General features: G+C 60.1%; 52 protein-coding genes (1 of these 52 running past the window's edge). 29 read left to right on the forward strand and 23 right to left on the reverse strand.

The window, feature by feature from the left end; translation table 11 throughout:
* Nucleotides 1-302 precede the first annotated feature (302 nt).
* Genes QZ498_RS09225 through QZ498_RS09235 form a run of 3 tightly spaced genes read right to left on the reverse strand, consistent with a single transcriptional unit; the run spans nt 303 to nt 2130 of the window.
* Nucleotides 303-1376: a 5-(carboxyamino)imidazole ribonucleotide synthase gene (locus QZ498_RS09225; RefSeq protein WP_294621609.1), complete on the reverse strand. Its 1074-nt coding sequence runs from the start codon at nt 1374-1376 to the stop codon at nt 303-305.
* Nucleotides 1369-1857, reverse strand: a complete 489-nt coding sequence (gene purE / locus QZ498_RS09230) for a 5-(carboxyamino)imidazole ribonucleotide mutase (protein WP_294621610.1) — start codon at nt 1855-1857, stop codon at nt 1369-1371. The genes QZ498_RS09225 and purE overlap by 8 nt, the downstream gene beginning before the upstream one ends.
* A gap of 48 nt (nt 1858-1905) precedes the next feature.
* Nucleotides 1906-2130 (reverse strand): DUF465 domain-containing protein, encoded by a 225-nt coding sequence (locus QZ498_RS09235; protein WP_294621611.1) that lies wholly within the window; start codon nt 2128-2130, stop codon nt 1906-1908.
* 158 nt (nt 2131-2288) lie between these two features.
* Here QZ498_RS09235 and QZ498_RS09240 point away from each other — a divergent pair, with 158 nt between their 5' ends.
* From QZ498_RS09240 to QZ498_RS09250, 3 genes are all read left to right on the forward strand, one after another.
* On the forward strand, nt 2289-2702 hold the full coding sequence (locus tag QZ498_RS09240; RefSeq protein ID WP_294621612.1) for an Hsp20 family protein: 414 nt from the start codon (nt 2289-2291) through the stop codon (nt 2700-2702).
* Between the two features lie 5 nt (nt 2703-2707).
* A complete protein-coding gene (locus QZ498_RS09245) occupies nt 2708-2935 on the forward strand; it encodes a DUF1150 family protein (protein WP_294621614.1) in 228 nt (75 codons plus the stop codon).
* A gap of 90 nt (nt 2936-3025) precedes the next feature.
* Nucleotides 3026-3904 (forward strand): hypothetical protein, encoded by an 879-nt coding sequence (locus tag QZ498_RS09250; protein ID WP_294621615.1) that lies wholly within the window; start codon nt 3026-3028, stop codon nt 3902-3904.
* Here the strand turns inward: QZ498_RS09250 and QZ498_RS09255 are convergent.
* On the reverse strand, nt 3853-4575 hold the full coding sequence (locus QZ498_RS09255; RefSeq protein WP_294621616.1) for a hypothetical protein: 723 nt from the start codon (nt 4573-4575) through the stop codon (nt 3853-3855). The genes QZ498_RS09250 and QZ498_RS09255 overlap by 52 nt on opposite strands.
* Nucleotides 4576-4674: 99 nt before the next feature.
* Entirely contained in the window at nt 4675-6387 is a 1713-nt protein-coding gene (locus QZ498_RS09260; RefSeq protein WP_294621617.1) for a bifunctional sulfate adenylyltransferase/adenylylsulfate kinase, read from the reverse strand.
* 266 nt (nt 6388-6653) lie between these two features.
* On the opposite strand from QZ498_RS09260, the gene QZ498_RS09265 reads away from it, so the two are divergent.
* Nucleotides 6654-7706 (forward strand): cytochrome-c peroxidase, encoded by a 1053-nt coding sequence (locus QZ498_RS09265; RefSeq protein WP_294621618.1) that lies wholly within the window; start codon nt 6654-6656, stop codon nt 7704-7706.
* A gap of 44 nt (nt 7707-7750) precedes the next feature.
* Here the strand turns inward: QZ498_RS09265 and QZ498_RS09270 are convergent, their stop codons facing one another.
* The gene (locus tag QZ498_RS09270; protein WP_294621620.1) at nt 7751-8662 is read right to left on the reverse strand and encodes a LysR substrate-binding domain-containing protein; all 912 of its coding nucleotides are present in this window, start codon (nt 8660-8662) and stop codon (nt 7751-7753) included.
* 110 nt (nt 8663-8772) lie between these two features.
* Between QZ498_RS09270 and QZ498_RS09275 the strand changes: the two genes are divergently transcribed.
* A complete protein-coding gene (locus QZ498_RS09275; RefSeq protein ID WP_294621621.1) occupies nt 8773-9309 on the forward strand; it encodes a DUF6647 family protein in 537 nt (178 codons plus the stop codon).
* Between the two features lie 146 nt (nt 9310-9455).
* On the opposite strand, the gene trxB is transcribed toward QZ498_RS09275, so the two are convergent.
* Nucleotides 9456-10436 carry a thioredoxin-disulfide reductase gene (gene trxB / locus QZ498_RS09280; RefSeq protein WP_294621622.1) on the reverse strand — a complete coding sequence of 327 codons (981 nt, stop codon included), beginning with the start codon at nt 10434-10436 and terminating at the stop codon, nt 9456-9458.
* Nucleotides 10437-10644: 208 nt separating this feature from the next.
* Between trxB and QZ498_RS09285 the strand changes: the two genes are divergently transcribed.
* The gene (locus tag QZ498_RS09285) at nt 10645-11145 is read left to right on the forward strand and encodes an Lrp/AsnC family transcriptional regulator (protein WP_294621623.1); all 501 of its coding nucleotides are present in this window, start codon (nt 10645-10647) and stop codon (nt 11143-11145) included.
* Here QZ498_RS09285 and QZ498_RS09290 read toward each other — a convergent pair.
* The 5 genes from QZ498_RS09290 to lgt form a co-directional block, all read right to left on the reverse strand.
* Entirely contained in the window at nt 11142-11936 is a 795-nt protein-coding gene (locus tag QZ498_RS09290) for a Hint domain-containing protein (protein ID WP_294621624.1), read from the reverse strand. The genes QZ498_RS09285 and QZ498_RS09290 overlap by 4 nt on opposite strands.
* A 320-nt stretch (nt 11937-12256) precedes the next feature.
* Nucleotides 12257-12388 carry a hypothetical protein gene (locus tag QZ498_RS09295; protein WP_294621625.1) on the reverse strand — a complete coding sequence of 44 codons (132 nt, stop codon included), beginning with the start codon at nt 12386-12388 and terminating at the stop codon, nt 12257-12259.
* 280 nt (nt 12389-12668) lie between these two features.
* Nucleotides 12669-13424, reverse strand: a complete 756-nt coding sequence (gene pgeF, locus QZ498_RS09300; RefSeq protein ID WP_294621626.1) for a peptidoglycan editing factor PgeF — start codon at nt 13422-13424, stop codon at nt 12669-12671.
* On the reverse strand, nt 13421-14485 hold the full coding sequence (locus QZ498_RS09305; protein ID WP_294621627.1) for an SAM-dependent methyltransferase: 1065 nt from the start codon (nt 14483-14485) through the stop codon (nt 13421-13423). The genes pgeF and QZ498_RS09305 overlap by 4 nt, the downstream gene beginning before the upstream one ends.
* Nucleotides 14482-15372, reverse strand: coding sequence for a prolipoprotein diacylglyceryl transferase (lgt, locus tag QZ498_RS09310; RefSeq protein WP_294621628.1), 891 nt, complete (start codon nt 15370-15372; stop codon nt 14482-14484). Before lgt ends, QZ498_RS09305 begins: the two co-directional genes overlap by 4 nt.
* 97 nt (nt 15373-15469) lie before the next feature.
* On the opposite strand from lgt, the gene QZ498_RS09315 reads away from it, so the two are divergent.
* The 21 genes from QZ498_RS09315 to QZ498_RS09415 all read left to right on the forward strand — a co-directional run bounded on the left by QZ498_RS09315 (nt 15470) and on the right by QZ498_RS09415 (nt 45492).
* Nucleotides 15470-15709, forward strand: coding sequence for an accessory factor UbiK family protein (locus tag QZ498_RS09315; RefSeq protein ID WP_294621629.1), 240 nt, complete (start codon nt 15470-15472; stop codon nt 15707-15709).
* Nucleotides 15710-15872: 163 nt separating this feature from the next.
* On the forward strand, nt 15873-16028 hold the full coding sequence (locus QZ498_RS09320; protein WP_294621630.1) for a hypothetical protein: 156 nt from the start codon (nt 15873-15875) through the stop codon (nt 16026-16028).
* Nucleotides 16029-16046: 18 nt separating this feature from the next.
* Nucleotides 16047-17561, forward strand: coding sequence for a malonyl-CoA synthase (locus QZ498_RS09325; RefSeq protein ID WP_294621631.1), 1515 nt, complete (start codon nt 16047-16049; stop codon nt 17559-17561).
* A 312-nt stretch (nt 17562-17873) separates the two neighbouring features.
* A complete protein-coding gene (locus QZ498_RS09330; RefSeq protein ID WP_294621632.1) occupies nt 17874-18710 on the forward strand; it encodes a BTAD domain-containing putative transcriptional regulator in 837 nt (278 codons plus the stop codon).
* Nucleotides 18711-19131: 421 nt separating this feature from the next.
* A complete protein-coding gene (locus tag QZ498_RS09335) occupies nt 19132-21141 on the forward strand; it encodes a phage tail sheath C-terminal domain-containing protein (RefSeq protein ID WP_294621633.1) in 2010 nt (669 codons plus the stop codon).
* 16 nt (nt 21142-21157) lie between these two features.
* Nucleotides 21158-21682 (forward strand): phage tail protein, encoded by a 525-nt coding sequence (locus tag QZ498_RS09340; RefSeq protein ID WP_294621634.1) that lies wholly within the window; start codon nt 21158-21160, stop codon nt 21680-21682.
* A gap of 5 nt (nt 21683-21687) precedes the next feature.
* On the forward strand, nt 21688-22365 hold the full coding sequence (locus QZ498_RS09345) for a hypothetical protein (protein ID WP_294621636.1): 678 nt from the start codon (nt 21688-21690) through the stop codon (nt 22363-22365).
* Between the two features lie 726 nt (nt 22366-23091).
* Nucleotides 23092-24321, forward strand: coding sequence for a DUF4255 domain-containing protein (locus tag QZ498_RS09350; protein ID WP_294621637.1), 1230 nt, complete (start codon nt 23092-23094; stop codon nt 24319-24321).
* Nucleotides 24321-26252 (forward strand): ATP-binding protein, encoded by a 1932-nt coding sequence (locus QZ498_RS09355; RefSeq protein WP_294621638.1) that lies wholly within the window; start codon nt 24321-24323, stop codon nt 26250-26252. The genes QZ498_RS09350 and QZ498_RS09355 overlap by 1 nt, the downstream gene beginning before the upstream one ends.
* Nucleotides 26249-26518, forward strand: a complete 270-nt coding sequence (locus QZ498_RS09360; RefSeq protein ID WP_294621639.1) for a hypothetical protein — start codon at nt 26249-26251, stop codon at nt 26516-26518. The genes QZ498_RS09355 and QZ498_RS09360 overlap by 4 nt, the downstream gene beginning before the upstream one ends.
* A gap of 122 nt (nt 26519-26640) precedes the next feature.
* Nucleotides 26641-31776, forward strand: a complete 5136-nt coding sequence (locus QZ498_RS09365) for a hypothetical protein (protein WP_294621640.1) — start codon at nt 26641-26643, stop codon at nt 31774-31776.
* 5 nt (nt 31777-31781) lie between these two features.
* Entirely contained in the window at nt 31782-32429 is a 648-nt protein-coding gene (locus QZ498_RS09370) for a hypothetical protein (RefSeq protein WP_294621641.1), read from the forward strand.
* 10 nt (nt 32430-32439) lie between these two features.
* Entirely contained in the window at nt 32440-32733 is a 294-nt protein-coding gene (locus QZ498_RS09375; RefSeq protein WP_294621643.1) for a hypothetical protein, read from the forward strand.
* 3 nt (nt 32734-32736) lie between these two features.
* Nucleotides 32737-33876, forward strand: coding sequence for a hypothetical protein (locus tag QZ498_RS09380; RefSeq protein WP_294621644.1), 1140 nt, complete (start codon nt 32737-32739; stop codon nt 33874-33876).
* 1 nt (nt 33877) lies between these two features.
* A complete protein-coding gene (locus QZ498_RS09385; protein ID WP_294621645.1) occupies nt 33878-34417 on the forward strand; it encodes a phage baseplate assembly protein V in 540 nt (179 codons plus the stop codon).
* Nucleotides 34417-34746, forward strand: a complete 330-nt coding sequence (locus tag QZ498_RS09390) for a hypothetical protein (RefSeq protein WP_294621646.1) — start codon at nt 34417-34419, stop codon at nt 34744-34746. Before QZ498_RS09385 ends, QZ498_RS09390 begins: the two co-directional genes overlap by 1 nt.
* A complete protein-coding gene (locus tag QZ498_RS09395) occupies nt 34743-35105 on the forward strand; it encodes a GPW/gp25 family protein (protein WP_294621647.1) in 363 nt (120 codons plus the stop codon). The genes QZ498_RS09390 and QZ498_RS09395 overlap by 4 nt, the downstream gene beginning before the upstream one ends.
* Nucleotides 35102-37681, forward strand: a complete 2580-nt coding sequence (locus QZ498_RS09400) for a baseplate J/gp47 family protein (protein ID WP_294621649.1) — start codon at nt 35102-35104, stop codon at nt 37679-37681. Before QZ498_RS09395 ends, QZ498_RS09400 begins: the two co-directional genes overlap by 4 nt.
* Nucleotides 37678-40341: a putative baseplate assembly protein gene (locus QZ498_RS09405; protein ID WP_294621650.1), complete on the forward strand. Its 2664-nt coding sequence runs from the start codon at nt 37678-37680 to the stop codon at nt 40339-40341. The genes QZ498_RS09400 and QZ498_RS09405 overlap by 4 nt, the downstream gene beginning before the upstream one ends.
* On the forward strand, nt 40341-42518 hold the full coding sequence (locus QZ498_RS09410; protein ID WP_294621651.1) for a hypothetical protein: 2178 nt from the start codon (nt 40341-40343) through the stop codon (nt 42516-42518). Before QZ498_RS09405 ends, QZ498_RS09410 begins: the two co-directional genes overlap by 1 nt.
* Nucleotides 42519-42573: 55 nt before the next feature.
* Nucleotides 42574-45492 carry a hypothetical protein gene (locus QZ498_RS09415; RefSeq protein ID WP_294621652.1) on the forward strand — a complete coding sequence of 973 codons (2919 nt, stop codon included), beginning with the start codon at nt 42574-42576 and terminating at the stop codon, nt 45490-45492.
* Nucleotides 45493-45786: 294 nt separating this feature from the next.
* Here the strand turns inward: QZ498_RS09415 and QZ498_RS09420 are convergent, their stop codons facing one another.
* From QZ498_RS09420 to QZ498_RS09470, 11 genes are all read right to left on the reverse strand, one after another.
* Nucleotides 45787-46245 carry a hypothetical protein gene (locus QZ498_RS09420; RefSeq protein WP_294621653.1) on the reverse strand — a complete coding sequence of 153 codons (459 nt, stop codon included), beginning with the start codon at nt 46243-46245 and terminating at the stop codon, nt 45787-45789.
* Between the two features lie 277 nt (nt 46246-46522).
* The gene (locus tag QZ498_RS09425; protein ID WP_294621654.1) at nt 46523-47644 is read right to left on the reverse strand and encodes a beta-ketoacyl-ACP synthase III; all 1122 of its coding nucleotides are present in this window, start codon (nt 47642-47644) and stop codon (nt 46523-46525) included.
* Between the two features lie 80 nt (nt 47645-47724).
* A complete protein-coding gene (locus tag QZ498_RS09430; protein ID WP_294621655.1) occupies nt 47725-48684 on the reverse strand; it encodes a D-glycerate dehydrogenase in 960 nt (319 codons plus the stop codon).
* Nucleotides 48681-49022: a tRNA-binding protein gene (locus tag QZ498_RS09435; protein ID WP_294621656.1), complete on the reverse strand. Its 342-nt coding sequence runs from the start codon at nt 49020-49022 to the stop codon at nt 48681-48683. The genes QZ498_RS09430 and QZ498_RS09435 overlap by 4 nt, the downstream gene beginning before the upstream one ends.
* Nucleotides 49015-49830, reverse strand: coding sequence for a pyrroline-5-carboxylate reductase (gene proC / locus QZ498_RS09440; RefSeq protein WP_294621657.1), 816 nt, complete (start codon nt 49828-49830; stop codon nt 49015-49017). The genes QZ498_RS09435 and proC overlap by 8 nt, the downstream gene beginning before the upstream one ends.
* Nucleotides 49831-49924: 94 nt before the next feature.
* The gene (locus QZ498_RS09445) at nt 49925-50425 is read right to left on the reverse strand and encodes a YbjN domain-containing protein (protein ID WP_294621658.1); all 501 of its coding nucleotides are present in this window, start codon (nt 50423-50425) and stop codon (nt 49925-49927) included.
* A gap of 609 nt (nt 50426-51034) precedes the next feature.
* The gene (locus QZ498_RS09450) at nt 51035-51592 is read right to left on the reverse strand and encodes a GNAT family N-acetyltransferase (RefSeq protein ID WP_294621659.1); all 558 of its coding nucleotides are present in this window, start codon (nt 51590-51592) and stop codon (nt 51035-51037) included.
* A 523-nt stretch (nt 51593-52115) separates the two neighbouring features.
* Nucleotides 52116-53144 carry a choline ABC transporter ATP-binding protein gene (gene choV / locus QZ498_RS09455; protein ID WP_294621660.1) on the reverse strand — a complete coding sequence of 343 codons (1029 nt, stop codon included), beginning with the start codon at nt 53142-53144 and terminating at the stop codon, nt 52116-52118.
* Nucleotides 53141-53977 carry a choline ABC transporter permease subunit gene (gene choW, locus QZ498_RS09460; RefSeq protein WP_294621661.1) on the reverse strand — a complete coding sequence of 279 codons (837 nt, stop codon included), beginning with the start codon at nt 53975-53977 and terminating at the stop codon, nt 53141-53143. The genes choV and choW overlap by 4 nt, the downstream gene beginning before the upstream one ends.
* A gap of 95 nt (nt 53978-54072) precedes the next feature.
* A complete protein-coding gene (choX, locus tag QZ498_RS09465; RefSeq protein WP_294621662.1) occupies nt 54073-54999 on the reverse strand; it encodes a choline ABC transporter substrate-binding protein in 927 nt (308 codons plus the stop codon).
* A 116-nt stretch (nt 55000-55115) separates the two neighbouring features.
* Nucleotides 55116-56672, reverse strand: a complete 1557-nt coding sequence (locus tag QZ498_RS09470; protein WP_294621664.1) for an ABC transporter substrate-binding protein — start codon at nt 56670-56672, stop codon at nt 55116-55118.
* 264 nt (nt 56673-56936) lie between these two features.
* On the opposite strand from QZ498_RS09470, the gene betI reads away from it, so the two are divergent.
* Nucleotides 56937-57509 carry a transcriptional regulator BetI gene (gene betI, locus QZ498_RS09475; RefSeq protein WP_294621674.1) on the forward strand — a complete coding sequence of 191 codons (573 nt, stop codon included), beginning with the start codon at nt 56937-56939 and terminating at the stop codon, nt 57507-57509.
* Nucleotides 57506-57671, forward strand: the start of a protein-coding gene (gene betC, locus QZ498_RS09480; protein ID WP_294621665.1) for a choline-sulfatase. 1352 nt of this gene lie beyond the right edge of the window; only the first 166 of its 1518 coding nucleotides appear in the window; its start codon is at nt 57506-57508; its stop codon lies off the right edge, out of view. The genes betI and betC overlap by 4 nt, the downstream gene beginning before the upstream one ends.

The following is a 57671-nucleotide window of genomic DNA, read 5'->3' on the forward strand; positions in this document are numbered from 1 at the left end:
TACGTTCTGGCGTGACACTGCCCGGCTCATTCCGGGATGCAGTGAGACGTTAATTGATTGGAATTTAAGGAAGATTAATTCCGGTGGCACCCAGTGAGAACGTATGACACAAGAAGAATACCCCTCCGGCGGGAGTATTTTGGGAAAGATGAACAGGGGCGCCCCTTACTCTTCATCTTTCGCGAAATACTCCGGGGGGCTTTGAAAATCCTATTTTCAAAGTAGGGGCAGCGCCCCCATTGGGCGCGCGAATGCGCGCTGATCCTGCCGCGCCGCAGGCGCGTCCTTTTGAGAGCAGGGCATCAGCCTTGACGGATCACCCGGTTCACATGGCCCATCTTGCGCCCCGGCTTGACCTCGGCCTTGCTGTAGAGGTGCAGGGCGGCGTCGCGGTCTTGCGCGATGTCCGGCACCTTGTCCATGTCCTCGCCGATCAGGTTTTCCATCACCACATCGGCGTAGCGCCCGCCATCGCCCAGCGGCCAGCCGGCAACGGCACGGATGTGTTGCTCAAACTGATCCACAGTGCAGCCTTGCTGCGTCCAATGGCCCGAGTTGTGCACGCGCGGGGCGATTTCGTTGACCACCAAGCCTTGCGGCGTCACGAAAAGCTCCACGCCCATGACGCCCACGTAGTTCAGCGCATTGAGGATTTTGCCCGCCATCAGCACCGCATCGGTGCGCTGTGCGGTGCTCAGGCGCGCGGGCACTGTGGTGGTGCGCAGGATGCCACCTTCGTGCACGTTCTCGCCCGGATCGAAACAGGCCACATCGCCGGAAGCGCTACGCGCGCCTATGACTGAAACCTCGTGGCTGAACGCGACAAATCCCTCAAGGATCGCCTCTTGCCCGGTCATATCCGCCAGCGCTTGGGAGGCGTCGCCCGCTTGCATGATCCGTGCCTGCCCCTTGCCGTCATAGCCGAAGCGCCGGGTTTTCAGGATCGCGGGCAGCCCGATCTTTGCAATCGCCGCTTCCAGATCTTCGGCCGTGGTCACGGCGGCATAGGGCGCGGTGGTCAGGCCCAAGTCAGAGAGAAAATCCTTTTCGGTCAAGCGGTCCTGGCTGATGCGCAAGGCCTCGCGCCCCGGACGCACGGGGACCAGCGATTCGATCAGGTCCAGTGCGGCGGTGGGGATGTTTTCGAATTCATAGGTGACCACATCCACGGCTTCGGCAAAGCGGCGCAGGGCCTCTTCATCGTTGTAAGCGGCCTTGAAATGGAAATTCGACACATGGCTGGCCGGGCAATCGCCGCCGGGCTCGAACACACAGGTTTTGAAGCCCAGTCGGGAGGCCGCAACCGAGAGCATCCGGCCCAATTGGCCGCCGCCCAGGATCCCGATGGTGGCGCCGGTGGTCAGGGGGTCAGTCATCTTGCGGCTCGTCTGGAATGGAGGCGGAAAGGGCCTCGCGCCATGCGTCAAGGCGGGTGGCGAGGGCGTGGTCGTGGGTGGCCAAAATCCCAGCCGCCATCAGGCCTGCATTGGCCGCGCCCGGAGCACCAATGGCCATGGTCGCCACCGGAAAGCCCTTGGGCATCTGCACGATGGAATAGAGGCTGTCGACGCCCGAAAGCGCCTTGGTCTGAACCGGCACACCCACAACGGGCACGCGGGTTTTGCTGGCCATCATGCCCGGCAAATGCGCGGCACCACCAGCCCCGGCGATAATCACTTTCAAACCGCGCTCAGCGGCGGTTTTGCCGTAGTCCCACAGGCGGTCGGGCGTGCGATGGGCCGAGACGATCTTGGTCTCATAGGCGACGCCCAGTTCATCAAGAATGGTGGCGGCCTCGCGCATGGTTGGCCAATCGGATTGGCTGCCCATGATAATGCCCACTTGGATCTCTGCCATGTCTCATGCCCCTTGCAATGAAGGGCGCACTATACGCATCACGCGGGCTTACGCAATAATGTCCGGATAGAGCCTGTCTTCGATATAGGCGATCATGTCCTTGAGGCGCAGTTTTTGCTGTTTCAGCCGCTTGAGGGTCAGCGGATCGCGCGCGCCTTTTTCTTCGAGCGCGGTAATCGCCTCGTCCAGGTCGCGGTGTTGGCGGCGGAATTCCTCCAACTCGACGCGCAGGACCTCGTCGGATTTCATCGACAGATCGCCAAAAGCGTTCATGGCTCACGATTCCTTATCATGCGGAGTTTCAAGATACTGTATTCGCGCGATTTCGCAAAGCCCTTGCACAGCGCCAAAGCAGCCCCCATATTTCACGCGTGGGGTTGCCGTAACGGGGCCGCACGTTGGACTGTCGCTTTGAATATAAGGACGTGTCGATGACCAAGATGACATTGGGGGCACACCCCTATATGCTGGGGTTTGAGCAGTTGGAGCGTATGCTGGAACGCAGCGCGAAATCGGGCAACGAAGGTTACCCGCCGTTCAACATCGAACAAACCTCGGAGAATTCCTATCGCATCACGCTGGCTGTGGCTGGCTTTGCCGAGGATGATTTGGCGATTACCGTTGAAGACCGGCAGTTGGTGATCCGCGGCCGTCAATCCGACGACAGCCAAGACAGGGTTTTTCTGCACCGTGGCATTGCCGCGCGCCAATTCCAACGCTCTTTCGTGTTGGCCGATGGCGTTGAAGTTGGCGATGCGATCATGGAAAACGGTCTGCTTCATGTGGACCTGACCCGCGCGCAACCGGAGAGCGTGGTGCAGAGAATCAAGATCAACAAGGGGTAAGCGAGATGCAGACACCATATGATTTCGGCGCCGAAGCGGGCCGTCCCATCGTCTATGTGCGCGCGGTCAAGGTGGCCGACCTGCCCGAGGATATGCGCGAGCAAGCCATGGGCAGCGAGACTCTTTATGCCGTGCATACGTCCGACGGCGAGCGCCTTGCGTTGGTGCGGGACAGGCGCTTGGCCTTCATCCTGGCCCGTCAGAACGACATGGAGCCAGTGACGGTTCACTAAACCGACGTGGTGGCGCATCTGCGCCACCGGCGCGCTTGCCTTGGAGGGGCGCAGCGCATAATCACCCGGTGTTGACCACCGGAGTGTCCCATGTCCAACGATCAGCCCGTAGTTGCGATCCTGCCCAACCATGTCAAACTGGGTTGGACACCCGGTTCATTGCCGCTTGATGATATGATATGGCCCTTGGGGCAGCCCGACCGGCTGAAGGGCGGCGCATTGCGCGACCTCACGCCGGAGGATCATTTGATCGTCTTCCCGCGCGGCATGATCCATTGGCGTTTGGGCTTTGGCACCCGTGCCAAGGTATCGGTCATGATCCTTGAACCGCAAGCGATCCACGGCAAGCATGCGCGCCGCCTGCGCCTGTCTTATCGGCGCTTTTTCCGAGTGCTGAGCTTTTACGAGGATCTCTGCGCAACCCTGCCCAACGTTTTGTTCTTCCCCTTTGGAAGTACCTGGGTTCCGGATTGGCGGGAGCTCGAGATTGAAAAGGTCGAAATGTGCTCGCTGATCGCATCGGCCAAACGCTCGCTTGCTGGGCACGCGCTGCGCCACGAAATCGCCGATTGGGCGAATTCCCAAGGTATCGCCCTCGATGTCATGGGCGGGGGGTATCGGCCGTTCAAGGACAAGGCGGACGGGCTTGCGCCCTATCGCTACTCGGTGGTGATCGAAAACGTGCGCGAGCGGCATTACTTCACCGAGAAACTGATTGATGCGATCCTTTGCAAAACCGTCCCGATCTACTGGGGTTGCCCCAATATTGGCGACTATTTCGATACCTCGGGTATGGTGATCTGCGACAGCGCCGAGGATGTAAGGGCGGCGCTCTGCGCGATGTCCGAAGACGATTATGCGGCGCGTCTGCCTGCGCTTGAGGCTGCGCGCGGCCAAGCTGACGACTACGGCGATGTCTACGGACGCGCCGCTCGTGCCTTGCTTGAGGCCTCAGGCCAAATGCCATAGCGTCGGGTCAACGCCTCTGCGCAGGCCAGGTTGGCCGCATGCCGATCTTTGCCGCCGACCTTTGCTACCTGCAAGGCATGGGCATCATCAAAGGCAGGCCGCATCGCGGCACGGGCCCTTGCGACCTCGCACAGCGCGATCCCCTGCCGGGCCAATTGCCCTGACAGCCAGATATCGTCGACGGGCCACGCCGCATCGGGTGGGGTCATGTCCGGGGCCGCCAACCAAGCCGGATCAACGCAGACACCTGAAAACCCTTGGGCAATATCGGTGAACCCCGGCGCGGCACGGGTTTGCCGTTTCAAGCGCCTGACCGAATACCCTTGGCCCGTGCTTGCCACGCCATCGCCCGCGCTCTGCAAAAGCGCCGCCGCCCAGCCGGGGCCATAGGCCCAATCGTCATCGCAATAGATCAGTCGGTCCACCTTGCCTGCCAGATACCGCGAGGCGATCAAGGCCTTTCCCGCCGGGCCGAGGTCATGCTCAGACCACAACAGGTTTACCCCAGCGGGCAGAGCCGGGGGATGAACCACCCCGGAAAACCGGCGGTAGCTGCGCGGCAGGCAAAGATACACTGCCACGGGTGCCGGCCGTTGCGCCGAAAGCGCCTGCAAAACCGGTCCAAGCCGGTCAAAGCGCGGCGGAATCGAGGTAAGCGAAATCGCGTACATTCGCGGTGCCTAAACGAAATCGGGCCGCCCCGGCAAGGGCGGCCCGTGTAGTCGAAAAGCGCTCCGCAGGCCTTGTGGCCTTTGTCGCGGAAAAACGGATCAGCCCGCGATCAGGCCCATCTGTTCCAGCTTCAGAATCACCTGATGGGCGCAGTTGTCCACCTCGGTACCTTCTGTCTCAACCCGCAGTTCGGGGTCGGCAGGCACATCATAGGGATCGGAAATCCCGGTGAATTCCTTGATCTTGCCTTCGCGCGCCAGTTTGTACAGGCCCTTGCGGTCGCGGCGTTCGCATTCCTCGATCGAGGTGGCGACATGGACCTCAACGAAGGCACCATATTGCTCCACATCTTCGCGCACGGCGCGACGGGTGGTGGCATAGGGGGCAATCGGTGCACAGATCGCGATACCGCCGTTCTTGGTGATCTCACTGGCGACATAGCCGATCCGACGGATGTTCAGATCGCGGTGCTCTTTCGAGAAGCCCAACTCGCTTGAAAGGTTCTTGCGCACAATATCCCCATCCAAAAGGGTCACGGGGCGGCCACCCATCTCCATCAGCTTGACCATAAGCGCGTTGGCGATGGTCGATTTGCCCGAGCCCGAGAAGCCGGTGAAGAACACGGTAAAGCCCTGTTGGCTGCGCGGCGGCTTGGTGCGGCGCAGTTCGGCCACGACCTCGGGGAAGGAGAACCAATCGGGGATCTCAAGGCCTTCTTGCAACCGGCGGCGCAATTCGGTGCCCGAGATGTTGAGGATCGTGACATTGTCCTTGTCGGCGATCTCGTCGACGGCTTCGTATTGGGCGCGCTCCTGCACATAGACCATGTGCTTGAAGTCAACCATTTCGATGCCGATTTCCTCCTGATGCTCGCGGAAGAGGTCCTGCGCATCGTAGGGGCCATAGAAGTCTTCGCCCTGGCTGTTCTTGCCGGGGCCGGCATGGTCGCGGCCAACGATGAAATGGGTGCAGCCATGGTTTTTGCGGATCAACCCGTGCCAGACGGCCTCGCGCGGGCCGGCCATCCGCATGGCAAGGTTCAAAAGGCTCATCGTGGTGGTCGAGCCGGGATATTTGTCCAGCACCGCCTCGTAGCAGCGCACGCGCGTGAAGTGATCCACATCACCCGGTTTGGTCATGCCGACAACGGGATGAATCAACAGGTTCGCCTCGGCTTCTTTCGCCGCGCGGAACGTCAGTTCCTGATGCGCGCGGTGCAGCGGGTTGCGCGTTTGGAAGGCGACAACCTTGCGCCAGCCCAGCTTGCGAAAATAGGCGCGCAATTCATTGGGCGTGTCACGGCGACCACGGAAATCATAGTGCACGGGTTGCTGAATCCCGGTGACCGGCCCGCCCAGATACACCTTGCCCGCGGTGTTATGCAGGTAATTCACCGCCGGATGCGCCTCGTCGTCGGCGCCGAAAACCTTCTCGGCTTCGCGCGACTTGTTGGGCGTCCAACGGTCGGTGACCGTCATCGTGGCAAGGATCACACCTTCCTGATCCCGAAGGGCGATATCTTGGCCCAGCTCGATTCCCTCGGCAAAGCTTTCCGAGACATCCAGCGTGATGGGCATCGGCCAAAGCGTCCCATCGGCCAGCCGCATGTTCTCGACAACGCCGTTGTAATCCTCTTCCGACAAAAAGCCTTTAAGCGGGTTGAACCCGCCGTTCATCAAAAGCTCCAGATCGCAAATCTGGCGTGGGGTCATATCCCAGCTTGTCAAATCGGCGGCTTCAACTTTCAGCTTCTGGGCTGACTCGTAGGAAACGAAAAGTTCGGGGATAGGGGCCAGGTTCGGCTGGTGCATCACGACTCTCGGATTTGCTTGTAATTCTTTTGGTTCAAGCGCTCTGCGCTCTTCCTCCGCGCCTTAGACCCGAAGGGCCCGTTGGGGCAAGTCATGGCAGCCGGATTTCTGAAATAGAGGCAAAAATGACGCGCGCCTTTCGATTATTGGAACGATTTTTCGAAGCCCCCAAACATTCCGGAATTGATATGGATCAGGGTGCTGTGTCGACCGGCCTTATAGAATGATTCTAACGCGCGAGATTATGATATCGGAGACTTACTTCAATGAACCATTCTTGGACCCTTGCCCTCGGCACTGCCTCTTGTCTCGCGCTTGGCGCTGCCGCGCAGGCCTCTGAGCTACGAGATCAGGCGCTGGATATGTTCGCGGCTGTGCCCTCGACCATTCCCGCCATGACCGACAACCCGGTCACACCGGAAAAAATCGACCTCGGCAAGGCGCTCTTTTTCGATCCACGCATGTCCGCCTCGGGCGTGTTCTCGTGCAATTCCTGCCACAACCTCGCAACCGGTGGCGACGACAACATGCCCACCTCCATCGGCCATGGCTGGCAGAAGGGGCCGCGCAATTCCCCCACCGTGCTCAATGCCGTCTTCAACGAGGCGCAATTCTGGGACGGTCGTGCCGAAGACCTCAAGGCACAGGCCAAAGGCCCGGTTCAGGCGGGTGTGGAAATGGCCAACACGCCGGACAACGTGATCGCCACGCTGAATTCCATGCCGCAGTATCAGGAGTGGTTCAAAGCCTCCTTCCCGGATGAGGCTGACCCGGTCACCTTCGACAACTTCGCCAAGGCGATCGAGGCTTATGAGGCCACGCTGATCACTCCCGCGCCTTTCGATGCCTTCCTCAACGGCGATGACGCCGCCATGACGGATGAGGAAAAAGAGGGTCTCGCGCTGTTCATGGACAAGGGCTGTGCCTCTTGCCACAACGGGGTGAACCTTGGCGGCAATGGCTACTACCCCTTTGGCCTGATCGAAAAACCCGGTGCCGACATCCTGCCTGAAAACGATAAAGGCCGCTATGCAGTGACCGAAACGGCTGCCGATGAATATGTCTTCCGCGCTTCGCCCCTGCGCAACATTGACCAGACAGCCCCCTATTTCCATTCCGGGCTGGTCTGGGACCTTAAGGTCGCGGTGCAGATCATGGGTGAAAGCCAATTGGGTCAGGACCTGAACGACGAGGAGGCCGACAAGATCGTCGCCTTTCTCGGCGCATTGACTGGCGAAATGCCCGAGGTGGTTTACCCGGTCCTGCCGGCTGAAACCATGTCCACCCCGCGTCCCACGGGCGAGGTGATGCCGAACTGAGTTCCACGACAAGACCTGGAAACGGCGCGGTTATCGCGCCGTTTTCATTCTGCCGCTGACATTCGCGGCACAGTCGGTTGCGTTTTGGCAACCTCGGCGAAGATCCAGTCTTTGAACTGCTGGATCATCGGATCGTCGCCACGGCCCTCGGCATGGGCCACCGAGTAAATGACCGCAGGCATGGTGATCGTATCGAAAAGCCGGATCAAACGCCCACTTGCCACCGTGTCGCGTACCATCGAGTCATAGGCGAGCGACACGCCGCCGCCCTGTTCCGCCGCGGTTGTCGACAACTCGCAATTGGGAAAGACAGGGCCGGGTGGCATGGCCTGTGGCGACAGGCCCGCGGCGTCGAACCACTGGTCCCAAGCGTCATCGGTTTCATCGTACATCAAGGTCATGCGCAACAGATCCTCAGGGTGCTCGATGCCTTCGGCGTCTCGTAATCTTGGACTGATCACGGGGTAACGGCTTGATTGCATCAAGGGATAGGTTGACACGCCCGGAACGGGCGCATCGGCCCATTGGATCACCAAGTCACTATCGTTTTTGGCGAAATCCAGAGAGGGAGCCCCGGTCGAAACCCGCAGTTGCACCCGGTCGGCAAAGGGCAAACCTGACAAGCGCGGCACCAGCCAGCGCGCGGCGAAGCCCGGCGTGCATAGTACCCTGAACGGTCGCTCGCCCGCATGGCGCACCGCGCGCGTGCTCTCGTCCAGAAAATCCAGAAGCCCGGTCAGCTTCCCGGCATAGGCTTTCCCTGTCAGGGTCAGGTCCAACCGGTTGCCCTCGCGTTCGAAGAGCGCGGTATCCAGATACGCTTCCAGGGCGCGGATCTGGTGGCTGATCGCAGAGGGAGACAGGCACAATTCCTCCGCTGCCTTCTTGAAGCTCTTGTATCGTGCAGCGGCTTCAAAGGCCTTGACCGCCGCGAAAGGAGGAAGCTGTCGACCCATGGCAGGTGAATTTCCTTCATCTGCGGTTGAAAAATGGTCTTTTGCGCATAACGCGATCGCTAGCATAGCATCTTTTGCACAATCCGTCCAAACCAGATCCGGAGGATGCCATGCGCTTCCCCTCACGTGCCCGCCATTGGCTGGCCCGCGTCAGCTTTCTTTGTCTTGTGGTTTCCAGCACACAGGCCGGCGCCAAGGACCTTCTGGCATGGCGCGAGGCCCGCGATATCCAGGCGCTCGTCGTGCAACTCGAAGGCTGGCTTGATGCCAAAACCGATCTGCCCCGTCGCGACACAGCCCCTGCCATCCGCCTGATCTCAATGGCGCATCTGGCGCGGCTTGCGCCAATACGCGCGGCGAACGAGGCCTCGCATACCCGTGGCCTGTATGATCCTGACACCGAGACCATTTGGCTAGTGCGGCCCTGGAGCCGCAAAAGCCCCTATGACGTCAGCGTCCTTTTACACGAACTCACCCACCACCGACAAGCCGAGCACGGCCATTGGTATTGCCCCGGCGCACAGGAATTGCCTGCCTACCGGCTGCAACAGGCATGGCTCAACGAACTGGGTCTTGAGCCGAATGTAAACTGGATCGCAGTCATCCTCGAAGCAGGCTGCACATCGCGCGACTTCCACCCAGACTGAAATGGCCTTTTGCGCTGTGCACCCGGCTTCTTCTGTTTCCAAATATCCTGGGGTGAGGCCGTAGGCCGAGGGGCAAAGCCCCTCTCCCGGCGCGCAAAAGCGCGCTTTAACCTGTCGCGCCGCAGGCGCGGCCTTTGGCTCAAGGGTCAAGCTTGCGGGACATAGGCCTCGGGGGCAGGGGCCTCATCCTCCATCTCGGCGATGAACTTTTCGGCATCCAGCGCCGCCATGCAGCCCATCCCGGCGCTGGTCACCGCCTGACGATAGATATGGTCGGTCAGGTCCCCGGCCGCGAACAGACCCGGCACCGAGGTGCGGGTGCTGCCCGCTTCGACCTTCACATATTCGCCGTGGTGCATTTCGACCTTGCCTTTGACCAATTCGTTGGCGGGTGCGTGACCAATCGCAATGAAAACACCCTTGCAGGGGATGTCCTGTGTCTCGCCGGTTTTCGAATGCTTGACGCGCACGCCGGTCACACCCTTGGGGTTGTCATCGCCCAGAACCTCGTCCAGCTCATGAAACCAAAGCGGTTCGATCTTGGGGTGCTTCAGCAGACGGTCCTGCAAAATCTTCTCGGCGCGCAACTCGTCGCGGCGGTGGATCAGTGTGACCTTGGAGGCGAAATTCGTCAGGAAGAGCGCCTCTTCCACGGCGGTGTTGCCGCCGCCGACCACCACGATCTCCTGACCGCGATAGAAAAAGCCGTCACAGGTGGCACAGGCCGAGACGCCAAAGCCCTTGAAAGCCTCTTCGCTCTCCAGCCCCAGCCACTTGGCCCGCGCGCCGGTGGCCAAGATCACGCTGTCGGCGGTGTAGGTTGTGCCGCTGTCGCCCTTGGCCACGAAGGGGCGGCTTTCCACGTCCAGCTCGGTGATGATATCCCCGATGATCTCGCAGCCCATCTCCTTGGCATGCGCTTCCATGCGCACCATCAGGTCCGGACCTTGCACCTCGGTATCACCGGGCCAGTTCTCGACCTCGGTCGTGGTGGTCAGCTGCCCGCCCGGTTCGATCCCCTGCACGAGGATCGGCTCCAGCATGGCGCGGCTGGCATAGACCCCGGCGGTATAGCCCGCCGGGCCCGAGCCGATGATCAGGGTTTTGGTATGACGGGTTTCGCCCATGGGTCACCTGTAGCGTTATCGGGTTGCATCAAAAGTCGTGGCAGATATAGCCCTGTGACGCGGTGCATGTAACCCCCACCGCAAGGTCAGGAGATAGCATCGGCAATCTTTTTGACCATGAAACGATATTGCGCCTTGGCGAAACATTATTGCGCGCATATATGGGCGTGATATAACAATCGAGAAACACGCCGAAGGATCGCCCAAGATGCCCGCAACCCGCCTTGACCCCATTGACCGCAAGATACTGGCCGAACTTCAGGCCGACGGTCGCATGACCAATGTAGAATTGGCCAAGCGTGTGGGAATCTCGGCTCCGCCCTGTCTGCGCCGTGTGCGCACGCTTGAGGAGCAGGGCTTTATCAAGGGCTACCATGCGGATGTGGACGCCCGCGAATTGGGCTTCGAAGTACAGGTTTTCGCCAGCGTCGGCTTGCAAAAACAGGCCGAGGCCGACCTCAGCGCATTCGAGGAACGCTGCAACGACTGGCCCTTGGTGCGCGAGTGTCACATGCTCAATGGCGAAGTTGATTTCATCCTCAAATGCGTGGCGCCTGACCTCTCGACCTTCCAACGCTTTCTGACCGAAGAATTGACTGCCGCCGAGAACGTGGCCAGCGTCAAGACCTCATTGGTCATTCGCGGCGCCAAGGACGAACCGGGTGTACCCTTCGACATCCTTGAAGAGAGATTGACCCAAAGCGCCTAGGCCGCTTCCAGTTCATCCGCTGACATCAACGGCAAACGCAGATGCGACAGCCCGCCGAACTCATGCGGTGCCTTGATGTGCGGGAAGAATGACAGGAACAGGCCAAGCATCTTATCGCCGATCTTGCGCTCGAACCCCGATCCCGGGTGATAGCTTTCGACCGAAAGGCCGCCCGCGTTGATCGTGGCATGCTTTGCAAGACACAGATGGTAAACGCTCACCGGTCGTGGCGGCATGACCTCGATAACGCCATGCCCGTCGTGCAGATGATGCATGGGCGTCAGTATCTTTTCATTGCCGATCTGCTCGCGAAGCCGCGCCGCCGGGGCCAGAACCCGTGCGCCGGGACCGAACATTATATTGGTCATGGGTTTGCCCATGCCAAAGGCCTCGGGCATGACACGGGTCATCCTTGCCTCGGGCGGGGCGGGACTATCTGGTTTTGGCACAAGGGTCATCGACCCGACCCAAAGCAGGCGAGTGGGGCCGTATTCGGCTGTCACGATCTCGTCGCCGGGCAGCAAATCCTCGATTGCGACGGGGCCATGTGCGGTCTGAATCAGGGTGCCGCGTGCAAAGGCGGAAAATGCGGCCTCGAACAGCGGCAGCGCCGGGCCGATTTGCTCGGACTGGCGGATATCGCCATCCGCGCGCAGCGCCGAAATCTGATACTTCCGCATGACCAGAGCACGCCGGGATTTGGTCGGCGAAACGCCGGGGCCGATCCTGCGAGGGAGTGCTGTAGAAGGGGTGGCCGCCGAGAGGCGGGCGGCCGTGGAGGGGGTAGCCATGATGCGTCACCTTTTCAGGTCGTCACACCCGCGCCGGCCCCCACCGACAACGACAGACTGACGAATACTGCTTACGTCTTGTGAAAACAGTAGGGCACCGTGGGCGATATTTCGTCAAATTCTTGTGGGAATTGTCACTGCTCCAGTCGCAATGGTGCCTAGAGCCGGAATTTGTTTCGCGCTTGTTAACGCACCTGCCACATTCTCCTCACCGAACGGTTTTGGGGCTGTCGAATCAGGGCAAAAAAATGAGGTCTCCATCAGGAGACCTCATGACACCGATGCCTGGAGGAATCGGGCTACGTCAGGGCCGGCTGCTTTCAGGCAGACTTGAGCTTGGCCATAGCAAGGATCGCCGGGCGCGGCTTGCGCTTTGCGCTGCGTTGAAACGGCAGGGCCGGGGCCTCTTGTTTGCTGGTTTCGATAACGCTTTTCATCCAACGCTTTTTCATGGTTTTGTCCTCTGCTTTGGCCTGCCCTTGCAGGGCTGTTGTATCCGATTGCCACCAAGTATTGCGGTGGTTTGCGGCCATCTTTTGACGCGATGCGAGAAAATCGGAAGCTTTTTGAGGGACGGTGTCGGGAAAATTTGGCAAGAGGCAGGGTTTCTCATAAAATATTGAATTTATTGTATTTTAAAAAATAGAAGCGCAGCAATATCAAGGAAATCCAAGCATTGTTTCCATTAATTGGGGCAATCCTGTGGGCATGTTTGCCCGGTTTTGGCCTGATTCAAAGCCGAATGGCGGAGATCATGCGGCCGTAATCCGCTTCACCCGCATGTGTCGCCCGGCGGTATGAGAAAAACCGTTCTGGATCGGAATAGGTGCAATGCCGCGTCCATTCCGCTTTGCCAATGCCAGCCTGCCGCATACGGTGCAGCCCGAAGGCCGGCAGGTCGAACAAGTACCTGTCGCCCTCGCCATTGGCGAAGAAGCGGTGGTTTTCGGGGTCGTCGTCCATGAACTCTTCAAGAAACTCCGGACCCACCTCGTAGGCGCGCTGACTGATCGAAGGGCCGATAACGGCGTGCAAGGCCTCTCGCTCGGCCCCCAAGCCTTCCATCGCCTCGATCGTGGCTTCCAGCACGCCATCCAAGGCCCCACGCCATCCGGCGTGCGCGGCGCCGACAACGCCGTTCTCGGCATCGGCGAAGAGCACGGGCTGGCAATCCGCGGTCAATACGGCGAGCGCCACGCCCGGCGTCGCGGACACGAGACCGTCGGCCTTGGGGCGAACGGCCAAGGGGCCATCCACTGTTGCCACGTCCGCCGAATGAACCTGATGCACGGTGATGAGGTTTTCCGGGGCGACGTGCATGGCGTCGGCCACGCGTGTTTTGTTGATGCTGACGATTTCGGATTGATCCGATGATCCCTGCCCACAGTTGAGGCCCTGAAACACCCCGGACGAGGCCCCGCCCTTGCGGGTAAAGAACCCGTGCCGCAGCGGTGCAAGGCTGTCGGATGTTAGGATCTCCAATGTCATGCCTCGAACCCCGGTGGTAGTGCGGCGCCTTCCGGATAAAGCGCCATGGCTTTGAAGAGCGTCCCCATTTCCTGTGGGTGGGTCAAGCGCCGATGCGCGGCGATGTGCTGACTCAGCGTATCGCCACTCAGCCGCTTGGCAAGAGCTTGCGCGCGCTGCGTGATGCCAAGGCGCTCAAGCAAAACCCCTTGCGGGGTCAGCCGACTATGTGCCGTTGGCGCGGCCCGCGCCAAGGCTTCGAAATCCACATGCGCGGTCAGGTCCGCCGTACCGGGGGTATCGAAGGGATCTACAGGTTCATGCGCTTGCAGCGCCTGAAATGTATCGCCCAACGAGCGCCAGTCGCCATAATCCACGATCAGTGCAGTGCCGCCCCGCAATTTGATCTTCGCGCCAATCGTCGCTGCAATGGCCTGTGCCGGGCTTGAAAACTCAACCACATCGCCGGGCCGCGTATCCTCAAGACGATGCTGCAAGGCGGGCAGCGGGGTTGCATCGCTCAGGCCAAGGGTCAACCGCCCGTCCTGCATACCAACGCAGCGCTCGCGCCATAGCTCGCCCTCGGCGCGCTCCACCTGGCGTATCGGCAGCGCATCGAAAAATTCATTGGCCACCAGATAAAGCGGGGCGTCGGGCAATGCCTCGACGCTTTTGTGCCACACGACACCCTCGCGCCCCAGCGTTTCGGCCTGCACAGCCCGCAAGGCGGGCGAGGTTTCGACCAAATGAACTGACATCGCTGCATGAAACCCCGAAACCGCGCGAGTCGCCCGCAGGATATCCGCCATCAGCGTCCCGCGACCGGGCCCAAGCTCGGCCAGGGTAAACCGTTCCGGTGTACCCTGTTCCATCCAGGCCTGTGCCAAGGTCAGACCGATCAATTCGCCGAACATCTGGCTGGTCTCGGGCGCGGTGATGAAATCGCCCGCCGTTCCCAAGGGGTCGCGGGTTGTGTAATAGCCATGCTCAGGGTGCGACAGGCAAAGCCCCATGTATTCCGACAGGGGCATTGGCCCCTCGGCCGCGACCCGCTTGACGATGATATCGTGCAGGCCGCTCATGCCGCCCTTCGGGCCTTGGCGATCACCAACAGGATCCCCCCGAACACCACCATGGGAAGTGACAACAGCTGCCCCATGCTCAGGCCCCACTCACCTGCCTGAACCACATATCCTAGGGGATTGTCCGGCGTGATGAATTGCGCATCCGCTTGCCGGACAAACTCCACGACAAAGCGTGAAAGCCCATAGCCGATGAAGAAGACGCCCGAGACCAAGCCCGGCATCCACAGCGCCCGCTGCCGCCAGACCAGCCATAGAAGAACAGCGCCCAGAACCAACCCCTCAAGCCCTGCCTCGTAAAGCTGTGAAGGGTGCCGCGCACAGGGTCCTGCCACATTCGGGCAATCCTGTGCCGCCGCCGTCGGGAAGACGACTCCCCAAGGCAGGTCCGTGGGCCGTCCCCAAAGCTCGGCGTTGATGAAGTTTGCGATGCGACCCAACAAAAGCCCCGCGGGTGTTGCCATGCAAAGCACATCCGCCAGCGACAGGAACGGCACGCGGCGCGTCCTTGCAAAGGCGAAACAGGCCACCATCACACCAAGCAATCCACCGTGAAAGGCCATGCCGCCTTGCCAGACCTTCAAGATCTCAACCGGGTTTTGCAGATAATACCCCGGCTGGTAGAACAAAACGAAGCCCAGCCGCCCACCAAGGATGACCCCAAGGATCACCCAAGTGAGAAGGTCTTCCACATCCCTCGATGTCAAAGGCGCCTCACCGCCGCGCCACAAATGCCCACGCCGCACTGCCATCACCACCAACCGCCAGCCCAGAACGATGCCCACGATATAGGCCAGTGCATACCAACGCAGAGCAAATTCCATGCCAAACAGCGAGATGCTGAAAATCTCGGGTGAAATATCGGGAAAGGGGATCACGGCCTGCATGTGCGTCTCTGTGCCTCTGGTTTGCGGGGGAAGTCAATCCTTGTCCCTTGTCTCTCATATGCCCATATAAGGGCAAAGCCCAACCGGAGTATGACCCATGCAATCCCGTAACAAAGTGCTCGACGATATTTCGCAGTTGATGACCAATGCCATGGGCGTGGCTCAGGGCGCGAAAGATGAGGCCGAAACCGCCATGAAATCGATGATGGACCGCTGGCTTGCCGACCGCGATTTCGTCACCCGTGAAGAGTTCGACGCCGTTCGCGCCATGGCCCAAAAAGCCCGTGAAGAAAACGAAGCGCTCAAAGCGCGCATCGAGGCACTTGAGAAGAAGTGAGGGCGCGCCCTGAGCAGAAGGCCCGCATCCTGCGCCTCGACTGAACCCAGCGCTTGATTGAAATTGGTGCAAACGGAGCCTGCATGGGTATTGCGCTTGTCTGGCTCTGCCGCGTCGCCGGCCGCACCATATGGCTGCCCATCCATGTCATGGAAGGCGCAGAGTGAGTATTCTGTCTGATCCGCTGCCCAAGGTGATCGAATCGCGCGACCGCCGCGAAGCGCCCGACATGACAAATGACGGACGTCCCCTGACCGAACTGGCCAGCGCCTTGCTCGACGCAGCGGCTGAGATTTTGGGTCCGTTGCACCGTCCTTGACCGAAGAAAGGTAAACACATGGCTAATCCCCTCTATGATGGACTCTTCGGTATCCATGCGGGCAAAACGACGCCCTTCCTGCATATCCCGGACGGGCGAACCATCACGCATCAGGAGTTCCTGTCCAAGGCCGCGCAACTCGCCACTGTCATGGTGCAGCTCGGCCTAACCCCCGGCGACAGGGTCGCGGCCCAAATCGAGAAATCCCCCGAGGCGCTGATGCTCTACGCCGCCTGCGCACAGGCCGGGTTGATTTTTCTCCCGCTCAATACCGCCTATACCGCCGACGAACTCAGCTATTTCATTGAAAACAGCGGTGCGGTCCTTATCGTCTGCGATGGCAAGAACCAAGACAGGCTCGCGCCTCTCGCACGTGGTCTAGGGGCACAGATCGAAACCTTGAACGCCGATGGTGGCGGCAGTCTATTGGACAAAGCCAAGACCGCCCCCAACAGCTTTGACACTGTCGCGCGCAGCGGCGAAGACCTTGCCGCCTTCCTATACACCTCCGGCACGACAGGGCGCTCCAAGGGCGCGATGCTGACCCAGAACAACTTGCTGTCCAATGCAAAAACCCTGGTCACCGAATGGCGTTTCACCGAGAAGGATGTCCTCCTTCACGCCTTGCCGATTTTCCACACCCACGGGCTCTTCGTGGCTACCAATATCGCACTGGCCGCTGGAAGCAGCATGATCTTCCTGCCGAAATTCGACCTCGATCAGGTCATAACCCAACTTCCCAAGGCCACAAGCATGATGGGTGTGCCCACCTTCTACACCCGGTTAATTGGTGATGACAGATTCACCAAGGGCCTTGCCCAACACATGCGCCTGTTCGTATCGGGGTCTGCCCCGCTTCTGGCGGAAACCCATGTGCAGTTCGAAGCGCGTACAGGCCATCGCATCCTCGAACGCTACGGCATGACAGAAACCAACATGAACACCTCTAATCCCTATGACGGCGAACGCCGCCCGGGAACGGTCGGCTTTCCCTTGCCGGGGGTTGAACTGAAGATTACCCACCCCGATACGGGAGATACCCTGCCCGCCGGCGAGATCGGCCAAATCGAAGTGCGTGGGCCAAACGTATTCAAGGGCTACTGGCAAATGCCGGAGAAAACCGCCGCTGAACTTCGCGAGGATGGGTTTTTCATAACCGGCGACTTGGGCAAGATCGACGAGGATGGCTACGTGCATATCGTCGGTCGCAACAAGGATCTCATCATTTCTGGGGGTTACAACATTTACCCCAAGGAAATCGAGTTGGTCTTGGACGAGCAACCCGGCGTTCTGGAGAGTGCCGTGATCGGTGTTCCGCACCCTGACTTCGGGGAAACGGTGGTGGGGATCATCGTGCCAGAGAAGGGCGCGACACCGGATGCCGGTGCGATGATGGAGGCAACCGGTGAGGCGTTGGCCCGGTTCAAACACCCTCGCAAGATCGTCGTTCTGGACGAACTTCCGCGCAACACGATGGGCAAGGTTCAAAAGAATGTCCTGCGAGAGCAGTACAAAGGCCTGTTCGTGTCCTGAGCCTGCGGGCGCGCCTGCTACGTGAACCATGAACCGACGTTTCTCGCAGATGTTTTGACAAGGCGTCAAAGACGGAAAGCAGCCGCGATTTGCTGACTTCCGCTGGTTGCCGCGCCTAGGAGCTTGTGTCCTAAAGTACTGAAGAAACACGTATTAATTGGCCGTCTCTTTCTGTGGATAACCAGAGGTTGCATAGAATCGTTTCCTGAGTCACTGTTTCACCCATAGGCGCAGCCATAATTTTTCGCGCCATCAATTAAGACATGACCAGTGAAATTGGCACCTTTCCTTTATCCAAGGGACTGTTGGACGATGATTAATCTCGAAAATAAAACCCTTTATGTATCTCTCTTTGGCCCGTTGCGCCTGCGGCAGGCTCAGGGGCTTCACGCCCTGAACCTCTCGGGTACGACGCGCGAACTCCTGACTTATCTTCTTAACCGCGCCGGCGAAGCGACCCGGCGCGATTCCCTGATCCACACATTTTGGCCGAACTCTCCGCAGGATAAGGGGCGGTCCGCGTTGAATACGGCGCTATGGCGGATCAACAAGATGCTTGATCGTATCGACGGGGTTGCCATCAGGGCGCTTGATGACCTCATTGTGCTGGAAACCTCTGAACATGTCTTTGTCGATGGGGCCGATCTGACACGGCTATACTGGCAAGCGCGCCGCATGATGACCGACGCTGGCCGCATCGACATCACGATCCGCCGAACCCTCTCGGATTTGCTTGAGCGCTGTAGTGGGAGCTTTCTGGAAGGCTGCAATGCGCAATGGGCCTTGGAAGACCGGGCCCGCGTCGAAGGCTTGCGGATGCGTGCCCTCGATCTGCTGATGGAGGATGCAAGCCGCCGCGACGCAGTGGGCGACGCCTTGAGTTGGGGCCGCCTGATCCTGACGATCGACCCCCTGCGCGAGACCGTATATCATGACATGATGTGCCTCTATGTCGAGAACGGCGAACGCCATAAGGCGCTGATGCTATATGAAGAATTGCGGGGAATTCTTGCGGAGGAACTGCAGGTCGATCTTGACCCGGCAACCCGTGAATTGCGCAATAGCATCATGGAAAGCCGCATCACGCGTCGCACCAAGCGCCCACTGCGCGACCACGAAAAGACCAGCAGAGAAAACGCTCGGCTTTAACAGTTAATACCCCAAGACAACTTGCCCCGCGCTCTTTCAGGAGCGCGGGGTTTTCCTTTTCAGATTGCAGGCTGTGACAGGTCTGTGACGGCGTGGTGAACACCGGGTGAGGGCAAGTGCATCTTGACGTGACCCTTCCCGAACCCCGCCAGCCTAGGGTGGTATCACGAAAGGATGTGATGCCGTGGCTGCTAACCGCTCTCGCAAATCTGCGCCCAAATTACGCGCTGCCGTTTTTGTCCTGCGCGTTCCCGGGCCGAACAGCCCGATTGAGGTGGAGTATGTCAACGCGGATCAAACGAGCCAGCACGAGACACTCGCAAAGGCGTTTGCGCTCATTGAAGCCATAGCATCCAACGTGCCGCCCGATTCCGATCAGGACCGATGGCACTGACCCCATGAGACAGAACAGGAAGGTTCCATGTTAACCAATCAGTTCCCGGGCGTTCACGTCAAAGAGATCCCAAGCGGTGCCCGCCCCATCGCGTCCATATCGACTTCGAACACGGTGTTCATTGACGTCTTCAAACGCGGACCAATGGACAAGGCCGTGCGCCTGACCTCGATGGCGGACTTCGAAACGATCTTTGGCGGCGTCTGGTCCAAATCCGAGGCCTCCTACGCGATCCAGCAATACTTCTTGAATGGCGGCAACGTGGCCTTTGTCATCCGCGTGGGTGCCGATGGTGCGGGGGACGGAAGCGAACCGCTCACCGCGGCATCTGCAACGATCAAGAAGGCCGGTGATCCGACGACCGACGCGCTGAGCATCGAGGCCAAGACGCCGGGTGCCGCGGGGAACAACATTTTTTATGGGCTGATCCCGGTTGACGGTGAAACCAAGTACCACCTGCTGGTTCGTCAATATGATGGCGCATTGGTGGTGGCCGAAGAAGTCTACGATAACATCAGCTACGCCACGAAATCCGGTGTCGATGCGGCGAACGCGAGTTCACGGCTTGTGACGCTGGATGCGGTTGGCAATAACAGTGCCAACCGCGAGCCCGAGCCATCGACCTCCGCGATTGACCTGACAGCGGTGACCGACGCCACCGATCGCCTCAACGCGCTGGTCGCTCTGGGCAAGTCCGACCTGACCGCACTTGCAGGTGGCCAACCTGACCCACAGTTGGTGAAAGCTACTCGTGCCGGGGCCGAGCTTTCCATTACTGCAAAGGAATTCGGGAGTTGGGGCAATTCGATTTATGTCGCCACGGCGGAACATGCCTCGGGCACAGAGTACGATTTGTTGGTTCGCCTCTATTCCGGGTCCAAGGTGATTGCCGAAGAGCTTTACCAAGGGATTTCAAATACGGATGATCCCACCAATCCGGCGATGGCCGAAAACATTGTCAACGGTGCCTCAACGCTTGTCTCTGTCGAGGTGCACGCCGCCGGGATACCAACAATCGGATCATTCACACCTGAAAATCTGTTGGATGGAACGACGCAGCCCGCGCAACCCAACTCGATGGAGGTCTTGGGGAACGGTGATGATGGCCTCGTCCCGTTTATCGGCGATTGGAGTCTGAACATCGCGAATGCGATCCAGGGTTCGAACGCGGCGCGGACGGGTATGAACGCGCTCGAAGATATCGTGCCGGATGTCTTTAACCTGATGTGCATCCCCGTCGCCTCCTTGATGGACGAGAGCGATGCGAAAAGCGTTTACGAAGCCGCCGAGAAATTCTGCCGTGATCGCTTTGCCTTCCTGTTGCTTGATCCTAGCGTCGATGCCACCAAGGAGGACGTTTACGATTGGTTCCAAGGCATGGGCAGTGCTGCGTCGCGCAATGCTGCCGGATATTTCCCACGGCTCAGCTTCTCGGACCCGCTTGCCGGTGGAGCGCCTCGCACGGTGGGGCCATCGGGGATGGTCGCGGGGATGATGGCCCGGATCGACGCCTCGCGCGGGGTTTGGAAATCCACCGCCGGAACGGAAACCCGCTTTGGCGGGGGCGCGCCGGGGCAGTTGCTCACCGATCTTGAACAGGAACCCTTGAACCGGCTGGGGGTCAATGTCCTGCGGTCCTTCCCGGTCTACGGCAACATCATCTGGGGTGCACGTACCATGGTCGGTGCCGACGATCTGGCGGATGAATACAAATACGTCGCCGTCCGACGAACTGCGATCTTCATCCAGCAAAGCCTGCAAAGAGGCCTGAAATGGACCGTCTTTGAAGGCAATGACGAACGCCTCTGGGGACAGATACGCATGAACGTGAAGGCCTTCATGCAGGGGCTTCACCGGCAAGGGGCCTTCCAGGGCACGATCGCCGATGATGCGTATCTCGTGAAATGCGACTCTGAAACAACCACGCAGGCCGATATCGACCTTGGCATCGTCAACATTCTTGTCGCCTTCGCGCCGCTCAAACCGGCAGAGTTCGTCGTTCTGAATTTCAAACAGCTGACCAAGCTGCCTGAATAAGTCACGGGAGAAGATCATGGCACATATATCTGCAACCGGTCAGCGCCTTGACCCCTACCTAAACTACAAGTTTCGCCTGCTTTGGGATGGTAAGCCCGTGGCGGGTGTGTCCAAGGTATCGGCCCTTAAGCGCACCCAGGAAGTTGTCGAGTTTCGCTCGGGGGGGGATCCGTCGACGCCCTACAAGCAGCCCGGCATCGTCAAATACGAGGCAATCACCGCCGAACGCGGCATCACTCATTCGGTCGAGTTCGAGCAATGGGCCAACAAGTCCTGGAACATTCGCAACGGCGTCGGGGCCGAGGTTTCGCTTGAGGATTTCCGCAAGGACATTCAGCTTGAGATGTTCAACGAGGCCGGGCAACTGGTTCTGCGGTACAACATCTTCAACTGCTGGATTTCCGAGTTCCAGCAAACCCCGGAACTCGATGCCAGTGCGGCGGGGATTGCCGTGGAAAGCCTCAAGATCGAGCATGAGGGCTTTGTTCGTGACTACGATGTGACCATGCCGAAAATGCCTGCCTTCACTGATCCGGCTTAACGATCATGGCGCTGCGTGATGCCGATCTGATCCGCATTTTCGAAGCGGGAGAAACGGGTGGGGCGGCGGCGAAGGCCGATGCGCTGCTGGCCGCCCTGTGCCCCGAACTTGACGGCAAGGCGCGCGGCGAAATCAGCTTGGGGGATAGGGACAGGCTCTTTTGGAGTTTCAAAACCGAATGGTTTTCGCGCGGTACCCAAATGCTTGCCAAGGTGAAATGCCAGTCCTGCGAAGAATGGAACAGCCTTGATCTGGGTGCCGATTTTGTCTTGCCCGCCAAAACAAGCGACGAGGTCAAAGTCACTTTCGCGGGCGAAGATTGGAACTTGCGATTACCCGCTCAGGCGGACCTGTCACAGGTCACTCCAGATGGCTTTCCATACTACAGGCTGAACCCGCAAGCGCCTTGGGATGATCCTGAATTTCGCGACGCTGCCGAAGCGGCAATTGAAGCGGCCGATCCTGCGATCGACGTGGTGATCGACGTACAGTGTCCGGAATGCGGCGCGACCACCCCCTGCGCCTTCGATGCCCTTTCGTTTTTATGGTCCGATGTCGAAGCACGTGCGCTTCGGGTGTTCTCGGACATTGCCACACTCGCACGCGCTTTTGGCTGGAGTGAAAGCGAAACCCTTGGCCTGACCGCGCGTCGACGCGCCCGCTACGTGGAGATGGTCAGTTGAGCGGCCTGTTCGACAGAATCGGGGCAAAAGTCCTTGGTGCAGAGGTTGCTGCCGAGGGGCAGGGGGCCGCCTTGTTGCAGCCGGTTTCGGTCGGGGTATTCGGCGAGGAGGGGATCACCTGGCTGGAAGAGGACGTTACACCGCCAGCACGGCCAAGACGGGACGCCCCGAGCGCTCGACCGCAACCTGAACGTGCCCCGACTCCGGATGACCCTGTCCTTGATACACCGGCGAGGATTCAGCCTGTCTATCACGAAACCACCCAGCGGTTTGAACGCACCCAAGTGCATCACAACCGGACCATCGAACGGCATGACGTTCCACGCGACACCCCTGAGAGTCAAAGCCCGTCGACATCCGACCACGTGGTTCCCCCGCAACGCCAGCCAACCGATCACAGGCCTGCACCGGCCAAAACCAAAAATCACCACGACGATAAAACTGTGAAGACCAAGCCGGTCGCTCAGCTTCAGCCCGTTACCCCCTCACCCGCGCCCAAAGTGCCTAACGCCACCACTCACCCGGGACAGGCAAGGGAACGGACCACCCCGCCGTCTTCGTCCCCAACCGTGCAACTGCGGATCGGAGCGATAACCGTGAAAGCCGCGCCACCGCCACAAGCGCCATCGCCGCCCGCCGCTGCGGCGCCACCCGCCTCTGCGCCCCCGGCCACGGCGCGCGCTGCCGGGGTGACCCTGACCTCGTACCTTGGGTGGAGGCGCTGATATGCCCAATGCCCTCGCCCTTGCCACGGTCACCGCGACCCTCAAGTCCTTGCTGGACACGACAGTCTCGGCCATCGAGTTGTCGCCGCTTTCGACGCCCGAAGTCACGGCGCGACCGCCGGACGCCATCATCGGCGAGGACGAAATCAATCGCCTCAATCTTTATCCTTGGAAGGTGATGCCGAACCCGGCCTTTGTGAACGAACGCCTTCCTGCCTATAGCGGTTCAGGCGCGCGGGCTCACAAACCAAGGCTAGGGCTGGACATGTACTATGTTCTGACGGCGACCGGGGCCTCGGACATGGCGGCTGAAATCCTTCTTGGTATCGGTATGCAGGTTTTGCACGAACACCCGATGCTGCTAGAGGACGACATCACGACAGCCATCGCACCGCCCGGCGGGGGTGGTACGGACAATCGTCCTGCCGCATTGAAGGTGCTTGAGACCTCCAACCTTGCTGAACAGGTTGAACGCATTGGGATTTCGCCCATACCGGCAACGGATGAGGAGCTTGGCAAGATCTGGCCCGCCTTCAACTCGGCACTGCGCATGTCGGCCTTCTACCGCGTATCGCTGGCCCTCATCGAACCCGAGGTCGAAATCCTTCCCGGCCCGCCGGTTCGCGAACCGGTGCTCGACCTCATGACACTGAGGACCCCCCGTATCGCCCGGATCGTGGCGCAAGCGGGCGGCGCGGACAGTGACCCGCGCCCCGGCACGCCCATCACCGCAGGCACCCGCGTTCTGATCATCGGTGGGGGGCTGTTTTCAAACGACAGTCGACTGCGCATTGGCAGTATGGAATTGGATGTGGCAACGCAAACGACTCCACGTAGCGAGGGACTTTCCCTGCTCGTGCCCGCCACGCAGCCCGGGGGGCGCCACGCGGTCTTGGTCGAGCACCTCAAAGACGGCGAGATTGCTATCGAACGCTCCAACATCGAGGTTCTTTCGATCCAGCCAGAGGTTTCGGCGATCAGTCGAAATACTGGTGCCGCAACGGTGACCCTCTCGAATCCGGTGAGCGATGAACAATCGGTCCGTCTATTCCTGAACCCGGACGACACGACCAAGGTCCCGCGCAGCTTCTTGGGTGAGACGCAGCAGGCCGACGCCACCAAGATCGACTTCGCGTTCCCGGATTTGGAAAATGGTGATTACGCTTGGCATGTCACCGTCGATGGCGTCGCCTCGGAGAGCGCGGCTTCAGAAACCTTCAATGGCTCGTGATGGACGATGGCGTGCGTCATATCCCGTGGCCCGAGGCCAATGCCGAGCTGACCAAGTTGGCCCTGAAACGTGCGGCCTGCCTCGTGCTGGGTGAGGATACCGAGCCTTTTCACTTCGACCGCCAGCAGGACGTGATCCGCGCCCGGATGCGAGGGCAGAGCGTTCTTGCGCAGATGGCCGCGCGTTTTGGGCTTGATGCCATTGCCACCGATGTGCTCGCAATCGTGGCTTTGTCCGATCAAACCCCAAAGCTCTCCGCCACGCTGGACGAAAACCAATACTCGGTCGAGGGGCGAGCGACACCAGCGCTTTTGCAGGATTGCTTGGGCGAAGACGCACTCACGGCGATATCGCCTGCGGCACCGCTTGTTCAGTCGGGGCTCTTGCACATTGGGGATGGTGGTCGGAGGTTCGACCGCCCGATCACGCTTTGCATGCCCGCGCTTGAGGCATTGGACGGGCGCATTGCCTTTGACCCTGCATGGTCGGACCTGATACAGCCACAGCCCGAAATGACGACCCAAGCGCCGGACGAGGGGTTGGCGCTGACGCTGCGCCGTGCGTTGCTTGCGGCGCGTCAGGTTGGCGGTGCTCGTGTCTTTCACGCGCCCGACGGCATCCCCCGCGTTGCCGCGACGCTGGCCATAATATCGGAAGCGCTGGACTGGCCGATGGTGCATATTTCGGTCAGCGATCTGCCCGATGCCGGCCCCGAGCGCGCCACCCTACTCAAGTATATGCGCCGGGATTTCATCCTGACCGGGGCCTTGCCCGTCCTTCATGTCGAGGACAGGGACATGGCCGTCGCCACCGTTGCCCGTGCCTTGCCGGGTCCGGTTGTCATGCTGGGCGGTGCCATCGAGGCCGGTACCGCTGCTGACGTCGCCACCATCCATGCCCCTGAACAAAACCACACACCATTGGCCATCTGGACAGAGCTTTTCGGCGAAGATCAGGCCGAGTCGTTCTGCGCTCCGGACGTGGCTGAAACCTTCAATCTATCGCCCGCGCGCGCCCGCCGGGCGGCGCGCAGCGTACAGTTCGGATTGGCCCCCGACCTTTGGCAGGCGGCGCGCGTTCAAGCTAGGGAAGACATTGGGGCATTGGCGCAAAAGCTGGACCGCCTGTGCCAATGGGATGATCTTGTTTTGCCTCACGCACAGTCCGAGGCACTGGAACAAATGGCGCAATTCCTGATGAACCGGCACAAGGTCAATGCCGGGTGGGGGTTTGGCCGAAAGTCCGCCCGTGGCCTTGGCATGGCGGCCCTCTTCTATGGCGACAGCGGCACCGGTAAAACCTCTGCCGCAGAGGCGCTGGTGGGTCGGATGCGCGATCAGCAGGGCGCGCCGATTTCCCTTTACCGGGTAAACACGGCGGCACTGGTTTCAAAATACATCGGCGAAACCTCTAAGAATTTTGCGCGGATATTCGAGGCCGGGCGCGCCTCAGGTGCTGCGCTCTTGTTCGACGAGGCTGAAGGGTTGTTTGGAAAACGCTCCAGCCAGAACCGCGACAGCATCGATAAACACGCCAATGCGGAACTTGGGTTCTTGCTGCAATGCCTTGAAAGCTATCCGGGCATCGCCATCCTGACCACCAACATGCGACAGGCGATTGATAGTGCCTTCTTCCGGCGCTTCCGTTTCGCCATCGAGTTTCCCTTTCCAGACCGGGCCGACCGAAAGGCCATATGGCAACGCGTCATTCCCCCGCAAATGCCCTGCGACGCCCTTGATTTCGAGGGTTTGTCGGCGCTGCCGCTTTCGGGGGGCAGTATCCGCTCGACCGTCTTGAACGCCGCCTTCATGGCGGCGGGTGATGGCACCGACCGGGTGACAATGCGGCACGTCACGCAGGCCCTGAGGCTCGAATTCGCCAAACTGGAAAAGGCCCTTCCTGAACGCATGCTTGCGGGGCTTGAGCAATGAGTTCCGCACCGGTCCCCACCTCCCTTGATCTAAGCATCGAGGGGATGACCTTCGATGGCTTTGATCAAGGCTTTGCCGACCGAGTCGCGCAAGCCTTCGAGACAGGCCTTCGCGATGGGCTGGCGCATCCCGATCTCGCCGCACGCTTGGCGGATCTCAATTCAAGGGCCTTGGGCGCGGTGGTTCTGGACCTGCCCCATGCGGCCACGCCTGAAGATTTTGGTGCTGCCTTGGCGCAGGTGATCTTGGACGAGGTGTCGCGATGAAATCCTCGGCCAAATGTAAGCCTGACCCAAAGGAGGCCCCGCGCCGCGCCAAACGGCCCGCCAGGAAGCCGGCAAAACCGGACTTCTCGAACCACCGGCCACCAAAACGCGAAACGGCCGATGTGATTGATTTATTCACGGGGCAGGCCCTGTCGCCCTACGAAGCCGCCTGCGAGGCGCTGAAACAGGCGATGGGCCGCGCCCCTCGCCGCCCCATTCCGCATCAGGATCAACTGGAAGATCACCTCGATGCGTCACTTGATCGTTTCGGGGCGGTCCTGTCGCAGGAAATCACTGGCCTTTTGCACGCCTTGGGGGCCGAGGCTGCGGTGCTTGGTGATCGCATGGCACTTTCACGCGAGAACGTCAGCTTCCAAACCCTTGCACACGAGGCCGCACATTTGCTGCAGGTCTCACAAGCCGCGCAATCACCGTCACCCGAGGTCGAGGCCGAGGCCGAAGCCCCACCCGACGGCCCGGTTGCCGAAACCCTCCCGCCCGACGTGCTGGCCTTTCGTAGCACGACCGATGCGCAGGACGAAGAGACCCTGCAAGACGCCGAAAGGCGCTTCCGCGCCCAAAATGCCGCTGACGAGGCCAAGTCCGACCGTGCGCCCGAGCCCGATCAGAGCGCTGAGCAAACCTCGGACATCGCAGGGGCCAAACCAGACCAAGCCATGCAAGATGAAGCAGAGGGGAGCGAACAAGACGCCGAAGGTCAAGCCGCCGAGAACGCGGGCATAGAAAGCGACTTGCCGGACATGCCACCCGAGGCGGAAGAGGCGAAGAAAGCCTTGGAGGCATCCATCGCCGCGCTGGATGCCGCCGTGACGCCCGAGGCCTACATGCAGGCCTTCAAAGCCGCGCCGCCCAGCCTCAAGGCAAAAAAACAAGCTACGCTGGATGCTGACATCGCCGCCCTCGCCGCGGGCGAGGCCAAGGCCTTTTCAGACGAACAGCCCGACTTCGCGGCCAAGATGTCGGGGGATGAGGCCGACGCGCCCAAGGTCGACCCGGTCGCGGTGCCCCAGGCCGCTGACCCGGTTCTGGAGGATCAAACCCCGGCCCCGACGCCCGACCCCGAGATTACCGAGACGCAAACCGGCACCTCGGAAAACGTCAACGCGCATCTTGCCGACTGGGCCCCGCCCATGGCCGATCGCGTGGACCCCGAGCACGTCGCAGGCGCGATCTCCGAGGTCAAGACGACGGACAAGACCATCGAAACCTCTCCCGGTCCTGCGCCTGTGGTGCCGCGAGAAGGGGAGAGCGACCCGAAACGTGCCACCGACCAAAAGGCTGTGGCTGAGTCTGAAACCGCCGCTCGACAGGCTGAGGCGGCACAGGCCGTTCTGGATGGTCCTGGCCCCGAGCAGGTCGAGATGCGCGAGGTCGAGGAAACCGTCACCTTGGAAATGGAGCAGCGGGAAACTGCGCTTGATGACATGGCGCAGGTCGAAGGCGCTGACCAATTCCTGTCGCGCGACCTGGATGCCGAAACCACAGCGCTTTTTGATGCCCATCACCAGACGGCCATGGAAGAAAGCCTGTCCGAGACCGACGCGGAAATGTCGGCCATGGTCACCGAACGCGATAGCAAGCGCGAGGCCGAGACATCCAAAGCGCGCGAGGACATGGCGGCTGCAGAGAAGGAGGCGAATGACAAGCAACAGGCCGAGGTCGGTGACGCCCGTCAAAAAATCCAGGATGAGCGGCAAGCCACCATGCAGGCCCAAGGGGCCGCCGTCGAGGAAATGAACGAAGAGGCACGCACCGAAAACGAGCGTGTCCAAGGCGAAATCAAATCGCGGGTCGAGCAGGACGAGGCCAAGATCGCCAAGGATTTCCAAGGCGCAGAACAGCAGGCCGAAACCAAGCTGCAAGATGCCGAGAAAGACGCCAAGGCCGAAAAGGAAAAGGCAGAGAAAGAAGCCGAAAGCAAAAGCTGGTGGGAACGCGCGGTCGATTGGGTCAGCGAGCAACTTTCGAAACTGGGTGACTTGATTGGCAAGATATTCGATGCGGTGCGCGCGGGTATCAACAAGATTCTCGATGGTGTGAAGGCCATTGCTGTCAAGCTGATCGACGCGGCGGCCAGCTTCATCAAGGGCGCGATCGAACTCTACGGTGAATTCCTGAAACTCGCCGTGAACCACATCGTCGGCTCGGTCTTCCCTGAACTGGCCGAAAAACTGAACGCCGTCATCGACGAAGGTGTGCGGCTGGCCAAGGCGGCCGTCGACAAGGTCGCCGAGGGCCTCAAGGCGGCCGTCAATGCGATTGTCGAGCTCTATAAAAAAGCGCTGAACGCGATCCTCGATTTCGTCGAAGGTGCGCTAAATACCGTGCTGGCCGTGGCGCAGGCCGCGCTTGCCGGTGACTGGTCCGAGGTCGCACGCCTCATTATTGAACCCATCCTGAAGATGCTGGGCATCAACAAGGATGACTTCTACGCCTTCTTTTCCAATGCCGCCGACGGGCTGATGAAGATCGTCAACGACCCTTTGGCGTTTCTTGGGCATTTGCTCGACACGGTGGTGGGCGGTTTCAAACTGTTCGGCCAGAACTTTGTCGATCACTTGATCGGCGGCGTGATTGGCTGGCTCACCGGCGCATTGGGCGGTGACATCACCATGCCCAAGAAATGGGACCTCTGGGGAGTTCTCGATATCGCCCGGCAAATCCTTGGCCTGACGCTGGACATGATGCGAAAGATTGCCGTTCGCATCATCGGCGAAGCCGCCGTCGAAAAGATCGAATTTTTCATCGATTACGCCAAGGAACTGATCATAGGAGGCTGGGGCGCGTTCTTCGAAAAGATCAAGAGTGATCTCGGTGGGTTGTTCGAAATGGTCATGGGTGAGTTGACGACCTTCCTTGTCGAGAAGGTCGTAAAGGCCGGAATCGTCTGGCTGGCCAGCCTCATCAATCCCGCGGGGGCCTTGGTGAAACTGGTCCTGATGATCTGGGACTTTGTGATGTGGATGAAGGATAACCTCGCCCGCTTTGTCGATATTATCACCACCGTGGTCAATGGCATCGTCGATATCGCCAACGGCAAGATCGAGCCGGCCTCCAAGGCCATCGAACGGGTGTTGGGCAATCTTCTTGCGCCCGCGATCGACCTGATCGCACGTCTTATTGGACTGGGTAATGTCGCGGGCCGTGTCCGCAAGATCATTGAAAATGTCCGCAAGCGGATCGAGGACGCCATCGTCAAACTGATCCGCAAGGTACTTGCCAAGTTCACCGGCAAAGGTGGTGGCAAGACGTCTGGCAAGGACGACAAGCCCGAGGCAGATGGAAAACTGATGACGCCCAGGCAATTCAAGGGCGCGGGCGAGACACACACGCTGTACCTTGAGGAAAAGGGAAAAGATGTGGTTCCCACAATGCGTTCCTCGCCGACGCCCGTGGAAACTTGGCTCAATGGCCTGAAGAAAGAGGATAACGTCAGGCCCTACATCAAGCGTGAAAACGACAAGGCCCCGGACAACAAGAAACTCGATGACGAGGGCCTTGAAGAACAGGTCAAACGCCGCACCGACGCTATCGCCCCTTATATCGCCGATGCTCTGAAAGAGGTGGGCCAACTTGATAAGGAAGGCGAACAAGCCCAAGACACCGCCACAAAGAAACCCGAGAAGCTATCCAAGGAAAGGGCTGACGTCGACAAGGAAGCCAAGGAAACGGTCTCGGCCCTTGAGACGATCCTTGAACTGCTGGGCATCGACAGTCCGGGCGAAGAACTGATCGACATCTTCGAACCCGACATCGCGAGGATCCATCCTGACTATCAGGCCGATGTGCGCAACAACATCCTCAAGGCGGCGATGAAGGATGCCACCCTCACCGACCAGATCCGCACCCAAACATGGGCCAAGGCGGCCCAGACCATCACCGCCAATCCGTCGCTTCTTCCTGCCGATTGGCTAAAGCCTCTACACGCGGATAATCACCTGCGTGACAACAATGCCTTCATCAAAGCGATCTTCGACGAGCTCAAGGAAATGTCCGATAAGGCGCCGGAAGAGTTCAACGACAAATCCTACGATGACCTGTTTCCTGTCGCCGAATTGGAGAAGGCGAAAACAAGTTATTTTCAGTACTACCTGCTCAAGATTCTGACCACCGACATGGTCCGCGACCTCAACGAGAAGATGCTGGGGCCGCCTCCCGCAGACTATTCCGCGTGGTTCTCGACGGCCTTCAAGGGGGCGCTGAAAGCTGCCCTCGTGAAATACGCCAACAAGGGTGAGAAAAACGAACCCGATCCTGAGTTCAAGAAAGCGGTGGCCGGATCACCCTTCAAAGAGGGCGGCGTATTTGAAACCGGCAAGTACAAGAATGAGACTTACGCCTTTGCAAACAGCAAGGCCGCCAGCAAGAAATCCCTCACTATCGTCGAGTTTTTCGACAAGACCTACACCGACAAATGGCAAGAGAATATCACCCACATGGCGGGTAGGGTTCGTGCCGCCGATACCGGAAAGCACGAATGGATTCCCTCCTCGATGTCCGGTCAGGCCATGCAGGCCACGATAGAAATCCTCGGCAGCACGCCGCATAAATTCGGCGAGGCGGCACATGGGTTTGCCGATCTACTCTACCTCCAGCATTCCGTGCGCACAGATACGGCAGAGCTTGTCTTCTCTCCCGAGTGGGTCACTGCCGTGGGAAAGAAGGAAGAGGCCCCTCATTTATCGGCCAGGCATGCGCATGAGTACGGAAAGCGCCCGGATGAAGAACCGGCTCAATCCGAATGGCAAAGCTATTACCCGAACGCGATGTTCAACAAGGATGTCCCGGTTCTGACGGGCCATGCCGGTGGCGTTTATTACCAGACCGCCGATGTTGATGGCAAAAAAATCAGCAATCTCGGCTACAAGGCAAGCCAGAGTGTCTCTCCACACTGGCACGGCAACAAATCCTCGGGCGGAGGGGTGTTTGGGCTGGCGCAGGAGTTGTTCTCGGGCACCGTCACGCCAGACAAGGTCAAAACCTTTGCCGGCAAGACGGTGGGTTATTTCAACTACACGGTTCTGACTGAAGCCTCCGAGGCTTCGGCCTTGCAAAACACCGGCGCGGGTGAGCCGTTCCAACTCTATCAATTCACCATCTCCGGCATTCCCGACAACATGAACTTCAAAGCCTTGATCAACAAGTTGATCAAGCAATCGACGGGCGCGCGCGACCGGCTTCAAAAGGATTTGGCCGAAATCATCGGCAGCTTCGACATCAAGGATTACAAGGGGTAAATCGGATGAGCAAACTTCCCGGACTTCCCAAGGTGGCCAAGGCGGCCTTGGTCGTTTTCGACCCGCCCAACCCTGTGCCAACGGTCATTACCTTCCAGTATAATCCCGGCACGATAAGCCGTGACATCAAGGCCAGTGCAGTCGAAGGCGGTGCGCGGTCTGACGCCTTCCGCCTCAAGGAGGCGCCGGTCGAAACCCTCAAGATGGACGCCCAGTTCGATGCGACGGATAAGCTCGCCAAGGGCGATCCGCTGGTCGTCAAGGCCGGTATCTACCCGGAACTCGCCAGCTTCGAGATGCTGATCGCTCCCAAAAGCCAGACGGTCATAGCCAATACCGCCCTTCTGGCCACTGGCACGATTGAAATATTACCCGCCGCCGCCCCCTTTACAATTCTTGTTTGGGGGCAGCGCGTGCTGCCGGTGCGCGTCACCGGCTTTTCCATCAGCGAAGAGGCGTTTGACACCAACCTCAACCCGATCCGCGCCACGGTCAGCCTTGATTTCACCGTTCTAACCTACTCGGACCTGGAGCGCGCGCATCCCGGATACGCGATGTATCTGGGCCACCAGATCGTCAAGGAAACGCTGGGCTATCAGGCCCGCGGCACCAATGCCGCCTCCATCCTCAGCCAGAAAATCAGCGCCAACTGAAAGGGTTCACATGTTCAAGGATACAAGCCGTTACAACAACCGCCCACTCAAACTCCATACGAAGCCGAATGGAGAGCAGGTCAGCTACGTTGCGCGCCGCTTCCTACCCAAGCCCGAAAGCTTACAGACCGCTGGCTATCAGCTGGTTGGTCAATCTGACCGTCTGGATCATGTAGCGCACCGCGCCTACGGCGACCCTGAACAATTCTGGCGCGTCGTGGATGCGACACTGGAATTCGATCCGCCGCGCCTGACCGACACGCCGGGGGCGAGGTTGCGTATTCCCATGGTCACACCGGAGTAAGCCATGTTCGATGCGGTCGGTGTCAGGCTCAATCTGCTTATGGGTATCGGCGCGCCAACGCCGCCACCTCCCTCTGTTATGGAGGCGCTCGACAACGTCGAGGTGGCGATCTCCGATCAAGAGCCTTCGGGCTTTTCCATGACCTTCAAACTGGGCCGCAGCAATGCAATGGCCGGAGAACTTCCGCTGCTCTCGCATCCCGCGATGCAGGCCGGATCTCGCGTCGTCATCACGGGCATTCTTGGCGTTCGTCCGCGCGTCTTGATGGATGGCATCGTGGAAGATGCCAAATCCGAACCGGGCGAGGGCAGTGAGGGGGGCAGCCTGACCCTGATGGGCCGCGACCTCACCGCCCTTTTTGACCAAAAAGAGGTTGTCGAGGAATTCCCCGGCATGGCCCCCGGTGACATCGCGCAAGCCATCATCGCGCGCTATGTGAGCCACGGGATCATCCCAGACGTGCGCCCGCCCCTTGCCGCCGATCGGGATGCCCCGGCCCAACGCACCCCGACACAGCGTGGCACGGACCTTGCCTATCTTAAGCAACTGGCCAAGGATTTCGACCATGTCTTCGTGGTTGATCCCGGTCCAACTCCGCTGACGGCAAGGGCCTACTGGGGGCCGCCGCCTCGTTCCGGTACGGTGCAATCGGCGATCACCGTCGATATGGGGCCTGAAAGCAATGCCACCGGCCTGAGTTTTGAAAACACCCCGTCGCAGGCAGCTTCGGTCGAAGGCGAAGTGCTTGACCGACAAACCGGCCAAAGCGTTCCGGTCACTTCGGCGGCTCCGACACGACCGCCGCTTTCGGCATCCCCGTCGCTGCTCAACCCGCTGACCTCAAGCACACGTATCCTGCGCCCGCAACCGGGTCAAAGTGCCACCCAGGCCATGGCACAGGCCGCCGCCCAATCCGGCCAAACAAGCGATACCGTGAAAGTCACCGGCGAGTTGGACCTCGGGCGGTATGGCCGCGTGCTCGAACCTCGCAAGCTGGTCGGACTGCGCGGCGCAGGCTTCCAGAACGATGGCTTTTATTATGTCCGCGACGTGGTTCACGCGATCACCCGTGGAAAATGGACCCAAAGCTTTACGCTGGTGCGCGACGGCTTGGGCACGACAACCCCAACAGTGAGGCCCTGACATGTATGACAATGGCTACTCCGCCGGATCAAGAAACGAGGCCGCCTCCGCCGGGCCTGAAACGACAGGCAAATGGTATGGCAAGTACAAGGGCAAGGTCGTCGGCAATACCGATATGACAAATTCGGGTCGCCTGAAAATCTCACTGCCGGATATCCTCAAAGACAAGGAACCCTGGGCCGATCCCTGTGTACCCTATGCTGCCTCCGACAAGAATGGGCTGTTCTTCATGCCTCCGACAGGCACCGCCGTCTGGATCGAGTTCGAAGGCGGCGATTTGAGCAAACCCATCTGGACGGGCTTCGCATGGGACGAGGGCAAAGCCCCAAGCGCCAACCCTGACGAGATGCTGATCAAGACCCCATCGGGCACGGTGAAATTCAACGCCTCAAAGTCCGGCGGGGATGTTGTGATCGAAACCGCGAAACTCTCGATAGTGTTGCGTGACGACACTGTGACGCTCACGGCATCCTCGACTTCCACAATCAAGATGCAGGGCGGCAGCACCGCGATAAACGGAAAGGGGCTTGAGGTGACGTGATGGCGGATCACATCGTTCAAAAAAGCGCACTGGTCACCTGTGACCACCAAGGCCAAGGACAGCCACAACTCCTGACCAGTCGGGTCAAGATCGGCGGTGAACCCGCCGTTGTCGTCCCGCAATCCTACAGCGTCGTGGCCTGTCCGCTGACCACAAACGCCGGGCCTGCGCCCTGTGCCACCATTACCTTCGCCAAGGGGACGACCCGCGTGAAAACCGTGGAAGGTGCGCTTTTGCTCAAAGGCTCCCAAGGCACCGCCATCGGCCCCTTGCCGGCCCAAGGCGGGGCCAGCATCAACGCCGTCCAAGACACGGTCAGCGCGGAATGACTCATCTAGCCTTTCCATATCGCTTCGATGCACGCGGCCGCACTGCCGAGGTGGCCACTCACCATCAACATGTCGCGAACCTGGTTGAACAAACCCTGCTCACCGCGCCCGGTGAACGTGTCAATCGGCCGGATTTCGGCGCAGGGCTGTTGGATATGGTGTTCGAGCCGGGATCGGACACCGTATCCGAGGCAACCGAGGCCCTTGTGCGGGCATCCCTGCAACGCTGGCTCCAGGACCTCGTGCGCATCGACGACCTTAGGGTCATTTTCGAGGAAGGCACGCTTAGCGTGCGGCTGACCTATACCGTTCTGGAAACCGGCCAAAGCCTGACCCAAGACGTGAGGCGCGCGGTATGACCTACCTGACCGAAACCTTCCTGCAACAGCGCCGCGAGGATCTGCGCAAAGACGAGGACCCGGCGGTTAACGGGATCGAGCGGCTTGTGGTCAATATGGCCGACCTCGCAATCGACGTCATCTTCGTTCATCCCTTCGACAAGGTGAAACGTGACGATCAGGGTCCGCCCACGGTTGTTCCCCCGCCTGAGAAGGAGCATTTTTCAATTCGCGGCGGCGACAGTATCCGCAATATACGGGTGCTCGACGGTCAAAAGGTCGGCGATCAAATCTTCCGTATTACCGTTGACAAGCTGGGCGACTTTTCGGCTTACGAACTTGCCGTTCTTGAGCTTGATGCTTTTGGCAATCCAACACACGACCCAGAACGCGTCCACGACAGCATGGACCCGATGCTGGCGCGCATCCGTTTCGGTTTTCGCACGGAATGTCCCTCGGATTTCGATTGCAAGACGGTTGAGAAACCGATGCCCGCGCCGCCGCCGTCGCCCGTACTCAACTATCTGGCCAAGGACTACGACAGCTTCCGACAGGCCATGTTCGACCGAATCGCGCAACTCAGCCCTGAACATACCGACAGGGAGGTGCCCGATACCGGCGTCGCGCTAGTGGAACTGCTGTCATACTTTGCCGATCACCTCAGTTACGCACAGGATGCCGCCGCGACCGAGGCTTACCTGTCAACGGCCCGCCGGCGCTCGTCGGTTCGCCGGCACGCGCAGCTTTTGGGCTATGACGTACATGACGGCCTTTCGGCACGCAGCTTCGTGCATGTAGAAATGAAAGGCAGCGGTGTCTACGACGCGACCTCCCTGGCCTTCATGACCCGCTCCAATGCTTTGCAGGGATCCGTCGTTCCCTTCGCTGACGTGGATATCGCCGCTGTTCTCGAAGAAGATGCACAAGTCTTCGAGCCAATACCGTTGCAACGCCCCAAGGATCCCGACGATCCCGAAGGCGATTTCGACGTTGAGGCCTATCAACTTGATGAGGCGCTCAACAAACTCATTCTGCACGATTGGGGTGTAAAGGGAGCGGTTCTGCCACGCGGCACGACGCGTGCATGGGTGCAAAAACCCAAGACCGTCGTGCACCCATTGAAAAAAGGCAGCTTTCTCAGCCTCGAAGTGCAGCGCGATATCGACACTCTTTTCGCCGCCGATGCCCGCCTCGAACAGCGCCAGATCGTCTGCCTGACGCGCGACCCCGTCCCCGAAGTGGACCGCGTCGGCGCGACCGAAACCGACCTTTGGCGGATCGAATGGCACCCCGACGACGCTTTACGCTTCGATCTGCCGATCTCAACGCTGCCCGATCTCACCGATCTGGATGAAGGGCCGCCGCAGATGGGGCTCGCCTTCGGCAATATCATTCCGGTCGATCACGGCCTTTTACTGGAAAAGACAGAGGCCTTGCCGCTGCCGGACAAGGATGATGTCGCCGCCGAGACGGATGAAATCACCGGTTTGTCCGAACTGGACCGCCCACGCCGTTATGCGCCCAAGCTCGCGCATCGCGGCATCAGCGTGAAAGCTGAACTGCGCCAAACCCCCGGCGCGTCCAGCGCCGCCGCTGTCACCGCACCCGGCGGGTGGTTGTCCCCGTGCAAAGCGATCTCCTTGGCATCCAGTGTCATGGGCGGCGCGACCTGGGCCCCGGTGAACACGCTGCTTCTCAGCGACCCGGGCGACCCGGTGTTCGTTCCTGAAACCGAACAGGACGGAACAACAACCCTGCGCTTCGGGCGCGACGGGCAGGGCGGCATGTTCCCCTCGTCCAAACCGTCTGAACAACTCTTTGCAAGTTACCGTGTCGGGGTCGGGCGCGCGGGCAACATCGGTGCCGACAGTATCGCCCATGTTCTGACCAAAGGCGTCAGCGGCCCCGTTTCGGCCCGCAACCCGGTACCGGGGCAGGGTGGGCGTGACCTTGAAACCGTGCCGGAGATCCGCGCCCGGGCCGTGGCCGCGCTGGATGACAACCGCCGTGCCGTCACCCGCGGTGATTACATCCGCCTGGCCACCGAACACCCGCAGGTGTCGCGCGCCCACGTGCGTACCATCGGCCATGGGTCATGGGATACGATCGTCATCGCGATTGATCCGGTGGGTGGGGTCGAAGCCGACGAGGCCTTGTTGCGCGAGGTGCGCAAATGGCTCGAACCGTATCGGCTCATGGGCCAGGATATCATGGTCGAGCGCCCCCGTTTCGCACCTCTGGAAATCGAACTGGCGATCTGCTCCTGTCCCGATTACCTGCCCAGCCAGGTCCGGCAGGCCGTGCTGCGGCAGCTGTCCTCAGACGTGCTGTCTGATGGCACTCTCGGCTTTTTCCACCCCGACAATCTCAGCTTCGGACAGCCGATCTATCACAGCCATATCGTCGCTGCGGCCCTGTCGGTGCCTGGGGTCACAGATGTGCGTTTCGTCACTTTCCGCCGCTGGCGGTCCAATGATGTTGCGGCACTCGACAATGGTGTGCTCACCTTCGATCCGGCTGAAATTCCCATTCTGATGAACGATCCCAGCTTCCCCGAGCGCGGCGTCCTGCGCGTCAGTGAATGGAGCGTCGCATGACCGGGGCCGCTAATCTCACGCCGCGCCTGATCGACAACCGCGCCGGCCTTGCCCGCTTCAAGCGCCGCATCGGCACGCAGCCCGAATTCCGCGAGGCGATGCTGCGCGCCATGCGCTCGCGGCATCGCCCGGGCCTGCATGACTATTCCACCTTGTCGGATGAGGATTGGACCATCGCGCTTGTCGACGCATGGGCCATGGTCTGCGACATCCTCACCTTCTACAACGAACGCCTCAACCACGAGGCCTACCTTCGCAGCGCCACCGAGGTCTTCTCGGTCGAGGCTCTGGCCGAACTGGTCGACTACAAACTATCCCCCGCCACTGCCGCCGAAACCCACCTCGCCTTCACCGCCGATGAGGACGGCCCGGCGCATCGGCTGGTCACCGTGCCCGCGCGCTTGGGCGTGAAATCCATCCCGGACGACGATCAGCAACCGCAGGTCTTCGAAACACTCGACGAGATGCGCGTCAAACCGGCATGGAACGCGCTCTTGCCGCTAAGATCTTGGCCGCAAGTCGTGGATCGTGGCGACGATGGTTTCCTCATAAATCCCGCTGCCGCTGCCGTGTCAGAGGGTACGCGCATCCTGCTTCTTGGTGAAAACGGCGAGCCCGAGCGCCGCCCCGACAACAGCGGCTACATGCACCGCGTAAGCCGCGTGACGCCGCTTTCCACAGGCCAAACCGAGCTGTCCTTCATCGCGCTTTCGGGCAGCGCACAGATGCCCGACCTTCCGACCCACGACAGCCTCCTGCTGCCTGAGGCCCCGACAGAGGCCACCCTGCGGATGTCCGACGCTGCCGCGATGTTGGTGGCGATGGAAGGTCAAAGCTGGCCGCGCGCCACAGTGATTGACGGGGCGGCCCATGTCGCCTTTGACCGGCAGGATCTTGGTACTACACTGCGTGCGGCCCCGCGCGTTGAAACCGGCTTGCAGCCCGTCATGCTGACACAAGGTTGCCGCCTCTTCGGTCACAACACCCTGAGCGAACGGGGTGATATTACGATAACCGCGCCCAGCTACATCGGCACCTCGTCTTTCTACGACGGCGACGAGGATCCGCTTCCACCCGACAAGATCGCGCTTTACCTTGATCGTGCCTATGAAGGCATCGCCGAAGGCATGATCGTCGTGATCCGTGGTGAAAACTATCTTGGCGACCCTTTGGAAGCCTGGACAAGGATCGAAGCGGCGGAAACCACCTCGGTTGAGGCCTATGGCATGAGCGGCGAGGTCACCCGCATCACCGTGCCAAGAACTTGGCAAGGCTCGATCTATGTCCCAAATCTGATCCTGCGTACCTGCGCACTCTTCACGCTGCCCAAATCCTTGCCGCTGGCCGATCTGCCGCTATCGGACAATATTCAAGGCTCCACGCTTTTGCTCGACCGTCCTGATGTCGACCTCGCGCCGGGGCAAACCCTTTACCTCACAGGGGAACGCGCCGACTTGCCCGGCGTCATCCGGTCCGAGCGGATCACTCTGCGTGACGTCGCAGTCAACGGCACCACCGGCTTGATCACCTTCGAGCCAGCGCTTACGGGCCCCTACCTGCGCCATAGTGTGACCCTCAACGCCAATGTCGCCAAGGCGACCCATGGCGAAACCGTGGAGGAGGTTCTGGGTTCGGGTGATGCCACCAAGCATTTCCAGAGCTTCACGCTCAAGGATGGGCCGCTGACCTACCTGTCCGCAGAAACCGAAACCGGCAATGCGTCAACGCTCGAAGTATTTGTAGACGGCGTGCAATGGGAAGAAGTCCGTGACTTTGGCGATGCGGCCCCCGGCGCACGTGTTTTCGTGCTGACGACGCTTTCGGACGGCAAAAGCCGGGTGACCTTCGGCAACGGCCTGATGGGGGCGACGCTGCCCACGGGCGAGAACAACATAACGGCACGCTATCGCAAAGGCGCGGGCGCGTCGGGGCGCCTGCGGGCCGGGCAACTCTCGTTGATGATGTCCAAGCCCCGTATTCTGTCGGCGGTGACGAACCCGTTGCCCAGTGCCGGTGGCAGCGACGGCGAAAGCCTCGAAACCGCGCGGATGAACGCGCCGCAAAAGATGATGACCATGGGCCGCGTTGTCTCTCTGACCGATTTTGCCGATTACGCCCGCGCCTTTTCTGGCGTGACGAAAGCCTTGGCAAGCTGGAGTTGGGTCGGCGGCGCACAAGGGGTTTTCCTGACCATCGCCGGCGAGACGCCCGACCCCTTGCCGCTTGACAGTGGCGTCTTGCCCAACCTCGCCGCCTCGATCGTGGCCAGCGCCCCCGAAGGCACGCGCGTCACCGTGGGCAATCTGCGCGTGGCAAGGTTCTCGCTGCACGCCAACCTGCGGATTGATCCGGCATACGTGGCCAAGACGGGAAGCTCGGACGAGGTTTTGGCTGCCGCCCGCGCAACATTGCGCAGCGGGTTTGCCTATGAACACCGCGCAATCGGGGCACCGGTCCGCGCCAGTGACGTAATTGCCAAGTTGCAAGCTGTGCCCGGCGTCGTCGCAGTCGATCTGGACCATCTTTACCGTACCGACATGCCTGCCGCGCGTCATCAGGTTCTTCTGGCCGATATGCCCCGTCGCGGCAGTTACGGGCCGCAGGAAGGGGCCGAGATCCTGATCCTCACCGACGATCCGGTTGAATTGGGAGAGTTCTGATGTCTTATCAACTTGACGATCTTTTCGAACTTCTGCCAGCGCTCTACCGGCTGCGCGACCACGATCAGGGCGGCGCCGCACGCGGCAAGGATGGCCCTGATCCCACCTATTCCGACCCGCGCGACTACGGGCCCCTGCGCTCACTTCTGTCGGTGATGGCGCACGAAGGGCAAATCGTCCACGACGATATCGCACAGCTCTATGACGATCATTTCATCGAAACCTGCGCGCCTTGGGTAATACCCTATATCGGTGATCTGGTGGGCGCGCGCGAGATGGAGGACATCGGCGACGACCAATCCGCCCGTCAACGCGTCGCTCTTACGCTTGCGCTTCGCCAGCGAAAAGGCACGCTCACGGCGTTGGAATTCGCCATGCGCGCCGCCACCGGTTGGCCTGTCATGGCCGTTGAATACTGGGACCGCCTCGCCACCACCGAAAGCCTGCGCCGGGTGCGGATGGACCCGGGCGGCACCGCGGATTTGTGCGACCCCGTGGCGCATTCGCATGTGAATACCGCGCTTGACCGCACCCCGCGCAGCGCCGAATTCGGACGCATAGCCACCGGCCACGGCCGTTGGAACCTGCCCAATATCGGGCTGCACTTTTACCGTCAGGAAGTGCGCATCCACGGCACCCCGCGCCAAGACAGCCCCGGCGACTTGGTGATGCCCATCAAGGGTGCGCCCGGCCATTATCGGTTCGGGCAACTCGGCGCGGATGAGCCGCTATTTCAACGCCCCGAGATGACCGCGCCGGATATGAACACCCGCGCAAGCGCCGACCGCATGCCAATGCGCCTCAGCCGCTGGATGTTGTTTGACGACCCCGCGCGTCACGTCGCGCCCACGTCGGATGCAACCGCCGGCAGCTTCTCCATCGCGATTGTCACAAATACCGGCCTCACCCGTTTCGGCGCCAACGACATCTTCTCTGCCAACCTGTCGAATAGAACGGCAAGCGCTTGGCACCATGGCCGGCATGCCGACAAGGTACTGGTCGATCCAGAGCTTGGCCGTTTCACCCTGCCGCTCAGCGTCGACACCAATGAGGTTCAAGGCGCATATGTCACTTGGCACCGCGGCCGCAGCCACGCCATCGGCGGTCACGAACGCTCAGACACTGAAACTCCCGGAGCTGACCCTGATGTCTCGGCCCTGTTCCCTGCCACAACCCGGCTGAAGATCAGCGAACTGACCCCGGCCTTTTCCTCGGCCATCGAGAGCATGAATGTTCTATCCAATGGCGTAAGGGTGACGCTCAAGTCCGGCGTCAACCGGATGATCGCCCTTCCGGGGGCGTTTCCGACGATCGACTGCGAAAACAAGCAGGTTTTTCTGATTTTCAGAGAACCCGACCTGCTGCTGTCGGGGCTGCGTTTCGTGAACACGCAACGAATCATCGCGACCAACGGCAACAAGACGGGCGACAACCGTGTGACCGTCGAGGATTGCACCGTCCTTGGCCGCCCACTGGGGAGCAATGGCCAACGAAAAGGCCCCCGTTGGGTCTTCCGCATGCAAAATACCCAGCATTTCGAAATCCGCCGATCCATTGTCGAAGGGCTCGAAACCCGCACCGATACTGAACTTGATATAGAAGACAGCGTGATTTGGGGTAACGCCCCCGATGTCGCGGCCATCAAACGCCGCAATTCCGGTGTCACAGGCGGGCTGGTTAGCCTGCGCCGCAGCACGGTACTGGGGCGTCTGGAGGTGGATGAACTCGGCGGCGGCTCACGCATGGATACCGCGATCATCGACGTGGCCAGTGAAACCGAACCCGACCGCGAGGTTGGCATCGAGAACTCAATCATCCTCGCCACGGCCACGGAAGACAAGGCGCCCATCGAGCTGGCGGTCACCAACACCGGGTGCGTGCGCTATTCCTACATACCCCCCGGTTCACAGGTGCCGCGCCGCTTTGCCTGCGTGCCGTCACTGGCTGACAATCCGCTTCAGGTCGCCCCCCGCTTCACCTCTCAATCCATTACCGATCCCGGGTTCTACCAAATGGAGTTCGACACCGACCCGGCCGTGTTTTCCGGCGCGGACGATGGTCAGGAGATGGGCGTCGGCAACAGCCTGCGTACCACCGCACGCCTCAACAACCTCGCCCGCACGAAGGAGGAATTCCTCCGCTTCGGTTTCGCTGCCGGCCCCTGTTTCGAAACGTAAGTTCGGGCTGTGCGCATGAAATCCGCCGCGCGGCCCCTCGCAAGGAGAATGAAAAATGATTGGTGACAAGGGACGTGAAACCTCGGTCTTCGGCCGGTCAAAACAATTCGACAGCCTGCGCTACTATAGTGGGCGTGCCTTCCTTGCCTCGGATGCCAACGAGGCACAGGATCTTCTGGTCCACGCCCGTGAACAGGCGCTGATCGACGTGATCGGGAGACTCGGCCAACCCCGGAGGCGGGGCGGGTTTGACGTCAGCAACACCAGCGGCCAACTGACAATCTCGGCAGGCGAGCTTTACGTGCACGGCGCCCGCTTCACCTGGCCCGAGGATCAAACCTTTGCCCCCGAAGACCTCGGAGCCGACCTGCCGCAAGGGGAACTGGTTCTCGTCGCCTGCTGTACCAAGTCCGAAGTTGACTTCCTGGATCACGAGTTCATCCGGGATGATGGCCTCGGTGGCCCCGACACCGCCGGACGCATGCAGAACGTGGTGCGTCTTGAATTGCTGCCGATCACCGATTTCGCACAGGCAAATGGCATCAGCGTTCCGGTGCTCAAATCCCGCGCCAAGGACGGCCATACGTTTGCGTCGCCGAAACTGGCCCCGCGCAACGGACGTGCCGCCTTTGCTCTCGCGCCGGTGGCTGGCGACGAAAACGATCTGTGCCGCATCTACGAGGAAGGCGGTTACACGCGCCACGGCAACTTCAACTATATCGTTCAAATCCATAAAGGCGGCCCGGCGGGTGGCGCCACATTTAAATGGGCGGCTGACGATGTGCGCGCCCGAATCCTCAGCACTCCCGACGGATTGTTCCTTGCCGAAGAACCCACCGACGACCAACGCAAGTTTGTCCAAGGCAAAACCATCGAGGTGAAAGGCGACCGCGAACGCCGCCTCAACCTGCCGGGTGTTCTTGGGCAAATACTCACGCTTGACGAAACCAGCCGCGAGGTAACCTTGACCGCCGATGCCACCGCGGCCGTCGGCGCAATGCAGGGCACCATCACGATCACCCGCTGGGATCACGATTTTGACGAGCACCCCGAAGGTGTCCCGACCAAGACAACCGCGGTTTCCCTTGAAGGCGGGGTTACTGTTACCTTCAAAAATCATCTCGCGTCTGGCGATTATTGGTATTGTGCCGCTCGCGTGCGCACTGGTGAAGTGCTCTGGCCGCCGCGGGACGAGGATGCCGTTGACGGCTATGTTCCGCCGTTTAACTGGGGCCCGCATTGCGTGGCACTCGCCTCGATGAGCCACACCGACGGCGGCATCGGCACGCCGCAAGGATTGCTCCCGGTATTTCCTGACCTCACCCATATCACCGCCGACGATGTCTCGATCAGTGCTCATCCCCCCTGTGGTCTGACCTCGAACATGACGGTGCAAGACGCACTCGAACGCCTGTGCGACATGACCCGCGATGTCTGCACCATCACGTTGCGACCTGATCGCATCCCCGATGACCTCAACGAGGTAAACCCAAGGCTGGCCAGCCTGCCCACCTTGGAAGAGGCACTCAGGATGCTGGCCGAGATCAACGAAAAACTGACGCCAACGGACAAACCGCTCGACAATGATCGTGGCGATGCCTTCACGCGTCGCGTGGCCCTTCGTTTCACCCAAGGGGATTACCGATGGCCGTTCGAGGCGATGCCGATCCTTCAGGATCTCCACAGCTTCTCGCTCGAAACCTGCTCGGCTGCGCCGGTCTCGCTGCATCTGGATGATTGGCTGGTTGCCGAACGCTGTCTTAACGTGCGACTCGACGGCATCCATTTCATTGGTGATGTGCAGAATTGCGGCCTGTCGATCTTTGGCGGGAAATCCATTGAGATGACGAATTGTTCGGTGCGCCGTGTTCACGACGAATTGGCGCCGCCGCTCAAGCTCAGGGCAGGGCGCCGCATCACCCTTCGCGAAACCCGCGTTCATGTCTCGGGTGGGGCCGCAAGCACCGGGTATCTGCCCGCCATTCAAGTGGTCGATGCCCGCGCGCAGACTCTCTTTGAGAACGTGCAAAGCAATGGCTCGCTGATCCTGGGCCCGGTTGTCCCGGTCAAGGCGGACAATGACCCGGTTCGCAAAATGCTGGATGCTGCCGTGGGCAGAGATATCAACACGCCTTTCGACGTGATGAACACGCGCGTAAAGCCTTATGGCCCTGAGCCCTCCTCTCCTGGCATGCGTGTCACTGGATGCAGGCTTTTGGGTATCTATCCCGACGCCACGATGATGGAAAAGCTCATCGCATGGACAACCGGGGACGCGCCCGAGGTTGATGACTTCGAGATCAAGGTGGCAGACCACGCCTTGCGCGAAAAACCACCCGTGGCACGGGGGATCAAGCCATCATGGGAATTCGTGATGATGCGCCATGGCGATGACTTCCAATTGGATATCGAAAGTCTGAGCAGACGAGACTTCCGGTTTAAACTGCCCAAGGATGTCATTCCCGACGAAGCCAAAACGCCTTTCTATTCTCTCGATATCACCGATAGCGAATTGGTGCGCGGCACAAGCATCCTGGTCGCCCGGCACGTCGGTCTGCGCAACACGCGGTTCGAGCAATTCGGTGATCATCACTGTGTGCATGGTGCCGAGATTGCAAACTCGCGGGGCAAAATGATTCTCGGGAATCCTGAATTGGAAAACATCCTCATGCATCCCTATGACGGGCAAACCAAGCGCCGTTGGTATCCGGTGTGTTTCACAGTCGGGGATCGTGTCGCATTGTCCGGCAATAGCGGTTCCCCTGAACAGGGTATCCGACATGAACGGTTCACCAATAGCGAAGACGAACGGTATGGCTTGCCCTTGATCCTCGATTTTTCGCGCCGTGATGAGTTTTCTTACCAAGGCGACGATCGGCAAATCGACAAGCAGTTTGAACTGTTTCATCAGGTCTACGATGCGATGAAATTCCATATCCTGACCTTCCACACCCGACGCGTCGAAGAGCGCTGAAAAGCTGGTAGAACACCATAAAATATTAGGTTTTCACACGAACTTGTGCTATCGTGAAATTGCTGGAGGGGTTTCCCTTCCGGTATGCATTAGCCGATCATAAAACGGCGTGGGGTGGTACCAATCAGGGCCACCCCTTAATGTTTTTAGGGCCTTGGCGGCGTCCCGTGGGCGATACTGTTTGTGAACCCTGTAAAGGCGCATCCCGGCTGCCCGTGTTCTTACGCGAAACCGGGGTCTGAACGTCCAGAACGTGCAAGAAATCCAAGCTGAACACCGGAGAGACCCGCGTGTTCAGCTGGTCTCTTCCTCAAGGTGAATCTTCATGTCGATCAAGACCTGCTGCAATTGAGTGGTCTCTCGCAAAAGCCGCTTTGCCTCGTTCACGGTGATGACGCCATCCTCAATCGACTGCTGATACTCAGCCATAAGCATCGCGAACCGTTGGGACAATGCGATCACATCGCTGTTCACACCGCCTTCGCGCTCTCTATTACGACGGCTTCCGTCAAAACTCAGGCCAATGCCCTTCAATTCGGCTAAGGCGCTGGTAACATGGGGGTAATTCGCTGCTTCTTCCAAGGCCGCCACCGCGTCAATCGGCATGAACCGATCCGCATGCTCCTCGTGATCCGAGTAATACCGCCCCAAGGTCGCCTTCGACTTGCCGGTCAGTTCACAGGCTGGCTCTATACCTACATCTTTAACCAACGCCTCGGTGTGCTTTTTCAGATAGCTTCCGATCTTCGACATTTACTCATCCCCAGTTCCGGTACCCGCCACGCGGGGAAGTCCAGGATATCTTTCCCATTCAGCGCTTTATCACAGTATGCAAGCCTCAACGCAATCCCGGTCTTTGGGGATATACTTATGCCCGGCGTCCCCAGCGTTGGGCAGAGGGGCGAGGCTATCAGCGATGGCCAAACCCCGGTCGCCTGTTCGTCGGACCGGTCATTCATCCCCTGGGCTTCGTGCCCACCCGTTCCAAAACGAGCAGGCGGCCCAAAGACCGAGCAAGGGCGCAGGTCGTCTATGCGCGTTCGACAAGAACTGATCCAACCGAATACCCGGCCCCGAAAGAGCATATCAAACCTTGGTCGCCTGCCTTCAAGTCATTGGAATATTTCGAAAAAGCCACGATCGACCCGGCCGAGGATGTATTTGCGTAATCCTGTAGGATGTTGGGCTGTTCCTCGGGCGTAGGTGCCCGGCCCATGACTTTCTTGCCAATGAAGTCATTCATCGACTTGTTGGCTTGGTGCAGCCACAGCCGTTTGAGATCGGCCGAGTCCACCCCCTCATCCTGCAAATGTGCGCTGATGTGTTTCGAGACCAGCGGCAAGACTTCCTTGAACACCTTGCGACCCTCTTGCACGAATTGCATATCGCGCCGGTCCACCATCCCATCGGGACGACTGCGGCGCAAAAAGCCGTTGTTATTGCGAATATTGTTTGAAAACTGGGTCGCACAGCGCGTCGAGCGCACGATGAAATGCGGCCCCTGCGCGTCCTCGGCCCGTTCCAGCACGACCGCCGTACAAACATCTCCAAAGATGAAATGACAGTCCCGGTCCCGCCACTCCAAATGCCCCGAACATATTTCCGGGTTCACAACAACCGCGCAGCGCACGGATCCGGACCGGATCATATCGGCAGCGGCCTGGATGCCGAAGGTGGCCGAGGAACAGGCGACATTCATGTCAAAGGCAAAGCCCCCCGCGCCCATAAGCTCTTGAATTTCAATGGCGATTGCAGGGTAGGGGCGTTCGTGATTGGAGGCTGCGCAAATCACCAGGTCAACATCCTCGGCACTGCGCCCGGCCTGTTCCAGCGCCTTGCCGCAAGCGTCCAGCGCCATCTCGGCCATGATGCCGGGTTCGTCGTTGCCCCGCTCCCGTAGGCGCGGATGCATCACCTCAGGGTCCAACACCCCCGCCTTGTCCATCACATGACGTTGCTCGATCCCCGAGGCGCCGAAGATGAATTCCGGGGATGATGGCCCTTTAGCTTCAATGTCACCCGCCGCAATCGCCTCGGCATTCTCGGTATTGAATTTGTCCGCATAGGCATTGAAGGCCACGACCAGTTCGTCGTTGGTGATGACCTCTTCTGGTGTGAAAACGCCGCTGCCTGTGAGCGCAGGGGTATACATGGGCTGACTCCGAAAACTGCCCGGCCAGATCAACCCATGCCTGCCCTCGCGTCAAGCCTGACTGCGCGGAACTTTAGGCCTTATGCAATAAGGTTCGGCGGGGTCTCGCCGGAAAGGGCCGCACGCAGGTTCTCCACGGCCAGCATTCCCATGGCCTCCCGCACTTCCAGCGCCGCCGTGCCAAGGTGCGGCAGAAGTGTCACGTTCTCCATGGCGCAAAGGGCGTCCGGCACGTCCGGCTCATGCTCGTAGACGTCCAATCCGGCTCCGGCGATCTGCCCGGTTTCAAGCGCCTTGATCAGGGCCGTTTCCTTGACGACATCGCCGCGCGCGATGTTGATGAAATGCCCAGTAGGTTTCATCGCCTCGAAGACCGGCGTGCTGATGATGTGATGGGTATCCGACCCGCCCGGGACCGCGACCACGACGATATCGGCACGCGATGCAACCGCCGCCATGCTATCCAACCGTGTTGCCGGAAACTCCAACTCCTTGGCCGAGCGGTTGAAATAAACCACGTCCATCCCGAAGCCATGATGGCAACGCCGGGCGATCGCTTGCCCGATCCGGCCCATCCCGATGATCCCGACGGTCTTGCCCGTCACATGCAGGCCAAGCATTTGGGTCGGATGCCAGCCATCCCAATTCCCCGCCCGCAGCATGCGTTCGCCCTCGCCGGCGCGGCGCGCGCTCATCAGGATAAGCGTCATGGCGATATCCGCCGTGGCGTCTGTGACGGCACCGGGGGTGTTGGTCACCATGACGCCAGCCGCATTCGCCGCTTCCACGTCGATGTGGTTATAGCCCACGCCGAAATTCGCCAGCACCTTGCAGCGCGGGTTTTGCGCCTCTTCAAAGACCTCGGCCGAGAACATATCGCCCAAGGTCGGCAAAACCCCGTCATAAAGGTTCAGCGCCGCGCGCATCTGTCCGATTTTCAACGGCGCGGTATCATCGCGCACTTCGACCTCGTCAAAAAGCTCGCGCGCGCGGGTGAGGACCGCGTCGGGCAAGGGGCGGGTCAGGTAAACGCGGCTCAATGCATGCGCTCCCCGTTTTCGACCGGTTGGTCTGGTCCCAACAAGACGATTCCGCCGTCCGGGTCCGACAGGCCCAGCACCAGAACCTCGGACATGAAAGGCCCGATTTGGCGGGGCGGGAAATTGGTCACTGCGATCACTTGGCGGCCCTGCATATCCTCCGGCGTGTAGTGCGCGGTGATCTGGGCTGAAGTTTTCTTTTCTCCAAGCTCCGGGCCGAAGTCGATCCAGAGCTTTATGGCGGGCTTGCGTGCTTCGGGGAAGGCTTCGGCTTGGGTGACGGTGCCGACCCGAATATCGACCTTCAGAAAGTCGTCGATGCCAATCTCCTCAGCCATCCCGCAACTCCCGCGATCGGTCGGCGGCGGCCTTTACGGTGCGCTGCATCAAATCGGGTAAGCCACTGGTTTCATTCATCAAAACCTCAAGCCCGGCCTGCGTGGTGCCATTGGGGCTGGTGACATTCTTGCGCAGTTGTGCGGGCGTTTCGTCGGCGGCTTCGGCCAGCGCGCCCGCCCCGGCCACGGTGGCTTGGGCAAGCTGCATGGCAAGCTCCGGGGCCAGCCCTTCGGCCTCGCCCGCGCGAGCCATGCATTCGATCATGTGGAACACGTACGCCGGGCCAGAGCCGGAGACGCCGGTGACCGCATCCATCTGGTCTTCATTGTCCAGCCGCACCACTTGGCCCACGGCTTCCAGCAGGGCTTGGCTGAGGTCCAGATGGGCAGGTGTGGCATGGGCGTTGCCGATGATCGCGGTGATGCCCCGCCCCACGGCGGCGGGGGTGTTGGGCATCGCGCGGATGATTGGGGAGCTCTCGCCAAGCACTTGTTCGAAAACGGAAATCGGCGTTCCTGCGGCAACCGAGACAAACAGGGTCTTCCCATTTCCCATGGCCGCAATTGCGGGCAGGGCATTGCCCATCATCTGGGGCTTCACGGCAATCAACACGATGGCGGGGGCGGCGGGAAGATCGGTGTTGATATGAACCCCAGTGTTTTGCAACCAATCCGAAGGGTTCGGGTCAATCACCCAGACCGAGCTATTGGGCAATCCCTTGGCAAGCCAGCCTTCGAGCATGGCCGACCCCATCTTGCCACAGCCCAACAAAACCAATCCATTGCGGCTGACATGGTCCATGTCCATGAATTCACTCCCCTTTTCCTGTCGGCCTTCAAGCGCTTTCTTTAAGGATTACGCCGACAAAAGGGCTTGTGCAATGGGGCGGGCGAAAGGCCGCTCAAGCGCGGCCGTAGGCCTCGGCGATGGCCACTTGCAGGGCGTCTTGCGGGGTGCGGTCGCCCCAGACAACCAATTGAAATGCCGGGTAAAATCGCTCTGCGCTCAGAACGGCGGCGCGGATCAGCGTATCCACCTGATCGGGGCTGACGCCTTGGCCGCCGGCCATGACCAGACCATAGCGATAGACCATCAGTTTCTGCTCGGCCCAATAGGTGAAGGCCCCCGCCCAGCATTGATCGTTTACGTCGTTAAGTGTCTGATACAAAACGGGAAGTTTGTCTTCTGGCGGCTCCATCTCGAAGGTGCAGACCATGCGCAGGGTTTCGTCATACCCAGACCACGCGAGGGTGATGGAGTAGGTGCGCCACTGGCCTTCTACGGCCATTGCGATTTGATCGTCGGCGATGCGGTCGAAATCCCAATCATGGTGTTCGGCCAAATGTTCAACGATATCAATGGGATGAAGGTCTTCTTGGAAGAAATGCTCGGACAGTGCCATGGCCCACCTCATTTGGTTGTAGCGCGCGGGGATGGCAGCGCCCCAAGCGCTATGTGCCTGCTCTATGGGAAGGGGCTGTTGCCCTGACCCATACAAGATATGGTGCGGGCAGAAAGGCGTTCTGTAAAGCAATTTGTTGTGGATAACCGCAATAAGTTGTGGATGACATCAAAACTTCATCAAGATTAAGCGGCCCCCCGGGCGTTTCGTACGACTCGTACGCAACGGGGCGGAGTTTCGTACGAAAATCGGGGGTGCGGCGGGACCTATCGTACGAGTCGTACGAAAATCGCGGCTGTACAGGTTGTACGTTTTGTAGGTGGGTTTTGTACAAAAAAATCGGGGGGGCGAATGAGGGTATGTACAGACTGTACAGAACAGGGCGTGTCTTTCGGGTGCTTAAGGTAATGTTAAGGCGTTTGGGGTAGGCTGATTGTGATCATTGGAGGAACGATGGCGTGATTGTCTTATTTCAGCCCGAAGCGGACCCAAAACCCCCCGACGTCAATAGGTGATAGCTGACCTTCGCTGCGCGGGTCACGAGCTGGTAAGATGCGGGACTTTTCTGCCGTTCATAGAGCAGGCGTGAATGGCAGCTCTTCGACAAACTCAGGATGCAAGCGAAATTCTAAACTCCAAGGTCTCATGGCCCCCGAGCGCCTTGTTGGCTGTATAATTTCTTACCAACTGACCGCCCGCCTTTTCTATGACACGAACCGATGCAGGATTGTCGGGACTGGTGGTTATCTCAACAGATTGCAAGCCAACTGCTTTCGCCTCTGGTAGAATTGCTACGAGGGCCGCAGATGCCAACCCTTCGCGTTGCCGCCACGGAACTACAGCGTATCCGATGTGCCCCGAACAAGTGGGCGGCAATTCCTCAGTCCCTGGTTTCCATCGCAAACCAATATGGCCACAAAACTCGCTAGACCATATCCAGCGGCGAATGCTCGGCAAACGCGGTACCTTCGAGCCATCTGGCAGAGTAACTGGCCCTGCTTTTGCAGTTGGATCGTCAAGGTTTGCGACGAAAGATGCCGCATCTCTGTCAATTGCCAGTAACTGCTCTTGAGCAGCCTCGGGCCGCAAATTGTCCGGCGACCAGCCTCTTTGCAATGCCGCCACATATGCTGGAATGTGATCAATACTCGGTTTGAGCAGTTTCATTTTGCCGTCTCGACATTGAAGTCCTTCTCAGAACGGACATTCATGCACGTCGCAGCATCGGTCAACAAGGGCTCTCACCCGGCACTCGCCGCACTTGGCCTGAAAGTCCGCTATCAGGAAATCGCCCAACCTTTGCAAACTCCACTCCCCGCGCAAAGCTGCCACACAATCCCCGCGCGGGATCAAGGCGCGTAGCGCCGCCGCGCATCGCCGGGCCGCCCCCACGGCACGGCGATTGGGTTGGTCATGGCGCTTAGATTAGAGGTTGCGCGCCAGTGGTTGGGATAAAGTGCATTAGCTCAACCGTTTGATCGCCGCACCGCGGCCCGTCAATGCGCGGCTTGGGGGCAATGGCTAACAAGGGTTCAAACCCGGCCTTCGCGGCATATGAACCGAACGGCTGCTTTTGAAAACCGCATGAACTTTACCCCCTCCTTGCGCATTGCGGCCTGTGTCGGGGGGCTGCACCGATCAATCTGCGCGCAAAGCCGGTCCGGCGCGGTGGCTTGGGGGCCCTGCGCCCTCATCCTCCCCTTGGATCGAGCAGTTTCGAGAAAATCCGGGCGCGGGTGATCTGGCCCAGAAGCCGGCCGTCCTCGACCACGCCCACAGGGGCTTCACTGCCTTGGGCGGCTTCCATGACGTCGCGAATCGTGGCGTCGGGGCCGACGCTGGTTTTCGTCGTGTCCTGTGCCGGTTCCATGACATCGCGGGCGCAGAGTACGCCGAGCGGGTTCATGTGGGCGACGAAATCGGCCACGTAGTCGGTTGCGGGGTTGGTGAAAATCTCCTGCGGGGTGCCGCATTGCACGATGCGCCCGCCTTCCATGATGGCGATGCGGTTGCCAATCTTGAAGGCTTCATCCAGATCGTGGCTGACGAAGATGATCGTGCGGTTGAGCTTGGATTGAAGCTCCAGCAGCTCATCCTGCAAATGGGTGCGGATAAGCGGGTCCAGCGCGCTGAAGGGTTCATCCATCAGCAAGATGGGCGCGTCTGTGGCAAAGGCGCGGGCAAGGCCCACGCGCTGTTGCATGCCGCCTGACAGTTCGCCCACCTTGCGGTCGGCCCAGTCCGACAGGCCCACAAGGTCAAGCTGTGTCTGGGTGCGGCTGGCGCGTTCGGCCTTGGGCAGGCCGGCCAGTTCCAGCCCCAGCCAGACGTTTTCGCGGACCGTGCGCCATGGCAGCAGGCCGAATTGCTGGAACACCATCGCGATTTGCGTCTGTCGCATCTCGCGCAGTGTCTGCGCATTGGCATTCGTGATATCGACCATGCCTTGGCCATCGCTGACCTGCACGCTGCCCCGGACCACGGGGTTGAGGCCGTTCACCGCCCGCAAGAGCGTTGACTTGCCAGAGCCCGACAGGCCCATGAGAACGACGATTTCGCCTTCCTCGACCTCGATCGAGCAGTCATGCACGCCAAGGACCTGGCCCGTCTTGGTTTGAATCTCCGGGCGCTCCAGCCCTTGATCCATCAGGGGCAGGGCGCTTTGCGGCTTGTCGCCGAAGACGATGGAGACCTTGTCGAATGTAACGGCTGTGCTCATCCCTTGCGCTCCATACGTAGCATGCGGTCCAGCAGAATGGCGACCACGACGATGACGAAACCGGATTCGAACCCAAGCGAGGTATTGACCGAATTGAGCGCGCGGACCACCGGCACGCCAAGGCCGTCAGCCCCGACGAGGGCCGCGATCACCACCATCGAGAGCGACAGCATGATGGTCTGGTTCAGGCCCGCCATGATCTGCGGCAGGGCATAGGGGAGTTCAACTTTCCATAGCACTTGGCGATTGGTGGCCCCGAAGGCTTGTGCCGCTTCCAGAAGGGCGGTGGGGGTCGAGGAAATGCCGAGATGCGTGAGGCGAATGGGGGCGGGGACCACGAAGATGACCGTGGCAATCAGGCCCGGCACCATGCCGATGCCGAAAAAGACAATCGCGGGGATGAGGTAGACGAAGGGCGGCAGCGTTTGCATGAGGTCCAGCACCGGCCGCATGGCGGCGTAAAGCCGGGGCCGGTGGGCGGCGGCGATACCTATGGGCATGCCCACGCCCATGCAGACCACGCAGGCCGACAGGACGAGGGTCAGGCTTTCGGTGGTTTCCTCCCAATAGCCTTGATTGACGATGAAGAGAAAGCCAAGCGCCACCCCGAGCGACAGCTGCCAGCGGCGCTGCACGGCATAGGTCAGGCCCGCGAAAACCGCAATCACGATCAGAGGGTGGGGGGATTGCAAAACCCAGAGGATACCTTCGATCAACGCCTCGAGCGCGATGGACATGGTATCGAAGACCACAAAGAAATTGTCCTGAAGCCAGTCAAAGACCCCGGCGGCCCAATCGCCCACGGGGATTTTGTTATCGGTGAGCCAGTTCATCTGATCGCTTTCTACCGTCCCTTATTGGCCCCCGGCGGATCGTTTCGCCGGGGGTTTTGTTCTTGGCACACGGCCCACCAGAGCCGCGCGCGGGATTATTCCATTGCCGCTTTGACGGCTTCCATCGCGTCGCCACCGTCTTTGGCGGTCACGCCCTCGAGCCACGGGCCAAGCACCTCGGGGTTGGCTTTGAGCCATGCGCTTGCGGCCTCGGCGGGGTCTTCGCCATCATTGAGGATCGCGCCCATGATCTCGTTTTCCATGGCCAGCGAAAACTCGAGGTTTTGCAGCAGTTTGCCGACGTTCGGGCATTCCTCGACATAGCCTGCGGAGGTGTTGGTATAGACCGTGGCCCCGCCCAGGTTGGGGCCGAACCAGTCATCGCCGCCCGTCAGATAGGTCATGTCGAAATTGGCGTTCATCGGGTGCGGTTCCCAGCCCAGGAAGATGATCGGCTCATCGCGGCGGGTAGCGCGTTCGACCTGCGCCAGCATGCCTTGTTCCGAGCTTTCCTTGACCTCGAAGCCGTCAAGCCCGAAGGCATCATCGGCGATCATATCCATGATCAGGCGGTTGCCGTCGTTGCCCGGCTCGATGCCGTAGATGGTGGCATCCAGCGCCTCGGCGTGATCGGCGATCTTCGAGAAATCGTCGATGCCAAGGGCGGCCCCGGCAGAGTTGGTGGCCAGGGTGTATTTCGCGCCTTCAAGGTTGGCGCGGACAGTGTCCACGGTGCCCGCTTCGCGGTAGGGGGCGATATCGCCTTCCATGGTGGGCATCCAGTTGCCCAAGAACACGTCGATGTCGCCCGCGGCCAGCGAGGTGTATGTCACCGGCACGGACAGCACTTTGATATCGGTTTCATAGCCCAAAGCCTGCAAGACGGTGGTGGTTGCGGCGGTGGTGGCGGTGATATCGGTCCAGCCCACATCCGAGAAGGTGACGGTGTCGCAATCGGCCCAAGCGGTGGCCGTGGTGGCGGCCAGCGTGGCGGCGACGGTGAGGGTGGTTTTGAGGGTCATTGTCGGGTCTCTCCCTATTTTATCGTGGTTCAGTTCTGCCCAAAAGGCAGCGCCGGCGCGATGGTCCGCGCCGACGCATGTGATGTCAAACGGCTTTTAGGCCGGTGCGCCCGCGATCAGGCCATCCACCAGCGTTCCATCCAGCGTTCGCCGTCCATCTCCCAGTTCGAGGCCATCTCGCCATGCATGACCTTGTCGGATTTGGCCTGCACGTAGTTGGCGAACATCGGGATGATGACACCGCCTTTGTTGGAGACGAGGTCCTGCATCTCCCAGTACATGTCGCGGCGTTTGTCCTCGTCCAGTTCGGCGCGTGCCTTGACCAGCAGTTCGTCAAAGCGCTCGTTGCACCAGAAGCTGTCGTTCCATGACGCTCCGCATTTATAGGCGGTGGCGAACATCTGGTCTTCGACCGGGCGACCGCCCCAGTAGACCGCCGTGAAGGGCTTTTTCATCCAGACGTCGGACCAATAGCCATCCTTCGGCTCGCGTACGACATCGATGTTGATGCCAGCCTGCTTCGCCGAGGCTTGGAACAGAACGCCCGCGTCGACCGCACCCGCGAAGGCCGCATCCGAGGCATGCAGCGCCACATCGACGCTGTCGACACCGGCCTGCTTGAGGAAATACTTGGCCTTGTCGGGGTCGTATGTCTTCTGCTCAAGCTCGGAGTTGTAATAGCGCTGCCCCTCGCCAATCGGGTGGTCGTTGCCGACCGAGCCGTAGCCGAACAGGATCTTGTCGACGAGTTCCTGACGGTTGATACCGTATTTCAGGGCCTGACGGATATTGTTGTCGGTGTAGGGGTCCTTGTTGGTGGACATCGCGAAAGTGTAGTGCTGTGTCCCGGCGATTGTTTCCACCTCGATGCCCGGGTTGCGGCCCAGTAGGCCCGCTGTCTTGAGGTCGACCCTGTCGACCGCATCGACATCGCCCGCGACAAGCGCGCTGGTGCGGGCATTCTGATCGACGATGGACAGCAATTCACAGCTGTCGATCCATGCCACGTCATCGCGCCAATGGTTCGGGTTGCGCTCAAAGCTTGCCGAGACGCCGGGCTTGAAGCTCTTGAGCACGTAGCTGCCACAGCCATCGCCCGATTTCCAATCAATGCTGTCGCCCTCGGCTTTGCACATCGCAAGGTGATAATCCGACAGGATGAAGGGGAAGTCGGCGTTGCCGCCCGACAGGGTGAAAATGATCGTGTCGTCGCCCTCGGTCGCGATCTCTTGGATCGGCTCGACAATGGGCCCCGCGGCCGAGGTCGAATCCTCGCCCCGGTGGTGGTTGATCGAGGCCACGACATCTTCCACTGTGAGCGGCTTGCCCGAATGGAAGGTCACGCCCTTACGCAGCTTGAACCGCCAGACCGAGGCATCGTCCGAGGCTTCCCAGCTTTCGGCCAGTTCCGGCACAAGGCTGCCATCGGGGGCAACCTGGGTCAGGAAGCCATGGATGCCAAAGCCCACGGCCAGCATGAAGCCGTTTTCCCATTGGCCCGGGTCCAGCGTGTCGGTGGTTTGGCCGTGGCCCTTGGCAACGCGCAGGTGGCCGCCGCGCTTGGGTGTCTGGGCCATGGCACCGCCCAAGGGCAGGGTGGCTGCGACCGCACCTGCCGCCGTGGTCTTGAGAAATCCGCGACGATCCAGAAGTCCGCCTTTGATCAATGACATATCTTTTTCTCCCTGTGTCATTTGCGTTCGCTCCAAGCCCATACCGGGCAGGGCGCTGTCAACCTGTCGCGGCCACCTGTCGTGGAAGCGACACTGTTGTTACGTTTCCGACGTTATTATGACGCGCTTATGAAGTGCAACGTTATAGTTCAGTTTGTTTCGATGCTGAATTTGCCGTCCCGTTTTTTATTGATTGACGAGTCAATTAAACGGTTTTACCCACGTCTGGCAAGCAAGAAAGGACGCGCTTTGCCAAAGCTGGGGATGGAACCGATACGCCGTTCGGCGCTTTTGGAGGCCACGATCCACGAGATCGGGGCCCGTGGCACGCTGGATGTGACCGTGAGCCAGATCGCCAAGCGGGCGGGCATGTCCTCGGCTTTGGCGCATCACTATTTCGGCTCCAAGGAACAGATTTTCGCCGCCGCCATGCGCCATATCCTCAGCCTTTACGGGGCCGAGGTGCGCGGCGCTTTGAGCATGGCCAAATCGCCGCGTGAGCGAATCGAGGCGGTGATCCGGGCCAGTTTCACGCCCGCGCAGTTCCGCCCCGAGATGGTCTCGGCCTGGCTGAATTTCTACGTTCAGGCGCAACGTTCGGACGAGGCGCGGCGCTTGCTGCATATCTACCAGCGGCGGGTGCGCTCGAATCTGCACCATGCCTTCCGGCAGATCGCGCCTGACCGCGCCCGGACGCTCACGCGCGGTACGGCTGCGATGATCGACGGGCTTTATATCCGGCAGGCGCTGGGCGAGCGGGGCATTGCGCCCGAGGCCGCTGTCGACGTTCTTCTGCATTATCTCGACACCTCATTGGCACAGGACAGCACGGCATGACCAAACGGCCCAACATCCTCATTTTCATGGTGGATCAACTCAACGGCACCTTGTTTCCCGACGGCCCGGCGGACTGGCTGCATGCGCCCAACCTCAAGGCGCTGGCCGACCGCTCCACGCGGTTTCGCAATGCCTATACCGCCTCGCCGCTCTGCGCGCCGG

Origin of the sequence: uncultured Roseovarius sp. (assembly GCF_913057115.1) — a bacterium.
In the GTDB taxonomy this organism is placed as follows: Bacteria; Pseudomonadota; Alphaproteobacteria; order Rhodobacterales; family Rhodobacteraceae; genus Roseovarius.

Excerpts from the sequence above, each read along its gene's own strand:
- QZ498_RS09335 (WP_294621633.1), top strand. The coding sequence starts at position 19,132 with ATGTTAACCAATCAGTTCCCGGGCGTTCACGTCAAAGAGATCCCAAGC.
- QZ498_RS09265 (WP_294621618.1), top strand. The coding sequence starts at position 6,654 with ATGAACCATTCTTGGACCCTTGCCCTCGGCACTGCCTCTTGTCTCGCG.
- QZ498_RS09260 (WP_294621617.1), bottom strand. The coding sequence starts at position 6,387 with ATGCACCAGCCGAACCTGGCCCCTATCCCCGAACTTTTCGTTTCCTAC.
- lgt (WP_294621628.1), bottom strand. The coding sequence starts at position 15,372 with ATGCAGGCCGTGATCCCCTTTCCCGATATTTCACCCGAGATTTTCAGC.
- QZ498_RS09420 (WP_294621653.1), bottom strand. The coding sequence starts at position 46,245 with ATGTCGAAGATCGGAAGCTATCTGAAAAAGCACACCGAGGCGTTGGTT.
- QZ498_RS09225 (WP_294621609.1), bottom strand. The coding sequence starts at position 1,376 with ATGACTGACCCCCTGACCACCGGCGCCACCATCGGGATCCTGGGCGGC.
- QZ498_RS09355 (WP_294621638.1), top strand. The coding sequence starts at position 24,321 with ATGGACGATGGCGTGCGTCATATCCCGTGGCCCGAGGCCAATGCCGAG.
- QZ498_RS09410 (WP_294621651.1), top strand. The coding sequence starts at position 40,341 with ATGTCTTATCAACTTGACGATCTTTTCGAACTTCTGCCAGCGCTCTAC.
- QZ498_RS09470 (WP_294621664.1), bottom strand. The coding sequence starts at position 56,672 with ATGTCATTGATCAAAGGCGGACTTCTGGATCGTCGCGGATTTCTCAAG.
- QZ498_RS09305 (WP_294621627.1), bottom strand. The coding sequence starts at position 14,485 with ATGAGCGGCCTGCACGATATCATCGTCAAGCGGGTCGCGGCCGAGGGG.
- QZ498_RS09295 (WP_294621625.1), bottom strand. The coding sequence starts at position 12,388 with ATGAAAAAGCGTTGGATGAAAAGCGTTATCGAAACCAGCAAACAAGAG.
- QZ498_RS09340 (WP_294621634.1), top strand. The coding sequence starts at position 21,158 with ATGGCACATATATCTGCAACCGGTCAGCGCCTTGACCCCTACCTAAAC.
- proC (WP_294621657.1), bottom strand. The coding sequence starts at position 49,830 with ATGGACATGGACCATGTCAGCCGCAATGGATTGGTTTTGTTGGGCTGT.
- QZ498_RS09350 (WP_294621637.1), top strand. The coding sequence starts at position 23,092 with ATGCCCAATGCCCTCGCCCTTGCCACGGTCACCGCGACCCTCAAGTCC.
- QZ498_RS09385 (WP_294621645.1), top strand. The coding sequence starts at position 33,878 with ATGTATGACAATGGCTACTCCGCCGGATCAAGAAACGAGGCCGCCTCC.
- QZ498_RS09270 (WP_294621620.1), bottom strand. The coding sequence starts at position 8,662 with ATGGGTCGACAGCTTCCTCCTTTCGCGGCGGTCAAGGCCTTTGAAGCC.
- QZ498_RS09345 (WP_294621636.1), top strand. The coding sequence starts at position 21,688 with ATGGCGCTGCGTGATGCCGATCTGATCCGCATTTTCGAAGCGGGAGAA.
- QZ498_RS09235 (WP_294621611.1), bottom strand. The coding sequence starts at position 2,130 with ATGAACGCTTTTGGCGATCTGTCGATGAAATCCGACGAGGTCCTGCGC.
- pgeF (WP_294621626.1), bottom strand. The coding sequence starts at position 13,424 with ATGACATTGGAGATCCTAACATCCGACAGCCTTGCACCGCTGCGGCAC.
- QZ498_RS09395 (WP_294621647.1), top strand. The coding sequence starts at position 34,743 with ATGACTCATCTAGCCTTTCCATATCGCTTCGATGCACGCGGCCGCACT.
- QZ498_RS09325 (WP_294621631.1), top strand. The coding sequence starts at position 16,047 with ATGGCTAATCCCCTCTATGATGGACTCTTCGGTATCCATGCGGGCAAA.
- QZ498_RS09285 (WP_294621623.1), top strand. The coding sequence starts at position 10,645 with ATGCCCGCAACCCGCCTTGACCCCATTGACCGCAAGATACTGGCCGAA.
- QZ498_RS09405 (WP_294621650.1), top strand. The coding sequence starts at position 37,678 with ATGACCGGGGCCGCTAATCTCACGCCGCGCCTGATCGACAACCGCGCC.
- betI (WP_294621674.1), top strand. The coding sequence starts at position 56,937 with ATGGAACCGATACGCCGTTCGGCGCTTTTGGAGGCCACGATCCACGAG.
- QZ498_RS09425 (WP_294621654.1), bottom strand. The coding sequence starts at position 47,644 with ATGTATACCCCTGCGCTCACAGGCAGCGGCGTTTTCACACCAGAAGAG.
- QZ498_RS09240 (WP_294621612.1), top strand. The coding sequence starts at position 2,289 with ATGACCAAGATGACATTGGGGGCACACCCCTATATGCTGGGGTTTGAG.
- QZ498_RS09390 (WP_294621646.1), top strand. The coding sequence starts at position 34,417 with ATGGCGGATCACATCGTTCAAAAAAGCGCACTGGTCACCTGTGACCAC.
- QZ498_RS09290 (WP_294621624.1), bottom strand. The coding sequence starts at position 11,936 with ATGGCTACCCCCTCCACGGCCGCCCGCCTCTCGGCGGCCACCCCTTCT.
- QZ498_RS09435 (WP_294621656.1), bottom strand. The coding sequence starts at position 49,022 with ATGGCTGAGGAGATTGGCATCGACGACTTTCTGAAGGTCGATATTCGG.
- choV (WP_294621660.1), bottom strand. The coding sequence starts at position 53,144 with ATGAGCACAGCCGTTACATTCGACAAGGTCTCCATCGTCTTCGGCGAC.
- QZ498_RS09370 (WP_294621641.1), top strand. The coding sequence starts at position 31,782 with ATGAGCAAACTTCCCGGACTTCCCAAGGTGGCCAAGGCGGCCTTGGTC.
- choX (WP_294621662.1), bottom strand. The coding sequence starts at position 54,999 with ATGACCCTCAAAACCACCCTCACCGTCGCCGCCACGCTGGCCGCCACC.
- QZ498_RS09415 (WP_294621652.1), top strand. The coding sequence starts at position 42,574 with ATGATTGGTGACAAGGGACGTGAAACCTCGGTCTTCGGCCGGTCAAAA.
- QZ498_RS09450 (WP_294621659.1), bottom strand. The coding sequence starts at position 51,592 with ATGAAACTGCTCAAACCGAGTATTGATCACATTCCAGCATATGTGGCG.
- QZ498_RS09245 (WP_294621614.1), top strand. The coding sequence starts at position 2,708 with ATGCAGACACCATATGATTTCGGCGCCGAAGCGGGCCGTCCCATCGTC.
- QZ498_RS09275 (WP_294621621.1), top strand. The coding sequence starts at position 8,773 with ATGCGCTTCCCCTCACGTGCCCGCCATTGGCTGGCCCGCGTCAGCTTT.
- choW (WP_294621661.1), bottom strand. The coding sequence starts at position 53,977 with ATGAACTGGCTCACCGATAACAAAATCCCCGTGGGCGATTGGGCCGCC.
- QZ498_RS09400 (WP_294621649.1), top strand. The coding sequence starts at position 35,102 with ATGACCTACCTGACCGAAACCTTCCTGCAACAGCGCCGCGAGGATCTG.
- QZ498_RS09330 (WP_294621632.1), top strand. The coding sequence starts at position 17,874 with ATGATTAATCTCGAAAATAAAACCCTTTATGTATCTCTCTTTGGCCCG.
- QZ498_RS09255 (WP_294621616.1), bottom strand. The coding sequence starts at position 4,575 with ATGTACGCGATTTCGCTTACCTCGATTCCGCCGCGCTTTGACCGGCTT.
- QZ498_RS09360 (WP_294621639.1), top strand. The coding sequence starts at position 26,249 with ATGAGTTCCGCACCGGTCCCCACCTCCCTTGATCTAAGCATCGAGGGG.
- QZ498_RS09380 (WP_294621644.1), top strand. The coding sequence starts at position 32,737 with ATGTTCGATGCGGTCGGTGTCAGGCTCAATCTGCTTATGGGTATCGGC.
- QZ498_RS09315 (WP_294621629.1), top strand. The coding sequence starts at position 15,470 with ATGCAATCCCGTAACAAAGTGCTCGACGATATTTCGCAGTTGATGACC.
- QZ498_RS09445 (WP_294621658.1), bottom strand. The coding sequence starts at position 50,425 with ATGGCACTGTCCGAGCATTTCTTCCAAGAAGACCTTCATCCCATTGAT.
- trxB (WP_294621622.1), bottom strand. The coding sequence starts at position 10,436 with ATGGGCGAAACCCGTCATACCAAAACCCTGATCATCGGCTCGGGCCCG.
- QZ498_RS09375 (WP_294621643.1), top strand. The coding sequence starts at position 32,440 with ATGTTCAAGGATACAAGCCGTTACAACAACCGCCCACTCAAACTCCAT.
- purE (WP_294621610.1), bottom strand. The coding sequence starts at position 1,857 with ATGGCAGAGATCCAAGTGGGCATTATCATGGGCAGCCAATCCGATTGG.
- QZ498_RS09250 (WP_294621615.1), top strand. The coding sequence starts at position 3,026 with ATGTCCAACGATCAGCCCGTAGTTGCGATCCTGCCCAACCATGTCAAA.